The organism is Denitratimonas tolerans (assembly GCF_037203605.1).
Taxonomy (GTDB): domain Bacteria; phylum Pseudomonadota; class Gammaproteobacteria; order Xanthomonadales; family Xanthomonadaceae; genus Denitratimonas; species Denitratimonas tolerans.
Map to the genome: position 1 here is coordinate 56556 of NZ_JBBDHC010000013.1, position 56072 is coordinate 112627.

51 protein-coding genes and 1 pseudogene (1 of these 52 only partly in view) are annotated in these 56072 nt (G+C 68.5%); 28 read left to right on the forward strand and 24 right to left on the reverse strand.

The genetic code is table 11. From position 1 onward, the window contains the following. Together WB794_RS09720 and WB794_RS09725 are read left to right on the forward strand one after the other, a co-directional pair. Positions 1-1228: the 3' portion of a Tex family protein gene (locus WB794_RS09720; protein WP_337335666.1), read on the forward strand. 1160 nt of this gene lie to the left of the window's left edge; 1228 of the gene's 2388 nt are visible here — the last part of the coding sequence; its start codon lies off the left edge, out of view; the stop codon is at positions 1226-1228. An 8-nt stretch (positions 1229-1236) separates the two neighbouring features. Further along, positions 1237-1428, forward strand: coding sequence for an oxidoreductase-like domain-containing protein (locus WB794_RS09725; RefSeq protein WP_337335667.1), 192 nt, complete (start codon positions 1237-1239; stop codon positions 1426-1428). A gap of 106 nt (positions 1429-1534) precedes the next feature. On the opposite strand, the gene WB794_RS09730 is transcribed toward WB794_RS09725, so the two are convergent. Together WB794_RS09730 and WB794_RS09735 are read right to left on the reverse strand one after the other, a co-directional pair. Then, positions 1535-4069: a M12 family metallo-peptidase gene (locus WB794_RS09730; RefSeq protein WP_337335668.1), complete on the reverse strand. Its 2535-nt coding sequence runs from the start codon at positions 4067-4069 to the stop codon at positions 1535-1537. Between the two features lie 120 nt (positions 4070-4189). After that, positions 4190-4966 carry an SDR family oxidoreductase gene (locus tag WB794_RS09735; RefSeq protein ID WP_337335669.1) on the reverse strand — a complete coding sequence of 259 codons (777 nt, stop codon included), beginning with the start codon at positions 4964-4966 and terminating at the stop codon, positions 4190-4192. Positions 4967-5024: 58 nt separating this feature from the next. On the opposite strand from WB794_RS09735, the gene WB794_RS09740 reads away from it, so the two are divergent. Continuing rightward, positions 5025-5381, forward strand: coding sequence for a hypothetical protein (locus WB794_RS09740; RefSeq protein WP_337335670.1), 357 nt, complete (start codon positions 5025-5027; stop codon positions 5379-5381). Beyond that, positions 5378-5593, forward strand: coding sequence for a hypothetical protein (locus WB794_RS09745; RefSeq protein WP_337335671.1), 216 nt, complete (start codon positions 5378-5380; stop codon positions 5591-5593). Before WB794_RS09740 ends, WB794_RS09745 begins: the two co-directional genes overlap by 4 nt. A gap of 127 nt (positions 5594-5720) precedes the next feature. On the opposite strand, the gene WB794_RS09750 is transcribed toward WB794_RS09745, so the two are convergent. The 5 genes from WB794_RS09750 to WB794_RS09770 all read right to left on the reverse strand — a co-directional run bounded on the left by WB794_RS09750 (position 5721) and on the right by WB794_RS09770 (position 12368). Next, on the reverse strand, positions 5721-8228 hold the full coding sequence (locus tag WB794_RS09750) for a DNA topoisomerase I (RefSeq protein ID WP_337335672.1): 2508 nt from the start codon (positions 8226-8228) through the stop codon (positions 5721-5723). 192 nt (positions 8229-8420) lie between these two features. Further along, a complete protein-coding gene (locus WB794_RS09755) occupies positions 8421-9395 on the reverse strand; it encodes an RDD family protein (RefSeq protein WP_337335673.1) in 975 nt (324 codons plus the stop codon). Between the two features lie 79 nt (positions 9396-9474). Further along, complete coding sequence (locus WB794_RS09760; protein ID WP_337335674.1) at positions 9475-9957, reverse strand: DUF494 family protein; 483 nt, start codon at positions 9955-9957, stop codon at positions 9475-9477. Further along, positions 9954-11138, reverse strand: coding sequence for a DNA-processing protein DprA (gene dprA, locus WB794_RS09765; RefSeq protein WP_337335675.1), 1185 nt, complete (start codon positions 11136-11138; stop codon positions 9954-9956). Before dprA ends, WB794_RS09760 begins: the two co-directional genes overlap by 4 nt. Positions 11139-11198: 60 nt before the next feature. Beyond that, on the reverse strand, positions 11199-12368 hold the full coding sequence (locus tag WB794_RS09770; protein ID WP_337335716.1) for a LysM peptidoglycan-binding domain-containing protein: 1170 nt from the start codon (positions 12366-12368) through the stop codon (positions 11199-11201). A gap of 199 nt (positions 12369-12567) precedes the next feature. Here WB794_RS09770 and def point away from each other — a divergent pair, with 199 nt between their 5' ends. From def to WB794_RS09805, 7 genes are all read left to right on the forward strand, one after another. Next, on the forward strand, positions 12568-13077 hold the full coding sequence (def, locus tag WB794_RS09775) for a peptide deformylase (RefSeq protein ID WP_337335676.1): 510 nt from the start codon (positions 12568-12570) through the stop codon (positions 13075-13077). 65 nt (positions 13078-13142) lie between these two features. Continuing rightward, on the forward strand, positions 13143-14060 hold the full coding sequence (gene fmt / locus WB794_RS09780; RefSeq protein ID WP_337335677.1) for a methionyl-tRNA formyltransferase: 918 nt from the start codon (positions 13143-13145) through the stop codon (positions 14058-14060). Positions 14061-14065: 5 nt separating this feature from the next. Beyond that, entirely contained in the window at positions 14066-15415 is a 1350-nt protein-coding gene (gene rsmB, locus WB794_RS09785; RefSeq protein WP_337335678.1) for a 16S rRNA (cytosine(967)-C(5))-methyltransferase RsmB, read from the forward strand. After that, the gene (locus WB794_RS09790; protein ID WP_337335679.1) at positions 15351-15866 is read left to right on the forward strand and encodes a DUF4390 domain-containing protein; all 516 of its coding nucleotides are present in this window, start codon (positions 15351-15353) and stop codon (positions 15864-15866) included. The genes rsmB and WB794_RS09790 overlap by 65 nt, the downstream gene beginning before the upstream one ends. Continuing rightward, positions 15863-17992, forward strand: a complete 2130-nt coding sequence (locus WB794_RS09795) for a sensor histidine kinase (RefSeq protein WP_337335680.1) — start codon at positions 15863-15865, stop codon at positions 17990-17992. Before WB794_RS09790 ends, WB794_RS09795 begins: the two co-directional genes overlap by 4 nt. A 253-nt stretch (positions 17993-18245) precedes the next feature. Further along, positions 18246-18584: a type II toxin-antitoxin system RelE/ParE family toxin gene (locus tag WB794_RS09800; protein ID WP_337335681.1), complete on the forward strand. Its 339-nt coding sequence runs from the start codon at positions 18246-18248 to the stop codon at positions 18582-18584. Then, positions 18581-18862: a helix-turn-helix domain-containing protein gene (locus tag WB794_RS09805; RefSeq protein ID WP_337335682.1), complete on the forward strand. Its 282-nt coding sequence runs from the start codon at positions 18581-18583 to the stop codon at positions 18860-18862. The genes WB794_RS09800 and WB794_RS09805 overlap by 4 nt, the downstream gene beginning before the upstream one ends. Before the next feature lie 4 nt (positions 18863-18866). On the opposite strand, the gene WB794_RS09810 is transcribed toward WB794_RS09805, so the two are convergent. Continuing rightward, positions 18867-19481, reverse strand: a complete 615-nt coding sequence (locus WB794_RS09810) for a response regulator (protein WP_337335683.1) — start codon at positions 19479-19481, stop codon at positions 18867-18869. On the opposite strand from WB794_RS09810, the gene WB794_RS09815 reads away from it, so the two are divergent. The 3 genes from WB794_RS09815 to WB794_RS09825 all read left to right on the forward strand — a co-directional run bounded on the left by WB794_RS09815 (position 19452) and on the right by WB794_RS09825 (position 22609). Further along, positions 19452-19940: a tudor domain-containing protein gene (locus WB794_RS09815; protein ID WP_337335684.1), complete on the forward strand. Its 489-nt coding sequence runs from the start codon at positions 19452-19454 to the stop codon at positions 19938-19940. The two genes, WB794_RS09810 and WB794_RS09815, sit on opposite strands and share 30 nt — an antisense overlap. A gap of 6 nt (positions 19941-19946) precedes the next feature. Then, a complete protein-coding gene (locus WB794_RS09820) occupies positions 19947-20843 on the forward strand; it encodes a hypothetical protein (protein ID WP_337335685.1) in 897 nt (298 codons plus the stop codon). A gap of 83 nt (positions 20844-20926) precedes the next feature. After that, positions 20927-22609, forward strand: coding sequence for an ATP-binding protein (locus WB794_RS09825; protein WP_337335686.1), 1683 nt, complete (start codon positions 20927-20929; stop codon positions 22607-22609). A 266-nt stretch (positions 22610-22875) separates the two neighbouring features. Here the strand turns inward: WB794_RS09825 and icd are convergent, their stop codons facing one another. Both icd and pyk read right to left on the reverse strand, forming a co-directional pair. Further along, entirely contained in the window at positions 22876-24204 is a 1329-nt protein-coding gene (icd, locus tag WB794_RS09830; protein WP_337335687.1) for an isocitrate dehydrogenase (NADP(+)), read from the reverse strand. 129 nt (positions 24205-24333) lie between these two features. Then, on the reverse strand, positions 24334-25800 hold the full coding sequence (gene pyk / locus WB794_RS09835) for a pyruvate kinase (protein WP_337335688.1): 1467 nt from the start codon (positions 25798-25800) through the stop codon (positions 24334-24336). A 199-nt stretch (positions 25801-25999) separates the two neighbouring features. Here pyk and WB794_RS09840 point away from each other — a divergent pair, with 199 nt between their 5' ends. After that, entirely contained in the window at positions 26000-26905 is a 906-nt protein-coding gene (locus WB794_RS09840; RefSeq protein WP_337335689.1) for a universal stress protein, read from the forward strand. 41 nt (positions 26906-26946) lie between these two features. Here WB794_RS09840 and rsgA read toward each other — a convergent pair whose 3' ends face one another. Continuing rightward, positions 26947-27996, reverse strand: a complete 1050-nt coding sequence (gene rsgA / locus WB794_RS09845; protein WP_337335690.1) for a ribosome small subunit-dependent GTPase A — start codon at positions 27994-27996, stop codon at positions 26947-26949. Further along, complete coding sequence (locus WB794_RS09850) at positions 27993-29384, reverse strand: hypothetical protein (RefSeq protein WP_337335691.1); 1392 nt, start codon at positions 29382-29384, stop codon at positions 27993-27995. Before WB794_RS09850 ends, rsgA begins: the two co-directional genes overlap by 4 nt. Positions 29385-29555: 171 nt before the next feature. Between WB794_RS09850 and WB794_RS09855 the strand changes: the two genes are divergently transcribed. Further along, positions 29556-31853, forward strand: a complete 2298-nt coding sequence (locus WB794_RS09855; RefSeq protein WP_337335692.1) for an NADP-dependent malic enzyme — start codon at positions 29556-29558, stop codon at positions 31851-31853. 23 nt (positions 31854-31876) lie between these two features. Here WB794_RS09855 and WB794_RS09860 read toward each other — a convergent pair whose 3' ends face one another. Next, on the reverse strand, positions 31877-32353 hold the full coding sequence (locus tag WB794_RS09860) for a response regulator (RefSeq protein ID WP_337335693.1): 477 nt from the start codon (positions 32351-32353) through the stop codon (positions 31877-31879). Positions 32354-32574: 221 nt separating this feature from the next. Next, on the reverse strand, positions 32575-32919 hold the full coding sequence (locus WB794_RS09865) for a hypothetical protein (RefSeq protein WP_337335694.1): 345 nt from the start codon (positions 32917-32919) through the stop codon (positions 32575-32577). A gap of 219 nt (positions 32920-33138) precedes the next feature. Between WB794_RS09865 and WB794_RS09870 the strand changes: the two genes are divergently transcribed. Continuing rightward, a complete protein-coding gene (locus WB794_RS09870; RefSeq protein WP_337335695.1) occupies positions 33139-34230 on the forward strand; it encodes a serine hydrolase domain-containing protein in 1092 nt (363 codons plus the stop codon). Between the two features lie 96 nt (positions 34231-34326). Further along, positions 34327-35100: an AMP nucleosidase gene (locus WB794_RS09875; protein ID WP_337335696.1), complete on the forward strand. Its 774-nt coding sequence runs from the start codon at positions 34327-34329 to the stop codon at positions 35098-35100. Between the two features lie 251 nt (positions 35101-35351). Here WB794_RS09875 and WB794_RS09880 read toward each other — a convergent pair whose 3' ends face one another. Together WB794_RS09880 and WB794_RS09885 are read right to left on the reverse strand one after the other, a co-directional pair. Further along, the gene (locus WB794_RS09880) at positions 35352-36551 is read right to left on the reverse strand and encodes a magnesium transporter (protein WP_337335697.1); all 1200 of its coding nucleotides are present in this window, start codon (positions 36549-36551) and stop codon (positions 35352-35354) included. A gap of 44 nt (positions 36552-36595) precedes the next feature. Continuing rightward, entirely contained in the window at positions 36596-38200 is a 1605-nt protein-coding gene (locus WB794_RS09885) for a phytoene desaturase family protein (RefSeq protein WP_337335698.1), read from the reverse strand. 133 nt (positions 38201-38333) lie between these two features. Here WB794_RS09885 and WB794_RS09890 point away from each other — a divergent pair, with 133 nt between their 5' ends. The 4 genes from WB794_RS09890 to WB794_RS09905 are packed head-to-tail and all read left to right on the forward strand — an operon-like array spanning position 38334 to position 41132. After that, positions 38334-38930, forward strand: coding sequence for a mechanosensitive ion channel domain-containing protein (locus tag WB794_RS09890; protein ID WP_337335699.1), 597 nt, complete (start codon positions 38334-38336; stop codon positions 38928-38930). A 20-nt stretch (positions 38931-38950) separates the two neighbouring features. Continuing rightward, on the forward strand, positions 38951-39574 hold the full coding sequence (locus WB794_RS09895) for a CDP-alcohol phosphatidyltransferase family protein (RefSeq protein WP_337335700.1): 624 nt from the start codon (positions 38951-38953) through the stop codon (positions 39572-39574). Then, the gene (locus tag WB794_RS09900) at positions 39574-40167 is read left to right on the forward strand and encodes a lysophospholipid acyltransferase family protein (RefSeq protein WP_337335701.1); all 594 of its coding nucleotides are present in this window, start codon (positions 39574-39576) and stop codon (positions 40165-40167) included. Before WB794_RS09895 ends, WB794_RS09900 begins: the two co-directional genes overlap by 1 nt. Beyond that, positions 40164-41132: a phosphatidate cytidylyltransferase gene (locus WB794_RS09905; protein WP_337335702.1), complete on the forward strand. Its 969-nt coding sequence runs from the start codon at positions 40164-40166 to the stop codon at positions 41130-41132. Before WB794_RS09900 ends, WB794_RS09905 begins: the two co-directional genes overlap by 4 nt. Before the next feature lie 28 nt (positions 41133-41160). On the opposite strand, the gene WB794_RS09910 is transcribed toward WB794_RS09905, so the two are convergent. The 4 genes from WB794_RS09910 to WB794_RS09925 all read right to left on the reverse strand — a co-directional run bounded on the left by WB794_RS09910 (position 41161) and on the right by WB794_RS09925 (position 44012). Beyond that, positions 41161-42027: a ParB/RepB/Spo0J family partition protein gene (locus tag WB794_RS09910; protein ID WP_337335703.1), complete on the reverse strand. Its 867-nt coding sequence runs from the start codon at positions 42025-42027 to the stop codon at positions 41161-41163. Then, positions 42027-42815 (reverse strand): ParA family protein, encoded by a 789-nt coding sequence (locus tag WB794_RS09915; protein ID WP_337335704.1) that lies wholly within the window; start codon positions 42813-42815, stop codon positions 42027-42029. Before WB794_RS09915 ends, WB794_RS09910 begins: the two co-directional genes overlap by 1 nt. A 9-nt stretch (positions 42816-42824) precedes the next feature. Beyond that, positions 42825-43406 (reverse strand): 16S rRNA (guanine(527)-N(7))-methyltransferase RsmG, encoded by a 582-nt coding sequence (rsmG, locus tag WB794_RS09920; protein WP_337335717.1) that lies wholly within the window; start codon positions 43404-43406, stop codon positions 42825-42827. Positions 43407-43559: 153 nt separating this feature from the next. Then, positions 43560-44012, reverse strand: a complete 453-nt coding sequence (locus tag WB794_RS09925) for an SPFH domain-containing protein (RefSeq protein WP_337335705.1) — start codon at positions 44010-44012, stop codon at positions 43560-43562. A gap of 189 nt (positions 44013-44201) precedes the next feature. Between WB794_RS09925 and WB794_RS09930 the strand changes: the two genes are divergently transcribed. Further along, the gene (locus WB794_RS09930) at positions 44202-44954 is read left to right on the forward strand and encodes a Bax inhibitor-1/YccA family protein (RefSeq protein ID WP_337335706.1); all 753 of its coding nucleotides are present in this window, start codon (positions 44202-44204) and stop codon (positions 44952-44954) included. A gap of 333 nt (positions 44955-45287) precedes the next feature. Beyond that, positions 45288-46277: a porphobilinogen synthase gene (gene hemB, locus WB794_RS09935; RefSeq protein ID WP_337335707.1), complete on the forward strand. Its 990-nt coding sequence runs from the start codon at positions 45288-45290 to the stop codon at positions 46275-46277. Positions 46278-46363: 86 nt separating this feature from the next. Here the strand turns inward: hemB and WB794_RS09940 are convergent, their stop codons facing one another. Continuing rightward, positions 46364-47077, reverse strand: coding sequence for a glutathione S-transferase N-terminal domain-containing protein (locus WB794_RS09940; protein ID WP_337335708.1), 714 nt, complete (start codon positions 47075-47077; stop codon positions 46364-46366). Between the two features lie 62 nt (positions 47078-47139). Here WB794_RS09940 and WB794_RS09945 point away from each other — a divergent pair, with 62 nt between their 5' ends. Further along, positions 47140-48561, forward strand: coding sequence for a coniferyl aldehyde dehydrogenase (locus WB794_RS09945; protein ID WP_337335709.1), 1422 nt, complete (start codon positions 47140-47142; stop codon positions 48559-48561). A 6-nt stretch (positions 48562-48567) separates the two neighbouring features. On the opposite strand, the gene WB794_RS09950 is transcribed toward WB794_RS09945, so the two are convergent. Next, the gene (locus tag WB794_RS09950) at positions 48568-48924 is read right to left on the reverse strand and encodes a DUF2782 domain-containing protein (RefSeq protein WP_337335710.1); all 357 of its coding nucleotides are present in this window, start codon (positions 48922-48924) and stop codon (positions 48568-48570) included. 105 nt (positions 48925-49029) lie between these two features. On the opposite strand from WB794_RS09950, the gene polA reads away from it, so the two are divergent. Further along, entirely contained in the window at positions 49030-51801 is a 2772-nt protein-coding gene (gene polA, locus WB794_RS09955) for a DNA polymerase I (RefSeq protein WP_337335711.1), read from the forward strand. A 516-nt stretch (positions 51802-52317) separates the two neighbouring features. After that, positions 52318-53442: a pyridoxal-phosphate-dependent aminotransferase family protein gene (locus tag WB794_RS09960; protein WP_337335712.1), complete on the forward strand. Its 1125-nt coding sequence runs from the start codon at positions 52318-52320 to the stop codon at positions 53440-53442. 22 nt (positions 53443-53464) lie between these two features. On the opposite strand, the pseudogene WB794_RS09965 reads toward WB794_RS09960, so the two are convergent. Then, a pseudogene (locus tag WB794_RS09965) lies at positions 53465-53733 on the reverse strand (transposase); the annotation flags it as partial. 42 nt (positions 53734-53775) lie between these two features. Here WB794_RS09965 and WB794_RS09970 point away from each other — a divergent pair. Continuing rightward, complete coding sequence (locus WB794_RS09970) at positions 53776-54105, forward strand: hypothetical protein (protein WP_337335718.1); 330 nt, start codon at positions 53776-53778, stop codon at positions 54103-54105. A gap of 39 nt (positions 54106-54144) precedes the next feature. Here the strand turns inward: WB794_RS09970 and WB794_RS09975 are convergent, their stop codons facing one another. Continuing rightward, a complete protein-coding gene (locus tag WB794_RS09975) occupies positions 54145-56025 on the reverse strand; it encodes an MFS transporter (protein WP_337335713.1) in 1881 nt (626 codons plus the stop codon). Positions 56026-56072: the final 47 nt, after the last annotated feature.

Consider the following 56072-nt stretch of genomic DNA (forward strand, 5'->3'; position numbering starts at 1 on the left):
GGGCGCGCTGTGCCTGAAGCATTCGGTGAACCTCATCGCCATCGGCAACGGCACCGCCTCGCGCGAAACCGACAGGCTGGCGGGCGAGCTGATCCGCAAGCTGCCGGAGCGCTCCATCGGCAAGATCGTGGTCAGCGAGGCCGGCGCGTCGGTGTATTCGGCATCGGAGCTGGCGGCGAAGGAGTTTCCGGCGCTGGACGTCTCGCTGCGCGGCGCCGTCTCCATTGCGCGCCGCCTGCAGGATCCGCTCGCCGAGCTGGTGAAGATCGACCCCAAATCCATCGGCGTGGGCCAGTACCAGCACGACGTGAACCAGGTGAAGCTTGCGCGCACGCTGGACGCGCGGGTGGAGGACTGCGTGAACGCGGTCGGCGTGGACGTGAACACGGCCTCCGCACCGCTGCTCGCCCGCGTCGCGGGGCTGTCGGCCAGCGTGGCGGAGAACGTGGTACGGCATCGCGATGCCAACGGCCCGTTTCCCAACCGTCGCGCCCTGCTCAAGGTGCCGCGGCTGGGCGACAAGGCTTTCGAACAGTGCGCCGGCTTCCTGCGCATCGCCGGTGGCGAGAACCCGCTCGACGCCTCGGCCGTGCATCCGGAAGCCTACCCGGTGGTGGAGCGGATCCTGTCCAGCAGCGGACGCGCGGTGCACGGGGTGATCGGCGACGTGGCTTTCTTGCGCTCGATGAAGCCCGAGCATTTCACCGACGCGACCTTCGGCCTGCCCACGGTGCGCGACATCCTCAAGGAGCTGGAAAAACCCGGCCGCGACCCGCGCCCCGAATTCAAGACCGCCGCCTTCGCCGAGGGCGTGGAAGACATCCGCGACCTGCGCCCGGGCATGGTGCTGGAAGGTGTGGTGTCGAACGTCGCCGCCTTCGGTGCCTTCGTCGACCTGGGCGTGCACCAGGACGGCCTCGTGCACGTCTCGGCGCTGTCGGAGAAGTTCGTGAAGGATCCGCGCGAGGTGGTGAAGGCGGGCGATATCGTCAGGGTGAAGGTGATGGAGGTGGACATCGCGCGCCAGCGGATCGGGCTGTCGATGCGATTGAGCGACGAGCCGGGACAGGCGCGTAGCAGCCGCGCCAGCGATGCGCGCGAACCTTCGCGCGGCGGCGCGCGCCCGGAGCGCGGCGGAAACGCCTCGCGCCCGCACGATGCGCGCGGCGCGGCCCCCGTGGCGGGCTCCGCGCTGGCCGATGCCTTCGCCCGCGCGCGCGGCAGGTGAGCGTGACGATGCCGCTTCCCCTCATCCATCCCGACCACGATCCCCGGCCCGAACCGCCCGAGGCACCGCTGCCGTCGGACTGCTGCGACAGCGGCTGCAACCCCTGCGTGCACGACAGCTACGCCGAGGATCTGGCGTACTACCGCGAACAGCTCGCGGCGTGGCTCAAGCGGCACCCCGAAGCGACGGGGCGGGCGTAGGTCGGCCCTGCGCGGCCGACGCTGCGTGGCGGTGTGGCAGAGCGTACGTCGGGCGTAGGTCGGCCCTACGTGGCCGACGCTGGCGTCGGGGCATACCCTCGGTGCCTCACTCGAAGCCGTTGGCGAACAGGATGCCGCCCTTGAGCGCGACGCTTGCGCTGGCCGTCTTCGGGCCGCCGGAGCCGGTGTTGCCGTTGTCGTTGATGCCGATGGTCAGCGTGCCGATGGCGGTGAAGCCGGCTGTCGTCAGGCTGACCTGAGCGCTGCCGAAGTAGGCGTTGAGATTGGCCAGCGTGCCCTGGAAGCTGCGGGTCGAGCCGCTCCCGGAGGCGGTAACGCCGCCGCCGCTGGTGCCGTTGACGGTGACGGCCGCCGGCGCGCTCAGGGTGACGGTGAGCGCTCCGCCGCCCGCATCCACGTCGCTGAAGGAAACGCCCGAAACCGCCACGGTGCCGGTATCGGGCAGGCCCATCAGCGTCGGCGCGGCGACGCCCGGCGCATCGTTCACCGCCTGGATCGCGATGCTGAGGTTTCGCGTGGCGCTCTGCGCGCCGCCGCTGCCGGCATGGCCGTTGTCGTTGATGGCGATGCCGAGCGTCACGCTGCCGGTGGCGTTGGGCGCGGTGAGATAGCGCAGGTTGCCGGCGGCGATGAAGGCATTGAGCGCAGTGAGTGTGCCGGTCAGCGTACGCGCCGTGGGCGTGCCGCCGACGCTGACGCCGCTGCCGGCGGTGCTAAGGCTGCCCGCCGGCACGGTGAAGGTGGCGGTGAGCGATCCGCTGCCGGCATCGATGTCGGAGAAGGAAATGCCGGAAAGCGAGGACGTCACGTCTTCGGCCAGGGAGATGCTGGCGGGCGCGGAGATGCCGGGGGCGTCGTTGACGGCGGTGATCGTCAGGGCAAGGCTGCGGCTTGCGCTCTGCGCGCCGCCGCTGCCGGTGTTGCCGTTGTCGTTGATGACGATGCCGAGCGTCACGCTGCCGGTGGCGTTGGCTGCTGTGGTGTAGCGCAGGTTGCCGGCGGCGATGAAGGCATTGAGCGCAGTGAGTGTGCCGGTCAGCGTACGCGCCGTGGGTGTGCCGCCGACGGTGACGCCGCTGCCGGTTGTGGTGAGGCTGCCCGCGGGCACGGTAAAAGTGGCGGTCAGCGATCCGCTGCCGGCATCGGAGTCGGCGAAAGTGATGCCGGCAAGCGGCGAGGCCACGTCTTCGGTGACGCTGACCGATGCCGGTGCCGTGATCGACGGCGGCTGGTTCGGAGAGGCTATGGCCACCACGCAGCTGGGGGATTGGGCGGCGATGCGGGTGTTGATGGTGGTGACCTGCACCGGATGGATGATGCTGGCGTTGGGTTGGCCGCAGCCGTTCATGTGGCAATAGCTCATCAGCGTGCCCTTGGGTGCGCCGGGTGCCGGGCTGGTGGGGCAGGAGGTGGTGCCGGTGTAGCAGCCCGATTCGCCCGAGAAGCACCGGTCGAGCGTCGAGACGGCGCTCGGGAACGCACCGGAGGTATTGGTGCAGTGGGTATGGCTGAGCCCGAAGTTGTGGCCCAGCTCGTGCGCCACCAGCGATACGTCATCGGCCGCCGTGGCCCCCGCGTACTTGTACACGCGGTTGACGCTGTAGTGACCGTAGATCTGCCCGCCGTAGTTGGTCCCGGTGGCGGCGCAGTAATCATTGCCGGACACGAGCCAGGCGATTCCGTTGGCGCTGTAGGGAGCGGCCGACTTGCCCGAGATCATCAGCGCGAAGGCGCGCGGGTAGCTGGCGTAGGGGTAGTTGTTTTTCCAGTAGAGCCCGAACTCGTTGAGCTGGTCGAGCGTGTCGGAGCCGACTTCGGAAGGGTAGGGATCGGTGATGGTGGACGGGCGCAGGATCTGGCTGCCGATCTCCAGTTTGATCTTGGCCCCGCCCGCGCCCGGCTCCATCTCGTAGATCGCGCTCATGCCCGCCACCAGCGCCGCCATGTAGTTTCCTGCGCTGGTGGTGTTGTTCGAAAACTTCTGCTGCAGCAGTTCGTTGTCGGTGTCGATCGCCAGCGTCACCTTGCGCGTGGCGACCTTGGGCGTGGCGGCAGCGGTGGGCGCATGCAGCGTGAGCGCCTTGCGCCAGGAGGCATCGCCTTCCAGGCCGCCGAGACAGTCCGCTTCGGGCAGGCTGCCGTCGGGCAGCGCCGCTTCGGTGGAAATGCCGGAGAGGGTGAGCCCGCCGTCCGCGCGCGGCGTCACATCGAGTCGGAAACTGCCCTCCTCGCCCAGCAGCAGGCCCTCGCCGTGCGAGAGGCCGGGAGCCAGCGACAGCGAAAGGCGTTCGCCCGCCCGCACGCCGACGAAGTGCACCAGATTGCTGCGCGGCATCGGCTCCAGTCCGCGCGCCGTGGCGACCCAGAGCTGCGCGTCGGGCGCATAGACCTCCAGGCGGCGCAGGTTCCAGTCGCCGCCGGCCGACGCACTGTCGTCGCGGTGCAGGGTGATGCGGGCCTCCTGGTCGGGAGCGAGCGCGCGCAGCCGGGTGAGCGTCGTGGCATTCAGCTGGCGCTCGACCGTGATCGCCGGTTCCGTCTGCGCGGACGTCGCCGATGCGCCGCCGAGTGCGAGGAGCAGCGCCAGCGCGCTGCCGAAGCCGATTCGTGTCGTGGGCATGTCATCCTCCTTGCGCTGCGCCAGCGCCGCCGGCCGGCAGCCGCCGCAGTCTATCGGTCTCGGGAAAAAAACGGTCGCGCACCGCGACGGACGCGCGCAATGCGCCGGCGGGCGGCGCGGTCAGAACCCGTAGCGCAAAAACCCCCCGTCCACCGCGATGCACTCGCCGGTGACGTAGCTGGCCGCCGGCAGGCACAGGAAGGCGACCGCGGCGGCGACTTCCTGCGGTTCGCCGATGCGGCCCATGGGCGTGCGCGCCAGTACCTCCTCGCGGTATTCGTGCGAGGCCAGCGCCCCGGCGGTGCGGCGGGTGCGGATGTACCAGGGCGCGACCGCGTTGACCCGGATCCCGTCGCCCGCCCATTCGCAGGCGAGGTTGCGGGTGAGCTGGTGCAGGGCCGCCTTGCTGGCCCCGTAGGGCGCGCCGGTGCGCACGTGGGTCAGGCCCGAAACCGAGCCGACGTTGACGATGGCGCTGGCCGGATGCCGGCTCAGCAGCGGGTGGGCGTAGCGGCAGATCTCGAACGCGGCGAACAGATTGGTCTCGAAGATGCCGCGCCATTCTTCTTCGCCGTAGTCCATCGCGGCGCGCGAGACGTTGGTGCCGGCGTTGTTGACGAGCAGGTGCAGATCGCCGCCGCCGTCCTCGATCCAGTCGAACAGCGCCTGCCGTTCCGAGGCGATGGACACGTCGGCGGCGAGCGCCAGCACGCGGCGTTCGGGGAACTCCTCGGCGAGGTCGTCCTCGACGTCGCCCAGCGTCTGCGCGTCGCGCGCCGCCAGCAGCACGTCGGCACCCAGCCCGAGCAGCTCGCGCGCGACCGCAAGCCCGATGCCGGCGCTGCCGCCGGTGATGAGGGCGGTCTGGCCGTCCAGTCGCCAGCGTGGGTCGGTCATGCGCATCTCCGGTGCGGGGCGGCGATAGGATATAGCCAGTCTGTTCCGGGAGTCCCGCATGTCGCCTCGTTTTTTCCTTGCCCTGCTGCTGGCCGCCCCGGTCGCGTGCGCCGCAGCGTCCTGCACCGAGGTGGACGGCTGGAACGCCGGTCGCCGCGGTGCGGCCGCCGATGCCGCCTGTACCGCCGATGCCTATGCCGAGGCTTTTCGTCTGGGCGAATCGCTGGCCGCGTTGAAAACCCGGCGCGAGGCGCTCGATGCGCAGGCCGCCAGGCTGCCGGATCAGGCCGGCGCGCTGCGCCGCCAGCAGCGCCAGATCGACGTCGACATCGAAGCCATCCACGGCGTCGCCACCCTGCGCGGCTGGCCGGTGCAGACCCTCAGCCGGGAATCGGGAAGGAAGGACACGCCATGAGCATTCGACTTGCGGGCCTCGCGGCGCTGCTGCTTGCCAGCGCCCTGCTGCCGGCCTGCGGCAGCAGCGAGCCTCCCCCGCCGCCCAAGGACGAGCACAAGGCGCTGCAGCGCGCCATCCAGGAGCCGATCGACAGGGCGCGCGCGGTGGAAGGGCAGCTGCAGGAGCAGCAGAAGGCGAGGCAGCGGCAGCTGGACGCGCAGGAGCAGTAGGGCAGCGCCATCCGGGAGTCGGGGAGCGCCTCGGAGCAGGCCTCGAACCGCCATCCCGGACCTCGCCGGGGTGGCGGTGAGGGCTCCGGCACCGCGAGGCGTCGGGTGCCGAGCGGCGGCGGAAGCGTCAGTTCGCCGGGGCTTTCTTCACAGCCGCTTTTTTCGCGGCGGTTTTTTTGGCGGGGGCCTTTTTCGCGGCGGACTTCTTGGCCGGTGCTTTCTTTGCCACCGCCTTCTTGACCGCCGTTTTCTTCACTGCCGCCTTCTTCGCCGGGGCTTCCTTCCTGGCCGCGGCCTTCTTCGCGGGTGCCTTCTTCGCCGCGGCCTTGCGGCCGAATCCCTTGCGCGCCGGCCTGCCGGTCTCTTCCATCAGCTGCTGGACTTCGGCCAGCGTCAGCGATGCCGGGTCGCGGTCCTTGGGGATCTTGCCGTTGAGCTCGCCATCGGAAAGATAGGGCCCGAAGCGGCCGTTGAGCACCTGGATCGGCGAGCCTTCGAAGGTCTTGATGATCCGGTTGGCGGCGATTTCCTCCTTTTCGCGGATCAGGAACAGGGCACGATCCAGATCGATGGTGTAGGGGTCGTCTTCCTTCTTGAGCGAGGCGTAGGTGCTGCCGCGCTTGGCGAACGGCCCGAAGCGGCCGACCGCCACCGTCACCTCGTCCTCGCCATCGGTGCCGAGCGTGCGCGGCAGCTTGAACAGCTCCAGCGCCTCGGGCAGGGTGATGGTGTGGATGCTCTGGCCGGGGCGCAGCGAGGCGAAGCGCGGCTTGTCCTCGTCTTCCTTGGTGCCGATCTGCGCGAACGGCCCGTAGCGGCCCAGGCGCACGGTCACCGGCTTGCCGCTGGTCGGATCTTCGCCCAGCACGCGCGCGCCGGTCGCCTCGGAGCGGTCCACGCTGTCGGTCTTTTCGTTCACCAGCGCCTTGAACGGCTCCCAGAAGCGCGCCATCAGCGGCACCCAGTCCTCCTCGCCGCGGCTGACCGCGTCCAGCTCGTCCTCGAGCTTGGCGGTGAAGTCGTAATCCACGTAGCGGGTGAAGTGGCTGGAGAGGAACTTCGCCACCGCGCGGCCGACGTCGGTCGGGCGGAAGCGGCGCGCGTCCAGCAGCACGTATTCGCGGTTGAGCAGGGTCTGGATGATGCTGGCGTAGGTCGACGGGCGGCCGATGCCGTATTCCTCCAGCGCCTTGACCAGGCTGGCTTCGGAGTAGCGCGGCGGCGGCTCGGTGAAGTGCTGGTCGGCCAGGATGGCCGACAGCGGAACGCGCTCGCCCTGACGCATCGCCGGCAGCTTGCGGCCCTCGTCGTCGTCGTCGGCGCTGCGCGTGTCCTTGCCTTCCTCGTAGACGGCCAGGAAGCCCGGATCGACGATCGTGGTGCCGGTGGCACGGAAGCCATCGTCCGGGCCGGCGGCCAGCTCGACGCTGACGGTGTTGAGCGTGGCGGGAATCATCTGGCAGGCCACGGCGCGCTTCCAGATCAACTCGTAGAGTCGCGCCCCGTCCGGATCGAGGAAGCCGGCGACGGATTTGGGCGAACGCAGCGCCGAGGTCGGGCGGATCGCCTCGTGCGCTTCCTGCGCGTTCTTGGACTTGGTCTTGTAGACCGTGGCGGTCGCGGGCAGGGCGTGTGCGCCGAAGTCGCGCGCGATGGTCTGGCGCAGTTCGTCGACCGCCTCGGCCGAAAGGTGGGTGGAGTCGGTACGCATGTAGCTGATCAGGCCCACCGTGCCCTCCGCGCCCAGCGCCACGCCCTCGTAGAGCTTCTGCGCCACGCGCATGGTGCGACTGGTGGAAAAGCCGAGCTTGCGCGCCGCTTCCTGCTGCAGGGTGGAGGTGATGAACGGAGGTGCCGGGCGGCGCTTGCGCTCCTTGCTCTCGACCGATGCGACCTCCAGCGCGCCGCCGGCCGCGGCCAGCAGCCGGGTCCGCGCCGCTTCCGCCGCGGCCTCGTCGGTCAGGTCGAACTGCTCGAATTTCTTGCCGGCAAGCTTCACCAGACGGGCGCTGAACGGCTGTGCCGCATGCGCGAGCTGCGCCTCGATCGTCCAGTACTCGCGCGAAACGAAGGCTTCGATTTCCTCCTCGCGCTCCACGATCATGCGCAGCGCCGGCGACTGCACGCGCCCGGCCGAGAGGCCGCGCTGCACCTTGCGCCACAGCACCGGCGAGAGGTTGAAGCCCACCAGGTAGTCGAGCGCGCGGCGCGCCTGCTGGGCGTTGACCAGGTCGGTGGACACCGCGCGCGGGGTCGCCATGGCCTCCTTGATCGCGCGCGGGGTGATCTCGGTGAACACCACGCGGTGCACCGGCTTGCCCTCGGTCAGGCCGCGCGCCTTCAGGATTTCCTCGATGTGCCAGGAAATCGCCTCGCCCTCGCGGTCGGGGTCGGTGGCCAGATACAGCGTATCCGCGCCGCGCGCCGCCTTGGCGATGGCATCGACATGGCGCTCGTTCTTGTCGATCAGCTCGTAGCGCATGGCGAAGCCGGCATCGGGATCGACCGCGCCTTCCTTGGGCACCAGGTCGCGCACGTGGCCGTAGGAAGCCAGGACCTGGAAGTCCTTGCCGAGGTACTTGTTGATGGTCTTCGCCTTGGCGGGCGATTCGACGATGAGGAGGTTCTTGGGCATTGAGTTTGTTGTTGTTGTAGCGGCGCGTCGGCCGGCAATATGCCGCGTGCCTGGGTGGGGTTCGTGCGTCTAGTCAAAGCATGCGGCGTGCCGGCCTGTCAAGCGGCTGCGCCTTGCATGCTGCGCGATGTCGGGTCGCCGTGCTGCATGGCCGGCGTGCCGGCGGCACGCCCGATCGGTGTGTGGAATGCCTCAATGGCACCAGCTCGGAAGACGGTCGATGCCGGCCTTGTTGGTGCAGTACCAGGTGTTGTCGATGGGATCGAGTTCCGCCAGGAACTGGCGTTCGACGTTGCCGATCGCCGGCGGCATCCAGATCGAGATGCCGCAGAATCCCTCTTCGAACTCCCCGATCACGATGCGGTTGATGCCGGGCGCGGCGTAGCTTTCCGGTACGTCGAAGCCGGCGCTGGCGTTGTCCGGGCAGCGGCCGTCGACGAGGACGGATTCAGCGACGCTCGCGCGCAGCGGCGCAAGCGCGATCTCGACCTGGGAGAACTGCGCGCGCGTCAGGTACTGCTGGTAGGCCGGCACGGCAATGGCGGCAAGGACACCGACGACCATCAGCGCGACCGCCAGGATCATGCCGACGACCAGTGCGATGACGCAGCCGCCGAGGCTGCGCCGCTGCCGTTCGGGATGCTCGGTATAGGCCCAGCGGTCGACCACGAAGGTGCCGGCGACCATGTCGTGCAGCGCCTGTTTCCGGTCGGTGAAGGCGGCCATCAGGAAGCCGATGTAGAGCGTCAGGTACGAAAGGCTGGCGGCGAACCAGCGCCCGAGCGCGTGGGCGGGCGTGAGCCGGTTGCCGTTGCGGTCCACCACTTTGATGCCCAGCGCCTGCTTGCCCAGCGTGGCCTGGTGGCGGGAGCTTTCCATCAGCGTGTAGTAGGCACCTGCCGCCGCGTAGTAGACGAGGGTGAATCCGAGATAGGCGGCGAGCACCCAGCCCGGCGGATCGTCCGAGTCCAGTGCCTGAAGGCGCTCGAATCCTCCGACCACTCCGGCGATGATGATGACGATGAACAGCAGCGCGTAGAAGCCGGCACCGAGGATGAGCTGGTCGAGAAACAGCGCCGCCCAGCGCTTGAGGAAGCCGGCCTGGACGACGTCCTCGAGCTGGCGGCTGCCGACGATGTGACCCGGGTCGATCCACTGGTCCGACATGGCATGTGATCCACTGTGAAAGGGGCGGATCGTGCCGCCCCGGTTGATGGTGTCGCGGTCTGCGGCGCGCGGCCGCGTATCAGTGCACGGGCTCGCCGTCGTCCTGGAACATGAGGCTTTCCATCCACGCGAACGCCTCCTCCTGGCCCGGCTGATTGAACAGCACCATGAGCACGACCCACTTGAGGTCGTCCAGGTCGATCTCGTCCTGGTCCAGCGCCATCGCCCGCTCCACCACGTGCTCGTGCTGGGCGGCATCGATGATGCCGTTGTGGCACAGGAACATCAGGAAGCCGCGGCAGTCCGCGTCCAGGCGCTCCAGCTCCGGCCCGGCGTACAGCCGGATCGGCGTGTCGCGCCGGATCTCCCCGGTCGGCGCGAACTGGACGCGCTGGTCATCCAGCGCCTCGAGCCAGTCGAACGCCTTGCTGATTTCACTGGGGCTGAAGCCTGCCTGGATCAGGCCGGCCTGAAGCGTGGTGCGGTCCCTGACGGCGTCGGGATCGTCGTAGAAATAGTTCTCGAACAGATAGAGAAGTACGTCCAGCAAGGTCTCTTTCATCCATCCTCTGCCTGCGCCGGGTGGTGGCGCGTCCCGGAACCTCCGTGGTGGCGCAGCGCGTAACGCCCGTGTGCCGCCGCCACCCGCCCGTCCAGTTCCATGAGAATCAGCATGGAGGATAGGGTTTCGACCGTCAACCCGGTGCGCTGGGCGAGCACGTCGATGGGCACCGGATCGTGGCCCAAGGCGGCGCGCAGGCGGCGGTAGTCGGCGTCTTCCTCCGGCCCGGCCGCGGCGGTCGCGTCGCCGGAGCTGGCGGTCGGGCCTTCCGTGAGCCTGCCGCGCAGCGCGGTGGCCAGCTCCTGCGCCCTCGGCCCGATGGCCTCGATGATCTCCTGCGCCGTTTCCACCAGCGCCGCGCCTTCGCGGATCAGCCGGTGACAGCCCTTGGCCAGCGGGTTGTGGATCGAGCCGGGCAGGGCGAACACCTCGCGGCCCGATTCCGCCGCCTCGCGCGCGGTGATCAGCGCGCCGCTGCGCTGGGCCGCCTCCACCACCAGCGTGCCCAGCGTCAGGCCGGCGATGATGCGGTTGCGCATCGGGAAGTTCTGGCGCTGGGCCGGCGTGCCGGGCGGGTACTCGGTGACGATTGCGCCCTGCGCCATGATCGCGTCGGCGAGCGCGCGGTTGCGCGTCGGGTAGACCAGATCGGGCCCGGTGGCGACCACCGCGACCGTCGCCTGGCCGACATCGAGCGCCGCGCGATGGGCGGCCGCATCGATGCCGTCGGCCAGTCCGGAGGTGACGACCAGCCCGGAGCGCGCCAGAGCGCGGGAAAAGTCGCGGGCGTTGGCGATGCCGCCGTCGGTGGGATTGCGGCTGCCCACGATGGCGATTTGCGCAAACCAGAGCCATTGCGGGTCGCCGGCCACGAACAGCGCCGCCGGGGCGCGCTGGGCGCGCCCCAGAAGCGTCGGGAAGTCGGCGCTGTCGCAGGTGATGAGGTGATGATTCGGCGAGGCGTCGAGCCAGGCGCGATCGGCGGCGAGGGCATCGGTATCGGGGGCATCGAACCACTGGATGGTGATGTCCGGTGCGCCGGCGGCGCGCAGCTGCGCCGCATTCGCGCCGACCACCGCCTGCGCCGATCCGAGCGAGGCCAGCAGCCGCCGGGTTCCGGTGCCGCCCAATCCGGGCGCGCGGATCAGGCGCAGCCAAGCATCGATCGCGTCATCCGCCATGCCGTGCGTCCGTCTTGCAGCGCCGCGGGCGAGAGGCTCGCCCGCGGCGGTGGATATGGCTCAGTAACGGTCCGGCGCATCGAGCCGGTCGCCGAGCTGGACGGGGCGGATGCCGTCCATGACCAAGCCGTAGCTGACCTTGTCGAAGGTGCGGAAGATCATGACGTGGCCGGCGAATTCGTCCGGCAGGCTGACCTTGTTGCGGTTGAGGTTGGCCTCGATCCGCTGCGGATGGCGAATGTCGTCGCGCACCCGCTCGCCCTGGTGCCAGATCGAGAACACCTGGCCGTTCTCCAGGCCTTCGCGTGCGCCGGCGGAGATGGCGACCACGTCGTTCCGGCCGCCGAAGTGGAGGTGATCGGTAACCGCAAGCACGCGTGCATTGGCTGGAATCCCGGCCGGAGCGCGCGGGTGGAAGCTCAGGTCGTAGGGGAAGGCGTCAAAGGGCATCAGCAGGTCGCCCTTCTTCACCTCGTGCCCGCCGGGGACGATCAGCACGGTGGCCGGGTCGCCGCTGCGGGTGACCTGGCCCTGCGCGATTTCGTTGACTTCCCAGCCGAGGAACTCGAAGCGCTTTTTGGTGATGTAGTGGTGCGCCCAGCGGATGCTGTTGCTGGTCGGCTCGGCGCCGCGCTCGGCGCTCCAGGCGTCGTTGCGCAGGACCGGCTCGCGGTCGGGGTGCTTTTCGGTGGCGATCGGCATCATCGCGTAGCGCACCGTCGGGCGAACGATCGAGACGCGCGCGCCCGGCTCCAGGTTCTGGCCGCGCACGTAGACCACCTGGCCTTCGGCGCTCATCAGCCGGCTTTCCTCGATCCCGAGCACGTAGGGCAGGGCCTTGTACTGGTCCTCGTCCAGCACGTGCTGGTTGGTCAGGAAGTCCTGCACCTCCGACAGCGGCACCGCCGGGATCGGCAGCGCTTCGGCCCGCACTTGCGGCGAGAGGCGGCTGACCGTCAGCGCCGGCTGGCCGCGGCCGCGGCCCAGATAAGCCAGGCTCAGCACGTCGCCCGGATAGATGAGGTGCGGGTTCTCGATCTGCGGATTGGCTTGCCAGATTTCCGGCCAGAGCCAAGGCTCGTTGAGGAACCGCTTGGCGATGCCCCAGAGCGTGTCGCCCTTCACCACAACATAGGTGTCGGGATGGTCGGCGCGCATCTGCAGGGCGAGGGCACCCGTCGCGAAGGTCAGCAACGCTGCCGCGGAAACTGCAAGAAGTTTTTTAAGCATGGCTTCCATGTACCTGATTCCCCAAGCAGGTTTGTCCCCTGACTTGGGCTTGAATATAACGGAAAACCGTGAAGAAACGAAACAGGGGGCACGGACCTGCGGTAGCGGGCGGTCAAGTCGGTACAATGTCCGGTGCAGAACTGCCCGGAGCGGCGACTGCCGCCTTGATTCCTTCGGGCCAGGAGCCCATCTTTCCTTCATGGCCAAGCTCACCATCCTCGAATTCCCCGATCCGCGCCTGCGCACGGTCGCGCGCGCGATCGATCCGGCCGAGTTGGACGACGCTTTTCGTGCCCACGTCGCCGACATGTTCGAGACCATGTACGAGGCACCGGGCATCGGGCTGGCCGCGAGCCAGGTCGACGACCACCGCCGCTACATGGTGATCGACGTGTCCGAGGCGCGCGATGAGCGCCGCGTGTTCGTCAACCCGCGCATCATCGCGCGCGAAGGCGAGCAGGTGTGCCAGGAAGGCTGCCTTTCGGTGCCGACCATCAATGCCGACGTGACCCGCGCGGCGTCCATCGTGGTGCAGGCGCTGGACGAGTTCGGCTCGCCCTTCGAGCTGGCGGCCGAGGGTCTGCTGGCGGTCTGCATCCAGCACGAGATGGACCATCTGGAAGGCAAGCTCTTCATCGACTATCTCTCCCCGCTCAAGCGCGACATGGTGCGGCGCAAGCTCTCCAAACTGCGCCGCAGCGCGGCCTGAAGGCCGCATCACGAGGTTTTCCGGCGCGCGGCTTGCCCGCGCGTCGTCGTTTCGGAAGGAATGCGATGACGCTTCGACTGCTGTTCGCCGGCACGCCGGAATTCTCCGTGCCTTCGCTGCGCGCGGCGCTGGCCGGTGGCGAGGTGCTCGCGGTCCTGACCCAGCCCGATCGCCCGGCCGGGCGCGGACGCCAGCCGCAGATGAGCCCGGTCAAGCAGGTTGCGCTCGAACACGGATTGCCGGTGCTGCAGCCTGCGTCCCTGCGCGAGGCCGAGGTGCAGGCGCAGCTGGCGGCACTGGAGCCGGATCTCCTGATCGTCGTGGCCTACGGCCTGATCCTGCCGCAGGCGGTGCTCGACATCCCGCGTTTCGGTGCCTGGAACGTGCACGCCTCGCTGCTGCCGCGCTGGCGCGGCGCGGCACCGATCCAGCGCGCCATCGAGGCCGGCGATACGCAGACGGGCGTGTGCCTCATGCAGATGGAGAAGGGTCTGGATACCGGCCCGGTGCTGCTGCGCGCGGACACGCCGATTTCGAACACGGACACCGGCGGCAGCCTGCACGATCGCCTCGCCGCGCTGGGCGCGGACGTGCTGGCCGAAGGCCTGGCGCGCCTGGCCGCAGGCGAACTGCCTTCGGCCGAGCCGCAGGACGCGGCGCAAGCCAGCTACGCGCACAAGCTCGACAAGGCCGAGGCGCGGCTCGACTGGGCGCAGCCCGCCGCGCTGCTCGAGCGCCGCATCCGCGCCTTCAACCCGTGGCCTGTGGCCGAGGTGCAGCTTGACGGCGAGCGCCTGCGCCTCCATCGCGCCGCGGCCGTCGACGGCCATGGCGAACCCGGTTCGGTGCTGGCGGCCGGACGCGACGGCATCGTGGTGGCGTGTGGCGAAGGCGCGCTGCGGTTGGACGTGTTGCAGCGCGACGGCGGGCGCGCGATCGCGGCGGCCGACTACCTCAACGCGCGTCCGGGCCTGCGGCGGTGAGCGCGATGACGGGAGCCCTGCCGCGTGCCCTCGCGGCCGAGGTGATCGCGGCGGTGCGCTTCGACGGGCGTTCGCTCAAGGCGGCATTGCCCGATGCGCTGGCGCGGCTGCACGATCCGCGCGATCGCGCGCTGTGCGAGGCGATTTCCTTCGAATCCGTACGCTGGCTGCCGCGCTACGAGTTCTGGCTCGCGCGGCTGCTCGATCGCCCGCTGCCGGCGGCGGCGCGGCGCGTCCACGGCCTGCTGCTGGGCGGCCTCGCGCAGCTCGACGCGATGGGGCTGTCCGACTATGCCGCGATTTCAGCGACGGCCGAGGCCGCGCGCACGCTGCGCCAGCCGCGTCTGGTGGGCCTGGTCAATGCGGTGCTGCGGCGTTTCGTGCGCGAGCGCGAGGCGCTGCGGGCCGCCCTGGCGTCCAGCCCCGAGGCCGCGGCCGCGCACCCGCGCTGGCTGCTGGATCGGCTCGCGGCGGACTGGCCGCAGGACAGCGCGTGCATCCTCGAGGGCAACAACACCCAGGCCCCGATGTGGCTGCGGGTCAATGCCCGCCGCACCACGCGCGAGGCGTACGCAGCCTTGCTGGCCGCAGACGGTATCGACGCGGAACCCGCGGTCTCGGCCTCGCAGGCATTACGCCTGGCGCGGCCGCTCGCGCCCACGCGCCTGCCTGGCTGGAGCGTGGGTCTGGTCTCGGTGCAGGATCTCTCGGCGCAGCGCGCGGTGCCGCTGCTGGACGCCCAGCCCGGCGACCGCGTGCTCGACATCGGTGCCGCCCCCGGTGGCAAGACCGCGCAGATCCTCGAAACCTTCCAGGCGCTTGGCGAAGTGGTGGCGCTGGATATCGACGCCACACGGCTGGCGCGCGTGGAAGGCACGCTGGCGCGCCTCGGGCTTTCGGCGCGCTGCATCCAGGGTGACGCGGCGCGGCCCGGCGACTGGTGGGACGGGATGCCGTTCGATCGCATCCTGCTCGACGCGCCCTGCTCGGCCACCGGCGTCATCCGCCGCCAGCCCGACATCAAATGGCACCGGCGCGAAGAGGACATCGCGGCACTGGTGCGGCGGCAGGCGGAGCTGCTGGACGCGGCCTGGCCTATGCTGCGCCCGGGCGGGCGTCTAGTCTATGCGACCTGTTCCGTGCTCCGGGACGAGAACGACCGCCAGATCGATGCCTTCCTCGCACGCACTCCATCTGCCCGCGCAATCCCGCCGCCCGATGGCCTCGGCCGTCGCGCCGGCGCGGGCGCGCAGCGCTTCCCGCAGCGCGAGGGCGGCGACGGGTTCTTCTATGCGATCCTCGACAAGGATCCTGCTGACGGCGCTGCTGGTCCTGACGCTGGCCGGATGCGGTGACGAGCCACAGCGCGCCAGCATCAGCGCGGCGCGCACGGTTTCCGGGCCGGACGGGCTGGTGCTGGAGGTGACCCAGCGCATCGAGCTGTCCGAGACCATGCACGCCGCGCTCGACCACGGCATCGCGCTGCGCCTGGTCTATCGCATCGACGCTTGCGGCCACCTGCGCCAGCGCGCACTGTGGCTGCGCCACGCCCCGCTCAAGCGGCAGTACGAGCTGCAGCGCGAAGGCGATGCCGAGATTCGCGGTTTCGCCCGCCTGCCGCTGCTGGCCGCGGCGCTGGACCGGGTGCGCCTGCCGCTCGATCTTCCCGGCGATGAGCGCTGCGCCGGATCGGTGCAGGTGCGGCTGGATCAGGCCGCGCTGCCGACGCCGCTGCGCTTTCCCGCCTTCGTCGAGCCGGCGCAGTGGCGGCTTTCTTCCGCGCGCTTCGCCTGGGAGGCGCGATGAGCACCTCGCGCCGCGCCCGCGCCGTTCGGATCACCGTTGCCGTGCTGCTGCTCACGGCCCTGCTCGCCGGCCTGTACCTGGTCGCCGGTTCCCAGGGCCTGGGGCCGCGCTACGCGCGCTGGTATCCGGCCGTGTTCGCCACCACGCTGGGCGCGCTCGCCGTGCTTTCGATCGCCATCGCACAGCGGCTGTGGCGGCTGCGCCGGCAGCTTGCCCGCGGCGAGCCCGGCGCGCGCCTGACCCGCCGCCTGCTGCTCCTGCTGGTGCTTCTGGCGCTGCCGCCGCTGGTGCTGGTCTACGGCTTCGGCGTGCGCTTCATCGGGGCGACGGTGGATTCCTGGCTGCCGGCGAACAACGCCGACGCGCTGGCCGACGCGCTGGCGCTGGGACAGCGCTATCTCGATGACCGCATCGCCGAGGCGCGCGCCGCGACCGAGCGCAGCGCGCGGGATCTCTCCATTCCCGGTGCCGAAGGGCTTGATGCGGCGCTGGAAGACGCGCTCGATGCCAGTCATGCGCGACAGATGGCGATATTCGAGCCGGACGGCCGCGCGCGCGCGGTGGCCGCGGCCGATCCGGCCCTGCTGCTGCCCGAACCGCCGCAGGACGAGGCGCGCCTGGCGCTGCGCAACCGCGCCCTGTACGCCGCCACCGAGCGCGACGGCGACGGGCTGCGCATCCGCATCCTCGCCGCACTGCCGGGCGACCGCATCCTGCAGGCGCTGTACGAGCTGCCGCCCGAGGCCGCGGCGCAGGCGCTGCGGGTCGAATCCGCCGTGCACGCCGCTTCGCGCGCGCAGTTCCTGCGCGAATCGCTGAAGCTGGCCTTCATCCTGATCCTGAGCCTGGTTCTGCTGCTGTCGCTGTTCGCCACGGTGCTGGCCTCGTTCGGGCTGGCGCGACGCCTGGTGGCACCGATCGCGCGCCTCTCCACCGCCACGCGGCGCATCGCCGAGGGCCATTTCGACGCGCGGCTTCCCGAGGGCGAGGACGACGAACTGGGCTTTCTGGTGCAGTCGTTCAACCGCATGACCCGCGAGCTGGAGCTTTCCCGCGCGAGAGAGCGCGCCAGCGCCGAGGAAAACGAGCGCCAGCGCGCCTTCCTGGAAACCGTGCTGGCCCATCTGACCTCCGGCGTGCTCGTCGTGGATGCGGACCTTCAGTTGCGCAGCATGAACGCCACCGCGCGCCAGATGCTCGGGCTGGCTCCCGACCAGAACACGGTCTGGCCGCTGGCCGAGCTGCGCCGCATTGCGCCGCAGGCGGCGGGCCTGGTCGGAACGCTGCTCAAGCGCCTGCGCGAGGGCGCCCGCGAGTGGCGCGAGGAAGTGACCCTCGACGGCAGCGGCGCCGTACCGCGGGTGCTGCTGCTGCGCGGCGCGCGGCTTCCCGGCGAGGGCGCGGTGGCGGTGTTCGACGATGCCACCGTCATCGACCGCGCCCAGCGCGACGCGGCCTGGGCCGAAGTGGCGCGCCGCCTGGCGCACGAGATCAAGAACCCGCTCACGCCGATCCAGCTGGCGGCCGAACGCCTGCGCCGCCGCGTGCTGCCCAAGCTGGAGGAAGACGACGCCCAGGTGCTCGATCGCGCCACCCACACCATCGTGACCCAGGTCGATGCGCTCAAGGCCATGGTCAACAGCTTCGGCGATTACGCCCGTCCGCCGAGCCTCGCCCTCGCACCGCTCGACCTCAATCGCCTGGTGGGCGACGTGCTGGACCTTTACGAGCACGACCAGCGTCTGAGACTGGTGCGCGCCCTCGCGACGGACCTTCCAGCCGTGCGCGCCGACGCCGGCCGCATCCGGCAGGTGCTGCACAATCTCGTGAAGAACGCGATCGAAGCCTGCGCCGAGCGCCCCCGCCCCGGCATCGAAGTGGCGACGCGTCGCGTCGAGGAGGGCGGGCGCGAGTTCGTCGAACTGAGCGTGGCCGACGACGGCCCCGGCCTGCCGGAAGGCTTCGACCTGCACTGGTTCGAGCCCTACCGCAGCACCAAGCCGCGCGGCACCGGCCTGGGCCTCGCGATCGTGGCGCGCATCGCCCAGGAGCACGGCGCGCGCTTCGAGGCGCGCCGCCGCGCCGAGGGCGGGGCCATGTTCATCCTGCGGCTGCCGACGGGCTGAGGCGGGATCGTGACTCCGGGGCGGGCCAGCGCGCCGGAGAGGTGGTCGCCGTGGAAGTTGATCGGCGCGGAGACGCCGTACTCGGCCGGGCGCAGCAGGATTCGCTGCAGGAAGGCATCGGCGATGGCGTCCTTGAGATGAGGACGCCATCAGGCTTGTCTTCGGGGAGGATGTGCCGGAGGCCGCCGTCCAGCTCGCCACACAATCGCGTGGAGCACTTGCCGGGGCATACAATATTTTATATGTTGCGCACATGGCCGCTCCCAAGCCTATCGAGTTCCGGGGCAACTCCCTGGATGATCTTCGCGCCTTTCCTCTCCCGGTCAGGCGCGAGGCGGGGCATCAGCTCGATCAGGTGCAGAACGGTCAGGAGCCGGACGACTGGAAGCCCATGAGCACCGTGGGCCAAGGCGTGGAGGAGATCAGGATTCGCGATGCGACCGGGGCGTTCCGCGTCCTCTATGTCGCCAGGTTTGCGGAGGCGGTCTATGTGCTCCACTGCTTCCAGAAGAAAACGGAAAAGACGAGCAAGACCGATCTGGATGTGGCTGCAAAGCGTTACCGCGACGTGTTGAAGGAACTGCGCCAATGAGCAAACAACGATTCGCCAGCGTCTGGGATGCCATCGAGAACACCCCGGAGGAGGCGGAAAACATGAAGCTGCGTTCCGTCCTGATGGCGGCGCTCAAGCAACACATCGCCCGCAGCGAGATGACACAGGCGCAGGCCGCCCAACTCTTCGGCGTGACCCAGCCGCGTGTCTCGGACCTGATGCGCGGCAAGATCAACCTTTTCGCGCTGGATGCGCTGGTGAACATGGCGGCAGCAGCGGGTTTGCACATCGAGATGCAGGTGCGCGACGCGGCTTGAACCGCTAAACCAACCCCAACTCCACCGCCAGCCGCGCCAGATCGCGATCATTTCTTGCGCCGAGTTTTTCCAGCAGCCGGGCGCGGTGGGCGTAGAAGGTCTTGTCGCTGATGCCCATTTCCACGGCGGCGGCCTTGGGGATGAAGCCTCGCACCAGAAGACCCAACACCTCGCGCTCGCGCGGCGAAGGCTCGAAGCGCGAGGCCGCCACCGCGTGATGCGATGAAGGCCGCACATCGCAGCTCAGATAGCGCCCGCCATCGAGCACGCCTGCGATGGCGGCAATCAGTTCCTCCGAACCCGCCGCCTTGGTGACGTAGCCCTGCGCGCCCAGCGCAAGCGCCTCGGCCACGAAGGCCGGGTTGTCGTGCATCGACAGCACGATGCAGCGCAACGCGGGAAACCGCTCGCGCGCATCGCGCAGCAGCGCCATGCCCGAGCCATCGGCCAGGCTAATGTCGGTGATGAGCAGATCGGGTTCGAGCGTTTGCAGCAACGCCAGCGCCTCCAGCCGCGACGCGGCTTCCCCGGCCACGCTCAACGCGCCATCGCGCTCAATCAAGCGCTTGAAACCCTCGCGCACGATGGCGTGGTCGTCTACCAGAAGAATCTTGGTCATGTGGCGAGTGTCGCAGATTGGTTTGGGTTGCGGGCAAGAAAGATTCTTGGCGCTCTGACACCAAGAAATTTTCTTATTGTGTTGTGCTTATGTTGTGTCGAAACATTCAACGCCGCCGTGCCGCAGCGAAAAATGGAGTATCACATGGATAAGGTCGGAGAAGTTTACAAAGAAAAGAAACACGAATTGGTTAAATCTTCACACGGAGATGGGATCAATTACCGGATATTCTATGGCGACGTGAACTGGACAGGTGATCCAGACGACGATATCCGCGCCTTTGTCGTATTCGTTCAATACGGCAACGAGCCTAACTGGGAAACCGCACTGCAGAAAACAGCATCGGGCCGAAAACAAATCGCGCTGAAGATGCCCGCCCACATCCTCGAAGAGGACTTCGACATCGTGGCGTCTGCCTGTATGCGTCTGCGCCACCGTGTAAGAACAGAGGGGGTTTGATCTGTCATGCCCATCTCCAAGCGAACTTTACTCATCATCCTGGGCAGTGCGGTATTCGTGGTGTTTGGACTGCCGCTATTTGCCCTTATGGCAATTCTCGTAATTGGACTCTTCACTGGCACCACGCCAGGCGATAAGCAACTCCCTCAGGGTGCGGTAACGGATATACCAATCACAACTACTGATCTTCTCGGCAGAAAACTGATTTGCTCTTCCACCAAGGGCCCTAGCTTATATGAAATCACCACCGCCATTCCACCCAGTAGAAGATTCGAATTAGTTACCGGAGGGGTCGACCAAAAAGCAATTCGGAACTACGCCAGAGGAGCCTACTCCATTTCTAACAATATTCTGAGACTCGACTTTCATGAGTCCGGAATTGATCTTGGACGGCTACCGATAGAGGCCCAAAAAGTGGAGATGTTGCGCATGCAAAACGGGGACTGCACGCCCTTGGATACAGGAAGTGCGATCTATTGCATCAGTTCATCGATAAGAAGCGATCAAGCCGGATTTCTGTTTGAAGGAATAAGCATGACATCACAGGAAATAACGATATCGGCAAAATATTTCAGCAAATACTCGTCGGGTCGCGAAAAAAGTCCGCCAGAAAAACTCATCTGCCACGATTCAGCGTCACGACAACATCAGCTCACACCACGCCTCGACCATGGAGTTTCAGAAGAAGCCTGTATTCGCGAACTCTCGGAAGATATCCGCCCTGACAGTGACAACCGCGATGCGTTGCAGAGTTATGTCATCAGAAGATGCCGACAACCTGAAGCCGCTTTGTGCGCGCATCGCAAGGTCAAGGATTTTCGTGCAGGTATTCCCGATGAAACCCCGATATCCGTAGCCATGCTCGACGAGTGGGAACACGAATGCGGCATGTCATCCGACTGAGTGGGTGCTTTGCCCACCTCGGAATCTCGCTTTATCCTGCAACAACTTTCACAAACGTAATTTCGGCCCACGGCCACCACTGAATGCGCCTAACCACGCCCATATCCCCTCCCACCGCTACCCCTCTACCCACATGGCTGTGGGTAGTCATCGCCATTGCGGCAGATCAGATATTCGGAATCGGCAAGCTCAGTTTCTGGCACTGGAACATCGCGGCGGGGCTGTTTTTCGCCTGCCTGTGGCTCGCACCGAAGCGGGCGTGGTGGTGGATGGTGCTGTTTCTCGGGTTGAGCCGGTATCTGTATAACCTGGGAGAGTCCTGGGAACGACCGGATGAATGGATGGACATTGCCAGGCTGGACAGGTTTTCCGGCAAGGCGTTGTGGTTGTCCTTCATCGGGGACTGGGGCGATCTGGTGGCCTGTCTGCTGCCGGTCGCGTGGTTGCGCCGCGTGTTACCCGATGTTCGCAGTGTGTCCACGCCCGAAGGCACGGCATGGCTGCATCTGGTGGTGTTCGCGGCGGCGTCGCTGCAAGCGGGCACCGATCTCGCCTACGTGGTGAGTGATGGATGGGTGGCGGATGTGCGCGCCAGCGCCATCGTCGATCCGGTCGCCATCACGGCGCAGAACGCCCTGCCGCTGCTCGCCACATTCGGATTGAAGAACCTGCTGGGCTACTTTCTCGGCACCATGCTGGCGGTGCCGTTGGTCGCATGGCTGGTCGAACCTTCGCTGCGGCGTGGATCGGCGAAGGTGGTGAAGGAGGCGCTGGTCTGGATGGCACCCGTGGCACTGGTGTTCGTGCTGCTATCCAAGGCCATTCCGAACGCGAACCTGATCGAGTTCATGCGCCTGTTGCTGCTGGTGGCGGTGGTGGTGTTCGCAGCACGGCATGGCTGGCGCGGGGCGGTGATTTCAGTGCTGGCGGTGAGCTGCGTGCTGGCGGTGGAGGATCACCTGGCTGCCGAAACCTCGCACTCCATCATCTGGATGCAGTTGTTCGTGGCCATTTCCGGGGCGATGGCGTTGATGTTCGGGGCCAGTCTTGATCATCTGCGTCTGGCGCTGGGCGAGTTGCGGCAGACGCACTTGCGCGAGCAGGCGATGGCGCGGGAGCTGGCGGATGCGGTGGGCCGCAATGTGCGTGCAACGGAAGTGGAGCGCGGGCGGGTAGCGACGGAGCTGCACGATTCGGTGGGTCAGAGCATTACCGCGCTGCAGACGCAGTTGAAGCTGGTGGAGCTGGATGCGCCGGCACAGAACGCGCCGTGGATCAGTGGATTGCGCAGTCTGGTCACTGACATGCGGCTGGCGCTGGGCGAGGCCATCGAAGCTCTGCGGCCTTTGGCATTGAACGAATTGGGGTTGTTCAAGGCGATGGATCGCGGCAGCATCCGGCAGCAGGCCGAACGTGCAGGCTTGCGCTTTTCGCTTGATACCCGCGATGCCGGTGCGCTGACGGCATTGGACGAAGCGGCCTCGGTGGCCGCGTATCGCATCGTCCAGGAGGCGGTGAACAACGTGGTGCGCCATGCCGGCGCGACGCAGGTGCGTGTGCGCCTGAACCTGTACTGGCGGCGCGGTGAGCCGTGGCTGGTGCTCGCGGTGGAGGATGATGGAAAGGGTTTTTCTCCGACTGCGAAGTCCGGCAACGGCCTGCGCAACATGCGGGATCGTGCACTGATGCTGGGGGGTGGAGTGCGGATCGGTGTGCGGCAGCAGAACGGGACGCGGGTGCGGGCATGGCTGCGGGCGCAGGCCTGAACCTGGGGATGCGTAGCCGGTGATCTTGGCGCGCGAGTCTTCGCGGAATATCGTTGCGACCGAGCAGCTGCACATCTCTCGGTCGAATGATCAGTGAGCATCGCCCGCGCGTGGCCAGGTCGCACCAAGCTTTCTTCGAGCCATTTTTCATCAGGTCCGGGCATGGTGGGGCTGGTAGATCCGATGCGCGTCGAGGTCGCCAAAAGGGAAAAGGCGCAGCCTTGCGGCCGCGCCTTTTTCGTCCAGCACCTGCGAGCCGGAAAGGCCTACATCGCCTTGATCAGCTCGTCGGCGAACTGCGAGCACTTCACTTCCTTCGCGCCTTCCATCAGGCGGGCGAAGTCGTAGGTGACGGTCTTGTTGCCGATGGCCACGTCCATGGCGTGGATGATGGCGTCGGCGGCTTCGTTCCAGCCCATGTAGCGCAGCATCATCTCGCCCGAGAGGATCACCGAGCCGGGGTTTACCTTGTCCTGGTTGGCGTATTTGGGCGCGGTGCCGTGGGTGGCTTCGAACACGGCGTGGCCGGTGACGTAGTTGATGTTGGCGCCGGGCGCGATGCCGATGCCGCCGACCTGCGCGGCCAGCGCGTCGGAGAGGTAGTCGCCGTTGAGGTTGAGCGTGGCGGAGACGTCGTACTCGGCGGGGCGCAGCAGGATCTGCTGCAGGAAGGCGTCGGCGATGGCGTCCTTGATGACGAGGCCGGCACCGGGCTTGCCCTCGGGGATGATGTGCCAGGGGCCGCCGTCCAGCTCCACCGCGCCGTAGTAGTCGCGCGCGACCTTGTAGCCCCAGTCGGCGAAGGCACCCTCGGTGTACTTCATGATGTTGCCCTTGTGCACCAGGGTCACCGACTTGCGCTTGTTGGCGATGGCGTAGCCGATGGCGCTGTGCACCAGGCGCTCGGTGCCCAGGTAGGAAACCGGCTTGATGCCGAGGCCCACCTGCACCGGCAGTTCGCGGTGCGGGCCGCCGATGCCTTCCAGCGCCTTGAGCCAGCCGTTGGTCTTTTCCTGCGAACCGAAGCGGATCTTGCCGGCGACCTGCGGGAACTCGCGCGCGAGGAAGTCGAGCACCTTCTGGGCTTCGGGTGTGCCGGCGGCCCATTCGATGCCGGCGTAGATGTCCTCGCAGTTCTCGCGGAAGATCACCATGTCCACAAGATCCGGGCGCTTCACCGGACTGGGCACGCCCTTGAACCAGCGCACCGGGCGCAGGCAGACGTAGAGGTCGAGCATCTGGCGCAGGGCCACGTTGAGCGAGCGGATGCCGCCGCCGACCGGCGTGGTGAGCGGGCCCTTGATCGAGACCAGGTAGTCGCGGCAGGCCTGTACGCTGGCGTCGGGCAGCCAGGTGCCGAACTGGTTGTTGGCCTTCTCGCCCGCGAAGATTTCCATCCAGTGGATCTTGCGCTTGCCACCGTAGGCGCGGGCCACCGCGGCGTCGAGCACGCGCACCGAGGCGCGCCAGATGTCCGGGCCGGTGCCGTCGCCCTCGATGAACGGGATGATCGGATTGTCCGGAACGCTCAGGACGCCGTTCTGGATGGTGATCTTTGCGCCGCCTTCGGGCGGGTTGAGTACGGGTTCGGCCATGGGATTCTCCGGAAGTGGCGTATCGCGGCGCGCCGCGAGCGAGGGTCCAGCGCCGGCTATTGTCGGAGATCGGGCAGGCGCTGTCATGCACGCTCCTGAATGCGGCGATGCGGAGAGGCGACATGCCGATCACAGCGTTCCCAGGCCCTCGGCTTCGCCATTGGTGCCCACGCCCAGGAGGCGCAGGGTATTGGTGGTGCCGAGGTGGCCCATGTGGTCGCCGCTGGTGATGAGCACGCGATCGCCTTCGGCCAGCGCGCCGTGCGCGAACAGCGCCGCGACCGCGCGGCGCGCGGCCTGGCGCGGCGGGTTTTCGCCGCTGTCGAAGTCGATCGGATAGACCCCGCGCATCAGCGCCATGCGGTGGCGCGCGCCTTCGTGGCGCGAGAGGCCGTAGATCGGCGCGTTGGAACGGAAGCGCGAGAGATGCTGCGCGGTGCCGCCGGATTCGGTCAGCGCCAGGATCGCGCGGACCTTGATGTGTTCGGTCAGGTACATGGTCGCCAGCGCGATGGCCTGATCGGTGTGGACCAGGCCGCGCGGAGCCTTTTCGAAGTCGGTGTCGTGCTCGAACTGGCGTTCGGCACCCAGGCAGATGCGCACCATGGCTTCCACCGCCTTGACCGGATGGTTTCCCGCCGCGGTTTCGGCGCTGAGCATCACCGTATCGGTGCCGTCGATCACCGCATTGGCCACGTCCAGCACCTCGGCGCGGGTCGGGATGGGCGAATCCACCATCGACTGCAGCATCTGGGTGGCGGTGATCACCACGCGGCCGCGATCGAGCGACTCGCGGATGATCTTCTTCTGCAGGCCGGGCAGCTCCGCATCGCCGATCTCCACGCCCAGATCGCCGCGCGCCACCATCACCACGTCGCTGGCGTCGATGATCTCGGTCAGGCGCTCGATCGCCTCGGCGCGCTCGATCTTGGCGACCAGGTGTGCGGAACTGCCGGCTTCGCGCGCCAGCCGACGTGCTTCGGCCATGTCGGCCGCGCTGCGGCAGAACGACACGGCCAGGAAGTCCACGTCCAGCTCCGCCGCGAGGCGGATGTCGGCGCGGTCCTTGTCGGTGAGCGCATCGAGCGACAGGCCGCCGCCAAGGCGGTTGAGTCCCTTGCGGTCGGAGAGCTGGCCGTCGTTGATGACGGTGGTGCGGATGGTGTCGCCCTCGATCGCGTCCACCTGCAGGGACACCAGCCCGTCATCGAGCAGCAGCACGTCACCCGCAGCCACATCGTTGATCAGGCCGAGGTAGGAGACGCCCACGCCCGTTTGATCACCCGGCGCGGCGTTGGTGCGGGCGTACAGCGCGAACGGCGCGCCGGCGGCGAGCGACACCCGGCCTTCCGCAAACCGCTCGATGCGGATCTTGGGACCCTGCAGGTCGGCGAGGATGCCGACTTCGCGCCCGGCAGCGGCGGCCGCCGCGCGCACGCGCGCCACGCGGGCCGCATGATCGGCGCGGTTGCCGTGGGAAAAGTTGATCCGCACCGCGTCCACGCCCGCCGCCACCAGGGCCTCGAGCGCGCCGGGTGCGTCGGTGGCGGGGCCGAGCGTGGCAAGGATCTTGGTGCGGCGCAGCTGTCCGGGCATGAACATGTCTCCTGTTGGTCGAGGGGTCGTTGATGGCGCAGGCACGCTACCACCGTGGCAGGCAGCGTGCGCGCCGCGGCCGGACGCGCGGGCGACTTGACCGGGGTCAAGCGCAGCGGCCTGCAACCGGCTAGGCTTTCAGCCCTGAGGGCGGCGTGGATGACCGCCCGATTCTTCAGCCTGGAACCGGACAACCCACATGAGCACAGCGGCATCCAATCCCATCCCCGGCACGATTCTCCTGGCCACCGACCTTTCCGCACGCTGTGATCGTGCGCTGGACCGCGCCGTGCAGCTGGCGCGCCAGTGGCAGGCTCGGCTCGTGGCCGTGACCGTGGTCGATCCCGGCACGCTGTCGGAAACCCGCGTGCGCGCCGCGCCGCCGCCCTCCTGGGGCGGTGACGGCGACGGGCCGGTCGCGCGCACGCTGCGCCAGCTTCGCCGCGATGCCGCCGCGACCGACGTGGATATCGTGGTGCGGGTGGAAGAAGGCAGGGTCAACGAAACCCTGGCACGGGTCGCTGCCGAGGAGGGCGCGGGTCTGATCGTGACCGGCATCGCGCGCAGCGAATCGCTCGGACGCACGGTGCTCGGCTCCACCGTCGACTGGCTGGCGCGCCATGCCACCGTGCCGGTGCTGGTGGTGCGCGACCGCACCCGCGGTGCGTATCGGAACATCGTGCTGGCGAGCGATTTCTCGCCGTCGGCGCGACTTGCGCTGGAGCGCGCGGCCGGTCTTTTTGCCGGCGTGCCGATGACGGTTTTCAATGCCTTCGAGGTGCCGTTCCTGGGCATGATGGATCCCAAGGCGCAAAGCGCGATCGCGCAGGGGCGCGAGGCGGCCACCCGCGAGGGGCAGGACTTCCTCGCCGCGGCGACGCTCGATCCCGCGCCGCGCGAGGCGATCCGGCTTCACGTCGAGCACGGCGAGCCGGTGCGGCTCACCTACGAGTACGCCCGCGACCACGAGGCCGACCTGATCGTCCTGGGCACGCACGGCCGCAGCGCGCTGTTCGACATCCTGATCGGATCGATCGCCCGCCGCATCCTGGAAACCGCCGCGACGGACATTCTGCTGGTGCGCAATCCTGCGGCGGCGCACTGAAGCGCTCCGCGCACCCGGATGGCAGATCGGACGCTGCGGATTCAGCGCGGCCCGCGCGGCCGCCCCTGAGGTGCTGCTTGGCGCGCCGCCAGCACCTTCGCCGCAGCCTCGCGCTCGGCCTGCAGCTTGCGGTAGTTGTTGAATCGGCACGGATCCAGGGTGCCGGCCGCAAGCGCGGCGCGGACCGCGCAGCCGGGTTCGGCATCGTGGCGGCAGTCGCGGAAGCGGCAGCCGGTGGCGAGCCCTTCGATGTCCTCGAACACCCGGTCGGCCACGTCCTCCCCGCCGGTGAGCTTGAGCTCGCGCATTCCCGGCGTGTCGATCAGGCATGCGCCCTGGGGCAGGGTCATCAGGGTGCGATGGGTGGTGGTGTGGCGGCCACGCGAGTCGCGCTCGCGCACCGCACCGGTACGCATCCTGCTGCGACCCATCAGGGTGTTGGTGAGGGTGGACTTGCCGGCTCCCGAGGAACCCACCAGCACCACGGTGCGGCCGCTGCCAAGCCAGGGGGCGAGGGCGGCGACGCTGTCGGGCTCCTTGGCGTTGACGCTCACCACCGGGACGCCGCCGGCCTCGATGTCGCTGAGGCGTGCACGCAGCGCGCCGGCGTCATCGCAGCGGTCGAGCTTGGTCAGCACCAGCACCGGCTCCGCGCCGCTGGCGCGCACCAGCACCAGGTAGCGTTCCAGCCGGCGCGGGTTGAAGTCGCCATCCAGGCCGGTGACCACCAGCACGGTGTCGATGTTGGCGGCGATCGGCTGCACCTTCAGGTGTTCACCGGCCGCGCCGCGGCGGAACAGGCTGCTGCGCGGCAGCACCTCGATGATCTGGTCGCGTTCGGCCTCGAGCCGCACGAAGTCGCCCACCACTGCGCGCTGCTCGGCCGGAAATCCGGCGCGCGTCCACGGCGCGGGCGACTGCGCCGGAAACTCGCGCTCGCCGTCGCAGACGCGAAAGCCGGTGCGATGCTGCTCGCTCACGCGCACGACGCGCCCCGCGGGTGCCTGCGCGAAGGCGCGCGCGGCCGGCAGATCCTCGCGCCAGCCCAGGCCGGCGAGATGCAGCAATGGATCGCGCCCGGTCGCGGTCATTGCGGTTCACCCATCGCCTGCACGCGGCCGGCCGCGGTGATGCGATGCGTGGCTTCGTCGCGGTTCCGGGCCATCTGCACCCGTGGCCCCAAGGGAACGCCGCGATACGCGGGAATGTCGTGACTCAGGCGCGCATACGCGAAACCCTGCTTCGGCGCGTCCGGCCACAGGCGGATGTCGCCCTCGGGCTGCGCGCGCGCGGCGTCGGCCAGCGAAGGCGAAAAGACGGCCTGCAGCCGGCCCGTTTCCAGCATGTGCTTCTGAATCTGCGCACCGTGCACCAGCGCGAGGATGGCCAGCAGCGCGAGAGTGATGCGACCACCCCGCCGCAGCCGGACCCAGGCCAGCGCCGCCGCGCCGCAGCCCAGCGCGGCGAAGCCATAGCCGTACTGGTTCGAAGGCACAGGCAAGGCCAACGCCGGCGCGAGCGCCAGCGCTCCGCCGGCAAGCCAGACCAGCCACAGCCTTGGCGATGCGCGCCACAGGGCGATGGCGAAGGCGGCAAAGAGAAGGGCGTACAGGGCCAGGCGCTGCGGTGATGCCAGTGCCAGCACGTGCACTTCCGATACGCCCAACGCCCACGGAAACAACTGGTACATCGCCCAGCCACGCGGCACCGCCGCCCACGCCGGATCGTAGGTCGAATCGTGCGGTGCCGCCGTCAGCACGGTCAGCCGCAGCGCCAGATACGCGAGCGCGACGGCAGCGCTGGCGAGCGCCGCCGCCAGCCAGGTGCGCCGCAGCCGCAGCACCAGCGCGCCGAGCCCGAGCAGGGCGGGAATGGAGAGGGCTGCTTCCTTGGACAGCAGCGCGAGCGTGGTGGCAAGCGCGGCAGTGACGGCGGCGATGAGCCATGAAAAGCGCCCCCCACGTCGACCCGTATCTTCATCACCGACGACGGCGGTGGCATCCAGCCGCTGCAGCGTCGCGACGATGCCCAGCCCCAGACCCACCCACAGCAGATCGGCCAGGCAGCCGACCCAGCCGTGCACCCAGGCGGCAAAGGGGCTGAGTCCGAACGCGAGCGCCGCGCCCGATGCCACGCCGTTGCGGCAGCCGGTCCCGCGCAGCACGCGCGCCAACAGCAACGCATTGAGCGTGCCCAGCGCGACGAGGACCGCATGGAACAGGCGCGGCGTATCGAACAGCGCGTGCGACAGCAGCAGCCAGAGATTGAAGGTGAGCGGTCGGAACTGAAAGCTGCGCCAGTCGGAAAAGGACTCGAGCGGCAGATCGCGCCAGTGCTCGACCGCGGCGCGCGCGCCCCACTGCAGCTCGTCATGGCTGAAGTAGCCGGGATTGAGCCACAGCGCCGCCTGTGCCGCGACCAGCGCGAAGGCCAGGGCGAGACGGCTGCGCCATCCGTCGAAACCGCCAATTCCTGTCACCGGCACTCCGCGTCCCATCTTGTCGGGCGACATTGTCGTTCAAATCGTGCGGCCACGCCGGGGAAGCGGTCGCGCCCGCACGCTCCGCCTTTGTTGCGCAATCAGCCACGAACCGGCGGCACGCGCGCGCTAGAATCCGGTTTCTCGCCTTTCATTTTCCAGAGCCAGCCCATGTCCAGCCAAGACGCCTTCCGCCAGGCCGCCCTCGATTACCACCGCCAGGATCCGCCCGGCAAGATCAAGGTGACCCCGACCAAGGCCATGGTGACGCAGCGGGATCTCGCGCTGGCCTATTCCCCCGGCGTGGCACATGCCTGCGAGGAAATCGTCGCCGATCCGTCCGCCGCCTCCGAGCTGACCGCGCGCGCCAACCTGGTCGCGGTCATCACCAACGGCACCGCGGTGCTGGGCCTGGGCAACATCGGGCCGCTGGCCGGCAAGCCGGTGATGGAAGGCAAGGGCGTCCTGTTCCAGAAGTTCGCCGGCATCGACGTGTTCGACATCGAGGTCGACGAGAACGACCCGGACAAGCTGGTCGAGATCATCGCCAGCCTGGAGCCGACTTTCGGCGGCATCAATCTGGAAGACATCAAGGCACCGGAGTGCTTCATCGTCGAGCGCAAGCTGCGCGAGCGGATGAAGATCCCGGTGTTCCACGACGACCAGCACGGCACCGCGATCATCGTCGGCGCGGCCGTGGTCAACGCCCTGCTGGTTGCCGGCAAGCGCATCGAGGATGTGAAGCTGGCCACTTCCGGTGCCGGCGCGGCCGGCATCGCCTGCCTGGACATGCTGGTGGCGCTGGGCATGAAGCCGGAGAACATCCTGGCGGTGGACCGTGAGGGCGTGCTCTACACCGGCCGCCCGCACCTGGATCCGGACAAGGCGCGTTACGCGCGCGACACCGACAAGCGCACGCTGGGCGAAATCGTCGCGGGGGCCGACATCTTCCTGGGCCTGTCGGCCGGCGGCGTGCTCAAGCCGGAGATGGTGGCGTCGATGGCGGAGAATCCGATCATTCTGGCGCTGGCCAATCCGTATCCGGAAATCCTGCCCGAGGACGCGCGCGCGGTTCGCGCCGACGCGATCATCGCGACCGGCCGTTCGGACTATCCCAACCAGGTCAACAACGCGCTGTGCTTCCCCTACATCTTCCGCGGCGCGCTGGACGTGGGAGCCACCACCATCACCGAGGAAATGAAGCTCGCCTGCGTGCACGCGATCGCGGCGCTCACCCGCATGGAGGCGACCGACCTGGGTGCCGCCTACGGCGACGACGCTCCCTGCTTCGGGCGCGATTACCTCATCCCGCGCCCGTTCGACCCGCGCCTGATGGAAATGCTGGCACCGGCCGTGGCGCGCGCGGCGATGAGCTCCGGCGTGGCCACGCGCCCGATCGAGGACTTCGGTGCCTACCGCGACAAGCTCAACCAGTTCGTGTTCCGCAGCGGCATGGCGATGAAGCCGGTGTTCTCCCAGGCGCGCGCCAACCTGCAGCGCGTGGCCTACGCCGAGGGCGAGGAGGAAACCGTGCTGCGCGCGGTGCAGACCGTGGTGGACGAGGGCCTGGCGCGGCCGATCCTGATCGGCCGCCCGGCGGTGATCGAGGCGCGCATCGGGCGTCTGGGGCTGCGCATCCGCCCCGGCGAACACTTCGACCTCACCAACATCGACGACGACCCGCGCTTCAACGAATACTGGCAGCTCTACCACGAGATCATGGCGCGCCGTGGCGTCACGCCGGCGGCGGCGAAGGCCGTGGTGCGCTCGCGCGCGACGGTGATCGCGGCGCTGATGCTGCGCCGGGGCGAGGCCGACGCGATGCTGTGCGGCGTCGTCGGGCGCTACCAGAAGAAGCTGGCCTACATCCTCAACGTGCTGGGCCGCGATCCGGGTGTGTCGCGCACTGCGGCACTGTCGGCGGTGATCAACGACAAGGGCGTGTTCTTCTTCGTCGACACCCACGTCCAGGTCGATCCGAGCGCCGAGATGATCGCCGAGGCCGCGCTCCAGGCCAGCCTGCGGCTCAAGCTGTTCGGCATCGAGCCCAAGCTGGCGCTGATTTCACACTCCAATTTCGGCAGCCGTGACGATGCCGGCGCACAGAAAATGCGCGACGCGCTGAAAATGATCCGCAAGCGCGCCCCCAATCTGGAGGCGGAAGGCGAGATGCAGGTGGATGCGGCGCTGGATCCCGTGATTCGCGACCGCCTCTTCCCGAACTCACGGCTCAAGGGGCGCGCCAACCTCTTCGCCTTCTCCGACCTCAGCACGGCCAACACCGCCTACAACCTGGTGCGTTCCATGACCGACGGCGTTGGCCTCGGGCCGATCCTGATGGGCGTGAACGGCTCGGCCCACATCCTCACCCCGGCGGCGACCGTGCGGCGCGTGGTCAACATGACCGCCATCGCGGCGGTGGACGCGCAGATCCGCACCGATCAGGCGGCGCAGATGACGGCGGATTGAGCGGCGGTTGAGCGCCGGGAAGATCAGCCCGCGGATGCGGGCTGGCGGTGCGGGATGCGGTCCGGGCCGAGCATCTTTTCGATGCGCATGAACACCTCCGAGCGCGAAAACGGCTTCTTCATGAAGTCGTCGGCACCGATGCGCTGGGCGTAGAACTGCTCGGTGGCCAACTCGTTGCCCGAGATCATGATGACCGGAATGCCGCGCGTCACCGGATCCCGGCGCAGGCGGCGCAGCGCCTCGAAACCGTTCATGCCTGGGAGCACGATGTCCAGGAAGATCAGGTGCGGCGGGGTGTTGCGGGCGACCTCCAGACCGGTTTCGGCATCGGAGGCCTCGCTGACCTCGTAGCCGTTCTGCGTCAGCATGCGGCGCAGCATCAGCACGATGGTGGGCGAGTCGTCCACCACCAGGACGCGAACGCCTTCGGCGGCCGGCGAGCGGTCGTGCTGGCGACGCTCGCGCCCGCGCGGCGGTCCGCTCGGCGGCGCGGGCGGCACCTCGGGAACCTCCGTGGCTGCCGGTTCCGGTGCGTCGGTCCCATCCCGTTCTGGCGACGGGACGGTCGCGGGCCGTGGCTCGGCCTTGCCGAACAGCCTGATCAATCGATTGAAGAGTCCCATCCGTCCCCCTGCAAACCTGTTTTCCATCCCGATATCGGGCGTTTTCCGCACGACCCCTCGTGCTGCGGCGAATTGTCCGGCACGCCGCGCGCCACGCCTCAGGTTTCTCCGACGTCGCGCAATTGCCAAGCGCTTCCCGCGAGCCAGCGCAGCCGCTGGCGCAGGATCTCGCCCGGCAGCGTCGTGTCCACTTCCAGATCGATCACCAGATCCTTCTGCCGCGCGCGCACTCCGGCATCCGGGTCGACTTCTCCCAGGCGCGGATCCACCGCGTCCGGGTCGTCCTGGCGGTCGCGCCAACGCTCGAAGAGTGCCGGCGAAGCCAGCGCTTCGCGCAGCTCGCGCGCAAAGGCCTCGGCACCGTGCGCCTGGAAGGCGAGCTCCGGATCGCTGCCGCGCGCGGCGGATGGATTGGGCAAGGTGATGAAGAAGCGTTTGCTCATCGGGTCTGTCTCAACGAGGCGACAAAACGATTGTGCTCGCCGGAACCGGGGATTGCGAGTCCATCGGCCTGCGCGGCAGGGTCCCATCCTGCCAGAGGCGCTGCCGTTCGCCTACCCGCACGGGGCAGGTCGGGAGCAGTGGGCCGATCCGGACGCGCACGCCGGCACGCACTTGCCTGTACGCTCACCCGCTTTCCTGTGGCCCCGTGGGATGACGCCATGCCTGCTCCAATCCGGATTGCCCTGTGCTGCCTTGCGGCGGCCTTCTCGCTCGCCGCCTGCCAACCTGCGGCACCCGACGTGAGCCCGCCCGCAGCGCCCACCGTGAGCCAGCCTGTCGCCGCCGCGGCGGACGAGGAGCTGCGCGCCTACCAGGGCGACGTTCCCGGTGCCGCGCTGCTGGTGATCCACGACGGCGAGGCCGTCGTGCGGCGCGGATTCGGTCTGGCCGACCTGGAAACCGCGCGTGCGGTGACGCCTGCCACCGCGTTCCGGCTGGCCTCGATCAGCAAGCAGTTCACCGCTACGGCCGTCCTGCTGCTGGCGCAGGATGGCGTGCTGTCGATCGACGATCCGGCGCGGCGCTGGCTGCCCGAGCTGCCGGCCTCGGCCGACGCCGTCACCCTGCGGCACCTGCTCAGCCACACCAGCGGCCTGCTGGACTACGAGGACCTGATGGATCCGGCCGACACCCGGCAGGTACACGACGCCGACGTGCTGGATCTCGTTTCACGCGAGAACGGCGGCTATTTCGATCCGGGCACCGGCTATCGCTACAGCAACAGCGGCTACGCCCTTCTTGCCCTGATCGTGGAGCGCGCCAGCGGGCAGCGCTACGCCGATTTCCTGCGCGAACGCATCTTCCTGCCGCTGGGCATGGATTCGGTGGCTTTCGAGGACGGCCGCAGCCAGGTGCCCGAGCGCGCCTTCGGCTACAGCTTCATCGACGAGGCCTGGCAGCGCACCGATCAGAGCACCACCAGCGCGGTGCTCGGCGACGGCGGAATCTACGCCTCGATCGACGATCTGGCGCGCTGGGACGCGGCCCTTTACGACGATCGCCTGCTGCACGACCCCTGGCGCACGCTCGCCGTCACGCCCGCCACCGCGACCGACGAACCGGACGTGGCCGGCTACGGTTTCGGCTGGCGGCTGCAGGATGGCCTGCAGTGGCACTCGGGCGAAAGCATCGGATTTCGCAACGTCATCCTGCGCTGGCCGGCGCAGCGCCTGACCGTGGTGCTGCTGACCAATCGCAACGATCCGGAGCCCTATGCCCTGGCCCGCCGCGTCGCCGCGCGCTGGCAGTAGCGCGCGGTTCGGCCGCGTGCGGCTAGAATCCCGCGGCCTGATGAATGAATGACTCCTGCCGGCGCGGTGCCGCCGGCGCTCTGCTGGAATGACCCCATGAAAGAAAAACACGAGATAGTCGGCAACTGGCTGCCGCGCTACACCGGCGTGCCGCTCGACCAGTTCGGCGAGCACATCCTGCTCACCAATTTTGGCGGCTACGTCGATCACTTCGCCCGCATGACCGGCGGTGATGTGGTCGGGCGCGACCGCCCGATGCCCAGCTGCACGTCGGACGGCATCACCATGATCAACTTCGGCATGGGCAGCCCCAATGCCGCCACCGTGATGGACCTGCTCTCGGCCATCGCGCCCAAGGCCGCGCTGTTCCTCGGCAAGACCGGCGGGCTCAAGAAGAAGAACCAGCTCGGCGACCTGATCCTGCCGATCGCCGCGATCCGCGGCGAGGGCACCTCGCACGACTACCTCCTGCCGGAAGTGCCGGCGCTGCCCGCGTTCGCACTGCAGCGCGTGGTGTCCACCACCATCCGCGATCTCGGCCACGACTACTGGACCGGCACCGTCTACACCACCAACCGCCGCGTCTGGGAGCACGACGAGGCCTTCAAGGAGCGCCTGCGCCTGATGCGCTGCATGGCGGTGGACATGGAAACCGCGACGATCTTCGCGGCCGGCTTCGCCAACTCGATTCCCTCCGGCGCGCTGCTGCTGGTGTCCGACCAGCCGATGATTCCGGAAGGCGTGAAGACGGAGGCCAGCGATACGGTGGTCACCAACACCTTCGTGGAACGCCACATCCAGATCGGCATCGAATCGCTCAAGCTGATCCGCCGCCGCGGAAAGTCGGTCAAGCATCTGCGCTTCGATTGACGGCAGGCGGAACGCGGGGTGCCTGTTCGCCCGGTGCGCTTGTCGCGGACAAACCCGATCCTTCCCGCAGCGGCCATCGCGGACAAGGCCGCTCCTGTGATGCCGCAGGTCGGGGCTACGTTCCCGACGCGGTGCTCGGCGCGCCGCAGGATGTTCAACGCCCCGCAGCGTCGGCCGCGTAGGGCCGACCTACGTCGCATGGCGGTGCTGGCCGCAGGTCGGGACTACGCCCCCGACGGGGCCACGCGGGATCAGTGCAGCAGCAGCGCCACCAGGCTCAGGAACAGGCCCATGCTGCTGATGTCGGTGGCGACCGACAGGAAGATGGCCGAGGCGGTGGCCGGATCGGCACCGAGGCGGCGCAGCACGATCGGGATGGCGCTGCCGGCGAGGCCGGCGAACATGCAGCTCACCGACAGCGCCACGAAGATGGTGCCGGCCAGCCACAGCGGCGATACCTGATCCTGCGAGCGCGCGACGAAGTAGAGCGCGGTGCCGGCCAGCACGCCGCTGATCGCCCCGTTCAGGAGGCCGAGCCAGGCTTCCTTGGCCAGCACCTTCCACGGCGGGGTTTCGCGCAGTTCGCCCAGCGTCATGCCGCGAATGGTGACCGCCAGCGCCTGCGCGCCGAGGTTGCTGCACTGGCCCGACATCACCGGCAGGAAGGCGGCAAGGATGACGAGTTGGTCGATGGTGGCCTCGAACATGCCGACCACGGTGGCCGCGCCGAAGGCGATCAGCATGTTGAGCAGCAGCCAGGGGTTGCGGAAGCGGAAGCTGCGCTGCCAGGGCGTGGCCAGACGCTCCTCCTTTTCCACGCCGACCATGGCACCGGCCTGTGCGGAAATCTCGAAGGCCTGCTGCTCGAACAGCGCCTGCCCCTTGACCACGCCCAGCAGCCGGCCGGCCGCGTCGCAGACCGGGTAGATCGGGAAGTGGCGCTTGACCACGGCGCGCATCGCGTCCACGAATTTCTGTTCGGGATGCAGCGAGAACGGCTCGCGCAGCATGATGTCCGCAAGCGTGGCACCAGGGTCGGCGAACACCAGTTCGCGGAAGGCCACCACGCCCACGAGGCGGCCGTCGGCTTCGGTGACGAAGACGTAGACGACCATGCGCTGGCGCACGATCCCGCGCAGGGCTTCGATCACGCTGCCGGCGCTGGCACCGGGCGGGAACACCGCCGGCGGTTTTTCCATCAGCCGTCCAACGGTGCCTTCGGGATAGGTGTGGCCGACCAGCCACAGCGGCTCGCGCCCGAACGGTACCGCACCCGCGATCCGTTCGCGCCGCGCCGGCTCGAACTCCTCCAGCACCTCGACCGCGTGGCCGATGTGCATGCGGCTGAGGACATCGGCGATCCGGGCATCGGGCACGGCCTTGAGCAGGTCCGCGCCGCTGCGCGGATCGAGTCGTGCGACCCTGGCTACCAGATTCTGGATGTCGTCCATCGCGGCCCCCGAGAATGACGCGGCAACTCTAGCCGATGCGGGCTTCAGCGGGTGCGCCGGCCCAGATCGCGCAGCACCTCGCGCGCTGCGTTGCGGCCGGGCAGGCCGGTGACGCCGCCGCCCGGATGGGTGCCCGAGCCGCACAGGTAAAGCCCGGCCAGTGCGCCGCGGTAGTTGCCCTGTCCCAGCAGCGGACGCGCGCTGAAGAGCTGGTCGGCACCCAGCGCGCCGTGGAAGATGTCGCCGCCGATCAGGCCGAACTCGCGTTCGAGATCCAGCGGCGAGAGCGCGCGGTAGCCCAGCACGCTGCGCGCGAAATTGGGCGCAACCCGATCCACGGTGTCGATCATGAGTTTCGCCACGGTGTCGCGGTGGGTATCCCAACCGCCTTCGACCTCGGGACTGACGTGCTGGCAGAACAGGCTGGCGACGTGCCGGCCGGGCGGCGCGAGGCTGTCGTCCAGGGTGGAGGAAATCACCAGTTCCACGATCGGCTCGCGCGCCCAGCCGGGATTGTGCTCGCGCGATTTCGCATCGAAGTACGCGCGTTCCATGTAGGCCAGCGAAGGCGCGATCAGGATGCCGCTCTGGTGGTGCGGCGCGAGCGCGGTGCCGGGCGCGGCGGTGAAATCCGGCAGCTCCGACAGCGCCACGTTCATGCGGAAGGTGCCCGAACCGCAGCGGTAGCGCGCGATGCGCTCGCGCAGCTCGTCCGGCTGGGCCTCCTGCGGCACGAGGCGCTGATAGAGAAGCTTCGGGTTGACGTTGGAAATCACGCAGCGCGCGCCGAATTCGCGCCCGTCCTGCAGCACCGCGCCGGTGGCGCGTCCCGCCTGCACCCGCACCTGCGCCACCGGCGCATCGGTGTGGATCGCCACGCCGCGCGCGCGGCACTCGGCCGCCATCGCCTGGGTGATCGCACCCATTCCGCCAATCGCGTGGCCCCAGACGCCCTGCTTGCCGTTGACCTCGCCAAAGACGTGGTGCAAGAGCACGTACGCGCTGCCGGGCGTCCAGGGGCTGGCGAAGTTGCCGACCACCGAATCCCAGCCCAGCGCGGCCTTGAGCGGCTCGTAGTCGAACCAGTGGTCGAGCATCTCGCCGGCGGATTTGGTGAAAAGATCCAGCAGGTCGCGCCGTCCCCGCATGTCGAGCCGGCGCAGCTCGCGCGCCACCTTCCACGAGGCCAGCCAGTCGGCCAGCACGAAGCGGTCGCTGAGGTTGGGCGGGGTGCGCGCCATCAGTTCGCGCAGCACCGCCACCACGCGTTCGAGCATGGCATGGTATTCGGTCAGACGCTGCGCATCGCGCGGCGCGACGCGCGCCAGCTGCGCCGCGCCTTCTTCGCCGCCGAGGCGGAATGCGCTGCCGTCGGGCAGCGGCAGGAAATTGGAATACGGGCGCTCGACCACGCGCAGGCCGTGCTGGTGAAGACGCAGGTCGGCGATCACCTGCGGATTGAGCAGGCTCACGGTGTAGCTGGCGGTGGAGTTGCGGAATCCCGGATGGAACTCCTCGGTGACCGCGGCCCCGCCCACGTCACCGCGCCCTTCCAGCACCCTGACCGACAGGCCGGCGGCGGCGAGGTAGGCCGCGCAGACCAGGCCGTTGTGGCCGCCGCCGATGATGAGGGCGTCGCTGGTGTCCATCGCGCAGGTTCCCGTGGAAAAGACCGCGATTATCCGCGCCCGCCGCGCTCGCGTCTTGCCCCTGGTCGAACCGGGCTGCGAAATCAGCCGGGCGCGGATACGATGCGCGAGGCCGACGACACGCCGAGGAACGATGCCCTTCACATTGCCCGCATGGATGCAGGACTGGTCGGCCCTCGGGCCGCCGGCCCTGAAGATCGTCCTGATTTTGGCGATCACGCAGCTATTGCGCTGGGTGTCGCGCCGGCTGATCGCGCGCACCGCGCTGCCGCCCAACGTGCGCATCGCGGTTCGACGGCTCACCAGCTTCGTCGTTTTCTCCGCGGCCAGCCTCATGATCCTGGACGTGGCCGGGGTCTCGGCCACGGTGCTGTGGACCGCCTTCACCAGTTTCGCGGCGGTGGGTGCGGTGGCGTTCTTCGCGGCCTGGAGCGTGCTGTCCAACATCTTCTGCTCGTTCCTGATCCTGACCACGCGCGCGTTTCGCGTGGGCGATCTGGTAGAGCTGCTGGAAAATGGCGAGAAGCCCGGCCTGCGTGGGCGCGTGCTCGACGTGAACCTGATCTACACCACCCTGCAGGAAACCGACGGACAAGCCGCAGGTACGGTGCTGCAGATTCCCAACAGCCTGTTTTTCCAGCGCACCCTGCGGCGCTGGCGCGGCGCGATGCCGCCGCTGCCGGCGGAGTTGCCCGGACGGGCGGAGCCGGCGGGCGACAAGGCGGCCTGATCCTTCAGGAACCTCTGCCCATGTCCGAAGCCGACCGCCGTCCCCTGACCACCCGCAGCGCGCGCTGGGCCACCGCGCTGGCGCGCGCGCTCTCGCGCACGCCGATCACGCCCAACCAGATTTCCGTGCTCGGCATCGGTTTCGCCCTTGCCGGCGCGGCGCTGCTGTTCTACTGGCCGATGCCGTGGGGCTTCGTCGGCGCGGCCGCCTGCGTGCAGCTACGCCTGCTGTGCAACATGCTCGACGGCATGGTGGCGATCGAGGGCGGCAGGCAATCGCCGGTGGGGACCCTCTACAACGAGCTTCCCGACCGGATCGAGGACGCGCTGCTCCTGGTCGCGCTCGGACACGCCGCCGGATACGACGCGCTCGGCTGGCTGATGGCCCTGCTGGCCGCGCTCACCGCGTATATCCGCGTGACCGGCGGCAGCCTCGGCTTTCCCCAGGACTTCCGCGGCCCGCAGGCCAAGCCGCACCGCATGGCGGTGATGACCGCCGCGCTCGTGATCGGCGCGGCCGAGCTGCACTGGCGTGGCAGCAGCCACGCGCTGCTCGCAGGCGGCCTCGTGATCGCCTTCGGCAGCGCGCTGACCTGCGTGCTGCGGACCCGCGCCATCGCCGCACAGCTGCGGGCGCGCGGCTGATGCTGGCGCGCCTGCTGGTGTTCCTGGCGCGGCTGCTGTTCGGTGCCTATCCGCGCTGGATCGGAACCCGGCCCGAGCCGCGCCAGCGCATCTATTTCGCCAACCACGGCAGCCACCTGGATACCGTGACGCTGTGGGCCGCGCTGCCGCCCGAACCGCGCCGACGCACCCGTCCGGTGGCGGCGAAGGACTACTGGGGCGGCGGCCTGCGCGCGGTGATCGCCCATCGCGCGCTCAACGCGGTGCTGATCGAGCGCCAGCGCAAAAATCCCGAGGATGACCCGCTCGCGCCGCTGCACGACGCGCTGGCGCAGGGCGATTCGCTGATCCTGTTTCCCGAGGGCACCCGCACCCCGGATGAAACTCCGGGCCGCTTCAAGTCCGGTCTCTACCACCTTGCGCTCGCGCATCCGGAGGTGGAGCCGGTGGCGGTCTACCTCGACAACGCCCGCCGCAGCCTGCCCAAGGGCAGCCTGCTGCCGGTGCCGCTGATCTGCACGGCACGATTCGGGCCGGTGGTGCGACCGGAGGCCGGGGAGTCGAAGGATGACTACCTGCTGCGGGCGCGGGCGGCAGTGATGGAGCTGGCATGAACGATTCGATGATGCGGGGAATCCAGGTGCTACTGCAGCGCGCGCCGGTCGAGTTCTGGCAGGTGATGGGTGGAATCCTCGTGCTGCTGGTGGTCGCCAGCGCGATCGCCGCCGTGCTCAAACGGCGCAGGCCCGGCGCGACGGTGGACAATCTCGTGGCGCGGATCAACGCCTGGTGGGTGATGGTGGCGGTGCTGGGCGCGTGCTTCCTGCTCGGCAAGGTGGCCACCCTGGTGCTGTTTGCCATCGCCTCGTTCCTGGCGCTGCGCGAGTTCGTCACGCTTACGCCGACGCGGCGCGGCGACCACCTGGTGCTGGTGCTGTGCTTCTACGTCGGCATTCCGCTGCAGTATTTCCTGATCGGGATCGACTGGTACGGCCTGTTCGTGATGTGCATTCCGGTGTACGGCTTCCTGCTGCTGCCGGCGGTGTCGGCGCTGGCCGGCGACACCGAGGACTTCCTCGCGCGCAACACGAAAATCCAGTGGGGACTGATGCTGACGGTGTACTGCATCAGCTACGCGCCGGCGCTGCTGCTGCTCGACATTCCCGGCTACGAGAACGGCAACCTGCTGCTGCTCCTCTACCTCCTGCTGGTGGTGCAGCTTTCCGATGTCCTGCAGTACGTGTTCGGCAAGCTGTTCGGGCGGCACAGGCTGGCACCGGAGGTGAGTCCGTCGAAAACCGTCGAAGGACTGGTCGGCGGCGGCCTGTCGGCAGCCGGCGTGGGTGCCGCGCTGTGGTGGATCACCCCGTTCACGCCGCTGCAGTCGGGCCTGATGTCGCTGCTGATCGTGGCCTGCGGTTTCCTCGGCGGGCTGGCGCTCTCGGCGGTCAAGCGCAGCCTCGGTGCCAAGGACTGGGGCCGGATGATCGAAGGCCACGGCGGCATGCTCGACCGGCTGGATTCAGTGAGTTTCGCCGCGCCGATCTTCTTCCACGTGGTGCGGTACGTGTTCGCGTGAGTGAACCGCGCCGGTCGGGCGGGATCGCTCAGCGCCGCATCCGCGCCAGGATGCCATCCAATTCGTCGTGGCTGTGGTAGCTGATGACAAGCTTGCCGCGCCCGCCGCGGCCCGATTGCAGGCTGACCTTTGCGCCGAAGGATTCGGACAGCTCGCGCTCCAGTGCGGCGACGTTGGCGTCGGGCCGCTGGGTGGCGGGCTTCGCGGGCGCGGGAACGCCTTTTTGCAGCGCCTGCACGCGGCGCTCGGTTTCGCGCACCGACCAGCCTTCGGCCGCGGCCTGCTGCGCCAGCGCCAGCGCCTGCGGCGGCGGCAGGGTGAGCAGGGCGCGCGCGTGGCCCATTTCCAGCGCGCGGCGCTCGACCATGGCGCGGATGGCTTCAGGCAGTTCCAGCAGGCGCAAGAGATTGCTGACCGAGGCGCGCGAGCGGCCCACGGCTTCGGCGGCCTGCTGGTGGGTGAGGCTGAACTCGTCGATCAGGCGCTGCAGCGCGAGGGCTTCCTCCAGCGGATTGAGGTCCTCGCGCTGGATGTTCTCGATCAGCGCCATCGCCAGCGCGGTGTTGTCCTCGATCTCGCGGATCACCACCGGCACATCGCGCAGCGTGGCAAGCTGGGCCGCGCGCCAGCGGCGCTCGCCGGCGATGATCTCGTAGCGCCCGGCACCGATGCCGCGCACGATGATCGGCTGGATCAGGCCCTGGGCGCGGATCGACTCGGCCAGCTCCTCCAGCCGCTCCGGGTCCATGTGGCTGCGCGGCTGGTACTTGCCAGGCTGCAGCTTCTCGATGGGCAAGGTGGTCATCCGCTCGCCCGCCGCCGGCGCATCGGCCGCTACGGTCTCGCGGATCAGGCTGGACAGGCCGCGCCCGAGCGCAGGTTTCTTTGTTGCCATCAGTGTGCCTCCGGGCGATGGGTGTGCTGGCGCTCGCGCCCGATGATCTCGCCGGCCAGGCCAAGGTAGGCGACGCCGCCGCGCGAGCCGCGGTCGTACTCGACGATGCTCTGGCCGTGGCTGGGGGCTTCGGCCAGGCGCACGTTGCGCGGAATCACGGTGCGGTAGAGCTTGTCGCCGAAGTGGCGCTGCAGTTCGGCCGACACCGCGCTGGTCAGGCCGGTACGCACGTCGTACATGGTGCGCACGATGCCTTCGATTTCCAGTGTGGGATTCAGGCGGCGGCGCACCGCCTCCATGGTGTCGGTGAGCGCGGCGATGCCTTCCAGCGCGAAGTATTCGCACTGCATCGGCACCAGCACGCTGTCGGCGGCGGCAAGCGCGTTGAGCGTGAGCAGGCTCAGCGACGGCGGGCAGTCGATGATGACGTACTGGTAGCCGCGTGCCACCGGCTCCAGCGCGAGCTTCAGGCGACGCTCGCGCTCGGGCAGGTCCATGAGCTGCAGCTCGGCCGCGATGAGGTCGGTGTTGCTGGGCAGCAGGTCGTACTTTCCGGCGGTGGGGCGGATTGCGGCCTGTGCGTCGGCTTCGCCCAGCAGCACCTCGCAGCCGGAGGGGTGCGCCTCGCGCTTGTCCACGCCCGAGGCCATCGTGGCGTTGCCCTGCGGGTCCATGTCGACCAGCAGCACGCGCCGGCCGGTTTCGGCCAGCGCCGCCGACAGGTTGACGGCGGTGGTGGTCTTGCCGACTCCGCCCTTCTGGTTGACCACTGCAATGATGCGCGACATGGAGGCGTTCTATCCGGTTTTTTCGACAATGATCAGGTGCCGCTCGGCATCAAGCCCCGGCACATGGAGTGGATGGGTGGCCAGATGGCGGTAGCCGTCCGGCAGCGCGGCGATTTCCCCGGTCGGAACCCGGCCCTTCATCGCCAGCAGCCGTCCGCCCGGCCGCAGCAGGTGTCCGCCGAGCGTCAGGATACCGTCAAGCGGGGCCAGGGCGCGCGCGATGAGCTGGTCGTGCTGGCCCGATTCGGGCACGTCTTCGGCGCGGCAGGCGTGCACCGACACGTTGGCAAGCCCGAGCTGGCGCACCGCTTCGCGCAGGAAACGGGCCTTCTTGCCGGCCGTTTCGGCCAGACTCACGCGCAGGTGCGGGTCGTTGATCGCCAGCGGAATGCCCGGCAGGCCGGCACCGGTGCCGATGTCGGCCACGCGCCCGGCGACGAAAGGCGCAATGCTGAGCGAATCGAGCAGGTGCCTGGACACCATCTCGGCCGGATCGCGGATCGCGGTGAGGTTGTAGGCGCGGTTCCACTGCGCCAGCAGCCCGAGATAAGCAAGCAGGCGCTCGGCCAGTCCGGGCTGTGACAGACCCATCGCCGCGAGGCCGGATTCGAGCGTGGGCTGGAGGTGGGACAGCGGATTCACGGCAATCTGCGGAAGGCAGGGCGGGGCAGTATCCTCAGCCGGCACCGCGCTGACAATCGCCGGGAACGGAACCTGCCGGCGCGATGCCGGCGCGGGGAGCGGTCAGGCGGTCGCGTCCTGCCGCAGGTTGCAGCGGGTCACGCGCAGGCCCAAGGCCGCCAGTCCGTCGTTGAGTTCGCGCTTGAGTCGCGCCGCGATCGCCTCGGTACTGCCGTCCCCGTCGCTTGCGGCCAGGGACGAAAGCGCCTCGCGGGCGCGCTGCGCCACCAGCGAATCGACGTCGTCGAGGGCATTGCCCGCGCGCTGGGGTTCGAGAATCTGGTAGTAGACCGCGGCGCGCGCTGCGGCTTCCCCATGCACGGGAACTTCGACCTGATGGCCGACCAGCCGCACGCGGTGCGCCACGCGATCCAGCACCGGCACCGTGAACCGCAGGCCCGGGGTGAGGGTGCGGGTGTAGCGGCCAAAGCGATGCACGGTCAGCGCGGTGTCTTCCGGGACGTAACGCAGTCCGGTAAAGGCGAGCAGCAGCGGCAGGAGCAGAAGGAGTTCCATGGCAAGAAGTGTGATCAGTTTCTCATTTCTTTCAGATGGTTGGCGAATCTTGCTGGATCGGAATCTAGCACTATTTACAAAAGTTTTCGGACGCACCAACTATTCTCGCCGCCGCGGTTTAACTTGCGGTTAACAAAACCGTCGGGTGGGGCATCTATCGTCACGCCGTTCATCCCCCGGAGTACTTCCATGCGCAGCGGCAACCCCGTCCTCAGCGACTCGACCTTCCTCGACCTGGGCAGCGGCGCGGTACTGTCGCGCCCGGCCGACGCGATGACCCTCAACGGCACCATCGCCAAGACCGGCATCCTGCTTTTCCTGACCGTGCTGACCGCGACCTTCGCCTGGACCCAGTCGGTCACGGCGGCCGGCCCGACGGCGGCCGCGCCGATGTTCCTCTGGGGCGGCCTGATCGGCGGCTTCATTCTGGCCATGGTGACCATCTTCAAGAAGACCTGGGCCCCGGTGACCGCGCCGCTTTACGCGATCCTGGAGGGCTTCTTCCTGGGCGCGATCTCCGGCATCTTCGCGCACCTTTACGAAGGCATCGTGATGCAGGCGGTGATGCTGACCTTCGGCACCCTGTTCGCACTGCTGTTCGCCTATCGCAGCGGGCTGATCCAGGTGACCCAGAAGTTCCGCGCCGGCGTGGTTGCGGCCACCGGCGGCATCATGCTGATCTACCTGGCCACGATCGGCCTCGGATTTTTCGGCATCAACATCCCGTACATCCACGAGTCGGGCCTGATCGGCATCGGCTTCAGCCTGGTGGTGGTGACGGTGGCGGCGCTGAATCTGGTGCTGGACTTCGACCTGATCGAGACGGGGGTGCAGCAGGGCGCGCCGAAGTACATGGAGTGGTTCGGCGGCTTCGCGCTGCTGGTGACGCTGGTCTGGCTCTACATCGAGTTCCTGCGGCTGTTGTCCAAGCTGCGCGACTGATTGCGGGTTCAAGGCTGACGGGGAAGGCGTCGTACGAGGGTGCGGCGCCTTTTTCGTTTCCGGGGGCGGTGTCGCAGGGTTTCGACCGCCTCGGCGGCGGCCGAGTCACTTCTCTTTACTCCGGGCATCCTGCCCTACGCCCCTTCGGGGCCGGCTTCGCCGTTCGCGCCGCTCCTGCGGCGCAGTGCCTGCTTTCTCTTGGACAAGCAAGAGAAAGCAGGTCGGCCGCCGCCGAGGCGGACGAAAGCCTGCGAAAGCGCACAACCGAAACCGAAAGAAGCCGCTCCCCGCCGGCGCTAGAATGCCCTCTTGCCTCACCTCAGAGCCATCGCCATGAGCCAGTTCCCCGTCCGCCCCCGCCGCATGCGCCGCGACGACTTCTCTCGCCGGCTGATGCGCGAGAACCTGCTGAGTACGAACGACCTGATCTGGCCGGTGTTCGTGCACGAGGAGAAGGGGCGCGCGCCGGTGGGATCGATGCCGGGCGTGGAGCGGCTTTCGATCGACGAGCTCCTGCGCGAGGCCGAGTCCGCGCTGGCGCTGGGCATTCCGCTGATCGACCTGTTCGGCGTGCCCGATCCTTCCGCCAAGACGGCGGACGGGCGCGTGGCCTGGGACGAGAACGGCATCGTGCCGCGCGCGATCCGCGCGCTGAAGTCGCGCTTTCCCGAGCTGGGCGTGATGAGCGACCAGGCGCTCGATCCCTACACCACGCATGGCCAGGACGGGCTGATCGACGACTCCGGCTACATTCTCAACGACGAGACGGTGGAGGCACTGGTAAAGCAGTCGCTGGCGCACGCCGCCGCCGGTGTGGACGTGCTCTCGCCTTCCGACATGATGGACGGACGCATCGGAGTGATCCGCGCTGCGCTGGAAGCGAGCGGCTTCATCCACACCCGCATCATGGCCTACAGCGCCAAGTACGCCAGCAGTTTCTACGGTCCGTTCCGCAGCGCAGTGGGCAGCGCCGGCAGCCTCGGCAAGGGCAACAAGTACACCTATCAGATGGACCCGGCCAATTCCGATGAGGCGCTGCACGAGGTGGCGCTGGATCTGGCTGAAGGCGCGGACATGGTGATGGTCAAGCCGGGCCTGCCGTACCTCGACGTGCTCTACCGCGTGAAGCAGCAGTTCCGCCGCCCGACCTGCGTGTATCAGGTGAGCGGGGAGTACGCGATGATCAAGGCGGCCGCCGCGAATGGCTGGATCGACGAGCGCATGGTGGCGATGGAGGCGCTGCTTGCGTTCAAGCGCGCCGGCGCGGACGGCATCCTCACCTACTTCGCGCCCGACGCCGCGCGTTGGCTGCGCGAGGCATAGCGCCAGCGTCGGCCGCGCAGGGCCGACCTGCGCCCGGCGGAGGGTTGCGGTGTTCCAATGCGCCAACCTCGGGCGGTAGGTCGGGGTTACGCCCCCGACGGAAGGCTCCGTGCGCGAAGGTCTTCCACGATCTCGCCACTCTCGAGGGCTTCGGCGTCGTGCGCAGCGTCGCGCCAAGTTTCGGCCAGCGCGTCGCGCTCCCATTCGCGCATCGACTTCAGCGCCAGCAGGTGGCGCGCGTAGTCGGCCGCCGCGCCTTCCAGCGCAAAGCCGTAGCTCTGCCAGCGGAACGCGATCGGCGCGTAGAACGCATCCACGACGCTGAAGCGCGGGCCGGCGAGGAAGGGGCCGCCGAAGCGATCGAGGCCCTGGTTCCACAGCTCCTGCAGCCGCACGAGGTCGGGCGCGATGGCGCGGCACGCTTCTTCATGCAGGCGCATGCGGATGCCCACGCTCATCGTGCACCAGCGGCGCAGTTGGCCGAAGCCCGAGTGCATTTCGGCCGCAGCGCTGCGGGCAAAGGCGCGCGCGGCGGGATCTTCCGGCCAGACCTGCGGGTGCGTTTCGGCCACATGGCCCACGATGGCCAGCGAATCCCACACCCGGATGTCCCCGTCGTGCAGGCAAGGCACCTGGCCGGAGGGCGAGAAGCGCAGGAAGCGCTCGCGGCTCGAGCCGGACGCCCCTTCCACGAAGCGCTCAAGGCGTTCTTCGAACAGGATGCCGGCTTCGCGCAGCAGCACCCAGGGGCGCAGCGACCAGGACGAGTAGTTCCTGTTGGCGATGTAGAGTGTGTACACGAACGTTCTCCGCTATACGTGAAGCCATCTTAGAAGCATCGGCCTTGGGCCGCAGGCACGCCATGACAAGCCCCGTTTCCACCCCGATCGCCGAACTGGTCCCGACGCTGGAGCGGCTGCGCCAGGCGCAGGCGGCGGCCACGCCCGACTTCGCGCAGCGCCGCGATGACCTGCGCCGGCTGCGCCGCGTCTTCAAGGCGCGCATGGACGAGATGGTAGCCGCGGTCAGCGCCGACTTCGGCGGCCGCTCGCGGCACGAGACCCTGCTCACCGACGCGATGACGGTGCTGGCGGAAATCGACTACACCCTGCGGCACCTTCGGCGCTGGATGCGCCCGCAGCGCAAGTCCGTGGACTGGCTGTTCCTGCCGGCGCGCGCGCAGGTCCGCATCCAGCCGCTGGGCGTGGTGGGGGTGATTTCGCCGTGGAACTATCCGGTGAACCTGGCGCTGATCCCGCTGGTTTCTGCGATTGCGGCCGGCAACCACGTCTACCTCAAGCCCTCCGAGCATGTTCCCAACACCAGTGCCTTCCTGGCCTCGCTGCTGGCCGAGGTGTTCCCGACGAATCGCGTTGCCGTGGCGCTGGGCGGCGCGGATGTGGCCGCGGCGTTCTCCGCGCTGCCGTTCGACCATCTGTTCTTCACCGGCTCCACCGCCGTGGGCCGCCACGTGATGGCCGCCGCGGCACCGAACCTGACGCCGGTGACGCTGGAGCTGGGCGGAAAGTCCCCGGCGATCATCGCGCCGGGCTATCCGCTGGCGACCGCGGCGGCGCGCATCGCGACCGGCAAGTGGCTCAACGCCGGCCAGACCTGCATCGCACCCGATTACGTGCTGGTGCCGCGCGAATCGCGCGATGCCTTCGCCGAGGCGCTGCGCATCGAGATCGCCTCGCGCTACCCGCAGCTCGACGCCAACCCCGACTACACCCGCATCGTCAACGAAGGCCAGTACCGTCGCCTGCGTGCGCTGCTGGATGAGGCGAAGGAGAAGGGCGCGAAGGTGCTGGCACTGCGTGAAATCGATCCGGCGCGGGCTGACGCCGAGCGCCTGATCGCGCCGACCCTGGTGCTCGATCCGCCGGCCGACAGCCGCCTGATGCGCGAGGAGATTTTCGGGCCGATCCTGCCGCTGGTGGGCTGCGATTCCGTCGATGCCGCAATCGATTACGTCAACGCGCGCGAACGCCCGCTGGCGCTCTACCACTTCGATCTGGATCGCGCCCGCATCGAGCGCGTGCTGGATCGCACCATCGCCGGCGGTGTGTGCGTCAACGACACCATCCTGCATATCGCCCAGTCGAGCCTGCCCTTCGGCGGCGTCGGACAAAGCGGCATGGGTGCCTATCACGGCCACGAGGGTTTCCTGGCCCTGAGCAAGCGCAAGCCGGTGTTCTACCAGTCGCGCCTGAGCAGCATGGCTCTGTTCAAGCCGCCCTACCGCGGCCTGGCCGACCGGCTGGCGAAGTTCCTGACGCGCTGAGGCGCGTCAGTTCCACTTGTAGAGCGTGTAGTACACCGGGCCGATCGGGCCGTCGTGATCGCTGCGATCGAGCAGGCCGTCGCCGTTGGTGTCGAGCAGGGTGTAGGTGATGCCGGCCGAAGTGGTGACTTTCACCATCGTCAGGCGGCCGTTGTCGCGGTATTCCTGCACGGTGTCGCCGTTCTCCTGGCGGCGAATGGTGACCGCCGGGGCGTTGGACACGTCGTCTTCGGCGCGGATCTTCTTGGGCAGCGGGGCCTGGGCGTCCGCCTTGGGCGGCGCATCCTGCGCCGGAGCGGGGTCCTGGGCCCAGGCCGCAGGGGCGGCAAACAGCGCGAGGATCAGCAGGCTTGCGGTTCGCATGGCGGTTCTCCGTGGCGGGCGTCCAGCATACCCGCAAGAACGCCGGCCGCGCCTGAATCCGGGCACCGCATCGCTGTTGCCGCGGCGCGCCCGTACACTGGCGGCATGAAGAAGCTCGTGCTGATCGACGGATCCTCTTACCTCTATCGCGCCTTCCACGCGCTGCCGCCCCTGACCGGCCCCGACGGCAGTCCGACCGGCGCGCTGTTCGGCGTGGTCAACATGCTGCGCGCCACACTCAAGGAAAAACCCGACTTCGTCGCTTTCGTGGTGGATGCGCCCGGTCCGACGTTCCGCGATGCGATGTATCCGGACTACAAGTCCAACCGTCCGCCGACGCCGGACGATCTCAAGGTGCAGGTCGAGCCGATGCTGGCGATCGTCGAGGCGCTGGGCTTCACCATCCTGCGCGAGCCGGGGGTGGAGGCTGACGATGTGATCGGCACGCTCGCCGTGGCGGCGGCGGGGCAGGGCATCGAGGTGGAGATTTCCACCTCCGACAAGGATTTTGCCCAGCTCGTCGCCCCCCGCATCGCCCTGGTCAACACGATGAGCGGCAGCCGTACCGCCAGCGATGCTGATGTGGAAGCGAAGTTCGGCGTGCCGGCTTCGCGCATCGTGGATTACCTCGCGCTGATGGGTGACGCGGTGGACAACGTGCCGGGCGTGGAGAAGTGCGGGCCCAAGACCGCCGCCAAGTGGCTGGCGCAGTTCGGTTCGCTGGATGAAATCATGGCGCGCGCCGACGAGGTGGGTGGGAAGGTCGGGGAAAACCTGCGCGCGGCGCTGCCGCGCCTGCCGCTCAATCGCGAGCTGATCACCATCCGGACCGACGTGCCGCTGGCGGTGGGCGTGACCGATCTGGGCCTGCGCGAGCGCGATGTCGCGGCCCTGCGTGCGCTGTATTCGCGCTACGGATTCAACCAGGCGCTGCGGGAGTTGGACGCGGGCAACGTCGGCGCGGCGCTTCCCGACGTGGGCGAGAAGGAGCCGGGGCGGGCGCGCGGCGCGGGTTTTGCGGGCGCGCCTGTGCACGCAGCGGATGGCGTCGACCCGTCGCTTGCCGCGCCGGGGCGTTACGAAACCGTGCTCACCCGCGCGGTGCTGGACGGCTGGGTGGAGCGCCTGCGCGGCGCACCTCTGATCGCGCTGGATACCGAGACCGATTCGCTCGATCCGATGCGCGCGCGCCTGGTCGGCCTGAGCTTTGCGGTCGAGCCCGGCGAGGCCGCCTATGTCCCGCTCGCGCACGATTATCCCGGTGCGCCGGCGCAGCTGTCGCTCGATGAGGTGCGCGCGGCGCTGCGCCCGCTGCTCGAAGATCCCGGCATCGCCAAGCTCGGGCAGAACGGCAAGTACGACCTGCACGTGCTGCGCCGCCACGGCATGGCGGTGCGGGGCTACGCCCAGGACACCCTGCTGGAAAGCTTCGTGCTCGATGCCAGCGGCGGGCGACACGATCTGGATTCGCTCGCCCAGCGCCATCTGGGCTATGCGACCGTGCGCTACGAGGACGTGGCCGGCAAGGGCGCGCGTCAGATTCCCTTTTCGCAGGTGGATCTCGACGCGGCCACGCGCTACGCCGCCGAGGACGCGGACATCTGCCTGCGGCTGCACCAGGTGCTGGCGGCGCGGCTGCGCGCCGAGCCGGGACTGCGCGCGGTGTACGAGGAGATCGAGATGCCGCTGGTCGACGTGCTGACCAAGATCGAGGCCCACGGCGTGCTGATCGACGTGGACGAGCTGCGCCGGCAAAGCCGCGACCTGGCCTCGCGCATGCTGGCCGCGCAGACGCGCGCCTTCGAACTGGCCGGACGCCACTTCAATCTGGATTCGCCCAAGCAGCTCCAGGCGCTGCTGTTCGACGAGCTGAACCTGACGGTCACCGCCAAGACGCCGACCGGGCAGCCCTCCACCAACGAGGATGCGCTGGAGGCGATTGCGCATGAACACGAGCTGCCGCGGCTGATCCTGGAGTATCGCGCCCTGGCCAAGCTGCGCGGCACCTATACCGACAAGCTGCCGGAGATGGTGAACCCGGAGACCGGACGCCTGCACACCAGCTACCACCAGGGCGGCGCGGCGACCGGGCGGCTGTCGTCGAGCGATCCGAACCTGCAGAACATTCCGATCCGCAGCGAGGACGGGCGCCGCATCCGGCGCGCCTTCATCGCACCATCGGGGCGGCGCATCGTCGCCTTCGACTACTCCCAGATCGAGCTGCGCATCATGGCGCACCTGTCCGGCGACGCCGGGCTGATCGCGGCCTTCGATGCGGGGCTGGACATCCACCGCGCCACTGCGGCGGAGGTGTTCGGCGTGGCGCTGGAGGCGGTGGAACCCAACCAGCGCCGCGCCGCCAAGGCGATCAACTTCGGCCTCATCTACGGCATGGGCGCGTTCGGGCTGGCGCGCCAGCTGGGCGTTTCGCGCAGCGAAGCGCAGGACTACATCAGCCTCTACTTCAACCGCTACCCGGGCGTGCATGCGTTCATGGAGCGCACCCGCGCGAGCGCGCGCGAACGGGGCTATGTGGAAACGGTGTTCGGCCGCCGCCTGCAGCTGCCGGAAATCGCCTCGCGCAACGCCAACCAGCGCGCCGGTGCCGAGCGCGCCGCGATCAATGCGCCGATGCAGGGCACCGCCGCCGACATCATCAAGCGCGCCATGCGGCGGGTACACGACTGGCTGCTCCCGCACGACGACCGCGCGCGCATGATCATGCAGGTGCATGACGAACTGGTGTTCGAGTCCGACGTGGAGTTCGTCGAGCCCTTGATCGAGTCGGTTCGAGGCCTCATGCAGGATGCGGCGGATCTGCGGGTAGCGCTGATCGTGGATGCGGGTGAAGGCGAAAACTGGGACGAGGCGCACTGAGTCGGCGCGCATGCCGGGGTGCGAAACGACGGCCTGCGCTTATGCCGTTTCAATCGTTTGCATTATCCGCGCGATACTGTGCGATAGAATGCAAAATTCCATGCAAGCCCATGACTTCCGGCACATTTGTGGGATTTGTGGCGCGCCAATGAATGCGTACTGAATTAGACCAAGGTTGCATGTGAAACTCAGGGAACCTTCAGGGTGTTCTGTTAATCTATGCACACGGTGGACGCAACGCCACCCGTGATCCACCTGCCCCCCCTCGGGTGGATCCGCTGGAAGCCTGGCCCCTCCCCTGGCCCTCTTCCAGCCCGGCCCCGCAGGTCCCTCCCCTGGCCTGCGGGGCTTTCTTTTGTGGCTCCCGAAAGTGCATGGGTTTCCTCGCGGCGTGATGACGCCGGCTGCGGCAGGAGCGGCAGGAGCGGGGGCATCCCACGGCATGAAGCGGCTCGCCGGGAAGCGGCACAAAGCGGGCTACACTGGAAGGCCTTTCCCAATCCGGTGCGCATCGTCATGCAGAGCTTCCATCCGCCCCGCCGCCTCCTGCTCGGTCCCGGCCCCTCGGACGTTCCCCGGCGCATCCTCGACGCGCTGGCCCGCCCCACCATCGGTCATCTGGATCCCGCCTACGTCGGCATGATGGAGGAGCTCAAGACGCTCCTGCGCTACGCTTTCAAGACGGCCAACCCGCTCACCATCCCGGTGTCCGCGCCTGGCTCGGCCGGGATGGAGGCCTGCTTCGTCAATCTGGTGGAGCCGGGCGATACCGTGATCGTGTGCCGCAACGGCGTGTTCGGTGGCCGCATGCGCGAGAACGTGGTGCGCGCCGGTGCCAGCGCCGTGATGGTGGATGACGAGTTCGGCAGGCCGGTCGATCCGGAGAAGGTCGAAGCCGCGCTGCGCGCCAATCCGGGAGCCAAGGCGCTGGCCTTCGTCCACGCGGAGACCTCCACCGGCGCGCGGTCGGATGCGGCCACGCTGTGTCGCCTCGCGCGCGAACACGGGGCGTTGTCCATCGTCGATACCGTCACCAGCCTGGGCGGCTGCGAAGTGGACGTGGATGGCTGGGGTGCCGATGCGGTGTATTCGGGCTCGCAGAAGTGCCTGTCCGCGCCGCCCGGCCTTTCGCCCGTGACTTTCAGCCCGCGCGCCACCGAGACGGTGAAGGCGCGCAAGGTTCCGGTGCAGAGCTGGTTCCTCGACATGAGCCTGGTGATGGCCTACTGGGACGGTACCGGCGGGCGCAGCTACCACCATACCGCGCCGATCAACATGACCTACGCGCTGCACGAATCGCTGCTGATCCTGCACGAGGAAGGATTGGAAGCCGCCTGGGCGCGCCATCAGGCCAACCACGAGCGCCTGCGCGCAGGCCTGCAGACGATGGGGCTTGCGCTGCTGGGCGATGATGACGGTGCGCGCCTGCCGCAGCTCAATCCGGTCGTGGTGCCCGAGGGCGTGGACGAGGCCGGCGTGCGCCGCGCGCTGCTCGACGACCACGGCATCGAGATCGGCGCGGGCCTGGGGCCGCTGGCCGGCAAGATCTGGCGCATCGGCCTGATGGGTGCCTCCAGCCGCCCGGAGGCGGTGGATCGTCTGCTGGGTGCGCTGGCGCAGGCGCTGGGGCGCAGCCGGTAGGCGACTGATTCCGCCCGACGCCAAAAGATTGGCGCATCTTGATGATCTTGCGCAGGCGCGCATGCACGCTCTCGATCGCGTTGGTCGTGTAGATCACCCGCCGCACGTCGGGCGGGAACGCGAAGAGCGGAATCACGCGCGACCAGGCGCGTCGCCAGGTCGCGATCGCGGTCGGGTAGCGTTCGCCCCGGGGGCTGGCCTCGAATGCGTCCAGCGCGGCCTCGGCGGTCGGTGCGGTGTAGAGATCGGCTTGATCGCCGCCGCCAGCGCCTTGCGGTCCTTCCAGCTCGCAACCATCTTCCGCACGCCATCGCGGGACTGTCCGGCTCGCGCATGGCGGCGCTGGCTTCCGATGACGGCTTTTGCCTTGCGCGCGTGGGCTACCCGCAGGATGAGGCCGATACGCTGTGCGTCGCGGCCGCCGACTTCTTCGACTTCGTTGCCCGGCAGAAGCAGCGTGGCTTCAAGGGAACCGGGCGCGCCGTGTCGTTGCATGAAAGCATCGACATGCGGATGCCGACGACAACCTTCACCCTGTTCTGGGTCGATGGCGTGGGGTATTGGCTGATCCCGGGCGGCGAGCCGCTGCTCAACAATCGCGCACTGGTGGATCTGATCCGGGGAATTCGCGTCGCCGCAGACAAGTTCACTCCGCTCGGATGAGCGTTTCGCGCGCGCCGCGGATCGTGTGGAGCGCGACGGTCAGCGCGCCTCGCCGCGCAGTTCCCGCACCCGTGCCTCCAGCGCCGCCGCGCTGGCCAGTTCCGGCGCGATCGGTTCGCCCGCGGCCAGCTGCACGCGGGCGCGAAAGCGGCGCGGCAGGCGCATGCGGTGCAGGCGCGAATCGCGTCGGCTCCACATGCTTGCCCACATGCCGCGCAGCGCCATCGGAATGACCGGGACCGGGCGCGTTTCAAGGATGCGTTCCACGCCCTTGCGGAACGGCGCGATTTCGCCGTCGCGGGTGAGCGCGCCTTCTGGGAAGATGCAGACCAGTTCGCCCGCCGCCAGCGCGGCATCGATTTCCGCGAAGGCGCGCTCCATCAGCGCCGGGTCTTCCTGGCTGCCGGCGATCGGGATGGCGCGCGTGGCGCGGAACACGATGTTCATGCCGGGCAGATCGAAAATCCTGTAGTACATGACAAAGCGCGTGGGCCGCGGCACCGCGCCCAGCACCAGCACCGCGTCCATGAAGCTGACGTGGTTGCACACGATCAGCGCCGCTCCTTCGTCCGGCACGTGCTCCAGCCCGTTCACGTCGAGCCGGTAGAGCGCCTTGGCCACGAGATAGGCGACGAAGCGCGCGATGAACTCGGGCACCAGGGTGAAGATGTAGATCGCCACCAGCGCGTTGAGGATGGCGGTGCACAGCAGCAGCTGTGGAACGTTCAGACCCAAGTGCAGCAGGAGGATCGCCAGAATCGCCGCGGTCACCATGAAGGCGGCGTTGAGGATGTTGTTGGCCGCGATCACGCGCGACAGCCGCTCGCGCGGGGTGCGCTGCTGGATCAGCGCATACAGCGGCACGGTGAAGAAGCCGCCGGCCATTCCGATGGCGAGAAGGTCGATGCAGATGCGCAGGTTTCCCGGTGCGGCGAGGAATTGCTGCCAGCTCAGGCCGGTGACGTCGGCCATGCCGGGGCGTGCGAAGTAGAGGTCGATGCCGAACACCGTCATGCCCAGCGCACCCAGCGGCACCAAACCGATTTCCACCGTGCGGCGCGAGAACACTTCGCACAAGAGCGAGCCGGCACCGATGCCCAACGCGAACAGCATCAGCACCAGCGGTGCCACGCTCTGGTCGCCGCCCAGATACAGGCGGGTGTAGTTGGGCAGCTGCGCCAGGAACACCGAGCCGAAGAACCAGAACCAGCTCACCCCGAGCACCGAGTTGAGCACCGCGCGATGGTCGCGCAGGAACATCACGTTGCGCCAGGTTTCGGTGACCGGGTTCCAGTTGAGCTTCAGATCCGGTGCGGTGGCGGTCGCGCGGGGAATGCCGCGCGAGGCCAGCCAGCCGGCCACCGCAATCAGGACCAGGGCCGCGCTCACCAGCGTCACGCCGCGGTCCAGTCCCATCAGCCAGCCGCCGGCGAGGGTGCCCAGCAGGATCGCGAGGAAGGTGCCGGATTCGACCAGGGCGTTGCCGCCGACCAGCTCTTTCGGGCGCAGGGCCTGTGGGAGGATCGAATACTTGAGCGGGCCGAAGGCCGCGCTCTGCGCGCCCATCAGGAACAGCACGCCGAGCAGGAAGGGCAGCGAACCCAGCCAGAAGCCGACGCCGGCCAGCCCCATCAGGATGATCTCGGCCGCCTTGATCCAGCGGATCGAGCGCGACTTCTCGTACTTCTCCGCCCACTGGCCGGCGTTGGCCGAGAGCAGGAAGAAGGGCAGGATGAACAGGCCTGCGGCCAGGTTGGAGTAGAAGTCCACCTGCGTGCTGGACAGCTCCGAGATCTGGAACGCGATCAGGATGATCAGCGCATTCTTGAAGACGTTGTCGTTGAACGCGCCCAGCGCCTGGGTGAGGAAGAAAGGCGCGAAGCGGCGGCGGCGCAGCAGGTCGAACTGGGAACCAGCCATCGGACAGGCCTGTGGAAAGGTGGCGCATGATGACGCGGGTGCGGCCG

Coding starts and splice junctions, on each gene's coding strand:
- WB794_RS09725 (WP_337335667.1), top strand. CDS start 1,237: ATGCCGCTTCCCCTCATCCATCCCGACCACGATCCCCGGCCCGAACCG.
- WB794_RS09730 (WP_337335668.1), bottom strand. CDS start 4,069: ATGCCCACGACACGAATCGGCTTCGGCAGCGCGCTGGCGCTGCTCCTC.
- WB794_RS09735 (WP_337335669.1), bottom strand. CDS start 4,966: ATGACCGACCCACGCTGGCGACTGGACGGCCAGACCGCCCTCATCACC.
- WB794_RS09740 (WP_337335670.1), top strand. CDS start 5,025: ATGTCGCCTCGTTTTTTCCTTGCCCTGCTGCTGGCCGCCCCGGTCGCG.
- WB794_RS09745 (WP_337335671.1), top strand. CDS start 5,378: ATGAGCATTCGACTTGCGGGCCTCGCGGCGCTGCTGCTTGCCAGCGCC.
- WB794_RS09750 (WP_337335672.1), bottom strand. CDS start 8,228: ATGCCCAAGAACCTCCTCATCGTCGAATCGCCCGCCAAGGCGAAGACC.
- WB794_RS09755 (WP_337335673.1), bottom strand. CDS start 9,395: ATGTCGGACCAGTGGATCGACCCGGGTCACATCGTCGGCAGCCGCCAG.
- WB794_RS09760 (WP_337335674.1), bottom strand. CDS start 9,957: ATGAAAGAGACCTTGCTGGACGTACTTCTCTATCTGTTCGAGAACTAT.
- dprA (WP_337335675.1), bottom strand. CDS start 11,138: ATGGCGGATGACGCGATCGATGCTTGGCTGCGCCTGATCCGCGCGCCC.
- WB794_RS09770 (WP_337335716.1), bottom strand. CDS start 12,368: ATGCTTAAAAAACTTCTTGCAGTTTCCGCGGCAGCGTTGCTGACCTTC.
- def (WP_337335676.1), top strand. CDS start 12,568: ATGGCCAAGCTCACCATCCTCGAATTCCCCGATCCGCGCCTGCGCACG.
- fmt (WP_337335677.1), top strand. CDS start 13,143: ATGACGCTTCGACTGCTGTTCGCCGGCACGCCGGAATTCTCCGTGCCT.
- rsmB (WP_337335678.1), top strand. CDS start 14,066: ATGACGGGAGCCCTGCCGCGTGCCCTCGCGGCCGAGGTGATCGCGGCG.
- WB794_RS09790 (WP_337335679.1), top strand. CDS start 15,351: ATGCGATCCTCGACAAGGATCCTGCTGACGGCGCTGCTGGTCCTGACG.
- WB794_RS09795 (WP_337335680.1), top strand. CDS start 15,863: ATGAGCACCTCGCGCCGCGCCCGCGCCGTTCGGATCACCGTTGCCGTG.
- WB794_RS09800 (WP_337335681.1), top strand. CDS start 18,246: ATGGCCGCTCCCAAGCCTATCGAGTTCCGGGGCAACTCCCTGGATGAT.
- WB794_RS09805 (WP_337335682.1), top strand. CDS start 18,581: ATGAGCAAACAACGATTCGCCAGCGTCTGGGATGCCATCGAGAACACC.
- WB794_RS09810 (WP_337335683.1), bottom strand. CDS start 19,481: ATGACCAAGATTCTTCTGGTAGACGACCACGCCATCGTGCGCGAGGGT.
- WB794_RS09820 (WP_337335685.1), top strand. CDS start 19,947: ATGCCCATCTCCAAGCGAACTTTACTCATCATCCTGGGCAGTGCGGTA.
- WB794_RS09825 (WP_337335686.1), top strand. CDS start 20,927: ATGCGCCTAACCACGCCCATATCCCCTCCCACCGCTACCCCTCTACCC.
- icd (WP_337335687.1), bottom strand. CDS start 24,204: ATGGCCGAACCCGTACTCAACCCGCCCGAAGGCGGCGCAAAGATCACC.
- pyk (WP_337335688.1), bottom strand. CDS start 25,800: ATGCCCGGACAGCTGCGCCGCACCAAGATCCTTGCCACGCTCGGCCCC.
- WB794_RS09840 (WP_337335689.1), top strand. CDS start 26,000: ATGAGCACAGCGGCATCCAATCCCATCCCCGGCACGATTCTCCTGGCC.
- rsgA (WP_337335690.1), bottom strand. CDS start 27,996: ATGACCGCGACCGGGCGCGATCCATTGCTGCATCTCGCCGGCCTGGGC.
- WB794_RS09855 (WP_337335692.1), top strand. CDS start 29,556: ATGTCCAGCCAAGACGCCTTCCGCCAGGCCGCCCTCGATTACCACCGC.
- WB794_RS09865 (WP_337335694.1), bottom strand. CDS start 32,919: ATGAGCAAACGCTTCTTCATCACCTTGCCCAATCCATCCGCCGCGCGC.
- WB794_RS09870 (WP_337335695.1), top strand. CDS start 33,139: ATGCCTGCTCCAATCCGGATTGCCCTGTGCTGCCTTGCGGCGGCCTTC.
- WB794_RS09875 (WP_337335696.1), top strand. CDS start 34,327: ATGAAAGAAAAACACGAGATAGTCGGCAACTGGCTGCCGCGCTACACC.
- WB794_RS09880 (WP_337335697.1), bottom strand. CDS start 36,551: ATGGACGACATCCAGAATCTGGTAGCCAGGGTCGCACGACTCGATCCG.
- WB794_RS09885 (WP_337335698.1), bottom strand. CDS start 38,200: ATGGACACCAGCGACGCCCTCATCATCGGCGGCGGCCACAACGGCCTG.
- WB794_RS09890 (WP_337335699.1), top strand. CDS start 38,334: ATGCCCTTCACATTGCCCGCATGGATGCAGGACTGGTCGGCCCTCGGG.
- WB794_RS09895 (WP_337335700.1), top strand. CDS start 38,951: ATGTCCGAAGCCGACCGCCGTCCCCTGACCACCCGCAGCGCGCGCTGG.
- WB794_RS09900 (WP_337335701.1), top strand. CDS start 39,574: ATGCTGGCGCGCCTGCTGGTGTTCCTGGCGCGGCTGCTGTTCGGTGCC.
- WB794_RS09905 (WP_337335702.1), top strand. CDS start 40,164: ATGAACGATTCGATGATGCGGGGAATCCAGGTGCTACTGCAGCGCGCG.
- WB794_RS09910 (WP_337335703.1), bottom strand. CDS start 42,027: ATGGCAACAAAGAAACCTGCGCTCGGGCGCGGCCTGTCCAGCCTGATC.
- WB794_RS09915 (WP_337335704.1), bottom strand. CDS start 42,815: ATGTCGCGCATCATTGCAGTGGTCAACCAGAAGGGCGGAGTCGGCAAG.
- rsmG (WP_337335717.1), bottom strand. CDS start 43,406: ATGGGTCTGTCACAGCCCGGACTGGCCGAGCGCCTGCTTGCTTATCTC.
- WB794_RS09925 (WP_337335705.1), bottom strand. CDS start 44,012: ATGGAACTCCTTCTGCTCCTGCCGCTGCTGCTCGCCTTTACCGGACTG.
- WB794_RS09930 (WP_337335706.1), top strand. CDS start 44,202: ATGCGCAGCGGCAACCCCGTCCTCAGCGACTCGACCTTCCTCGACCTG.
- hemB (WP_337335707.1), top strand. CDS start 45,288: ATGAGCCAGTTCCCCGTCCGCCCCCGCCGCATGCGCCGCGACGACTTC.
- WB794_RS09945 (WP_337335709.1), top strand. CDS start 47,140: ATGACAAGCCCCGTTTCCACCCCGATCGCCGAACTGGTCCCGACGCTG.
- WB794_RS09950 (WP_337335710.1), bottom strand. CDS start 48,924: ATGCGAACCGCAAGCCTGCTGATCCTCGCGCTGTTTGCCGCCCCTGCG.
- polA (WP_337335711.1), top strand. CDS start 49,030: ATGAAGAAGCTCGTGCTGATCGACGGATCCTCTTACCTCTATCGCGCC.
- WB794_RS09960 (WP_337335712.1), top strand. CDS start 52,318: ATGCAGAGCTTCCATCCGCCCCGCCGCCTCCTGCTCGGTCCCGGCCCC.
- WB794_RS09970 (WP_337335718.1), top strand. CDS start 53,776: ATGGCGGCGCTGGCTTCCGATGACGGCTTTTGCCTTGCGCGCGTGGGC.
- WB794_RS09975 (WP_337335713.1), bottom strand. CDS start 56,025: ATGGCTGGTTCCCAGTTCGACCTGCTGCGCCGCCGCCGCTTCGCGCCT.